The sequence below is a fragment of the Microbulbifer maximicatervae (SeqCode) genome (assembly GCF_052468295.1).
In genome coordinates this window covers 747964-805634 of record NZ_CP174340.1, presented here as the reverse complement: position 1 = coordinate 805634, position 57671 = coordinate 747964, and the positions used below count along the sequence as shown (strand labels likewise).

Here is a 57671-nt window from a genome sequence, read left to right as displayed (position 1 = left end):
GCCCCGCCCTGGTGATCCATATCGATATCGATAGCGATGGCACCATTGGCAGTAGCCGCTATGAATTTGCCGCTATTCGCTCCCAGCACAAACTGAGCTATGAACAAGTCAGCCGCTTTATTGAGGGTGACGACTCCGCCGTGCCCCAGGAGCAACAGGACAGTCTGCGTAATTTGGCGGCGATCTACGAAGCGCGCGCCGCATACCGTGCCAGCCACTCACTGGCAATGGAAGATCGCCCGGACTATGAAATCCGCTTGAACGATCAGCGCAAGATCGAGCGTATCGAAAAGCAGGAACGCAATATCGCTCAGCGAATGGTCGAGGAAGCCATGCTCGCTACCAATATCAGCATGGGTGGCAAACTCGCCGAGATTGAGCAGGGCTGCTTCTCTGTTCACTTGGGCTTCCGTGAAGAGCGCATGGGAGAAGTTCGCAGCCTGCTGAAAGAGCTGCTGCCTGAGCATGCAGAGGCCGATCTGGGGCAACTGGAGCATTACCTTGCACTGGTTAAGCACCTGGAAAACCATGAAGAGCCGCAGATGAACAACCTGCTCGCCGTGCTCAAGCGTATGCTGCGCCCGGGCCAGCTCGATAACAAGGTAGGGGCTCACCTGGGACTAGGCCTCGAGGCCTACGCCACCGTCACCTCTCCAATTCGCAAGTACAACGACCTGCACAACCACCGCGTTCTGCGCGCTGCTGCGCAGGGAGAGAAAGCCTCCACCCTGGCCGATGATAAAATCGAATCCCTGCAGGAAAGCCTGATTCGCGGTCGCCAGGCCAACCGAGCCCTGGAGCAATGGCTCTACGCTCAATTTATCGAGAAGAAAGTTGGCCAGGAATTTACAGGGAAAATTACCCTGGTAAACGGCGCAGGCATCGGCGTGCGACTCGACGACTTTGGTATTGACGGCTTTGTGCGCATGAATGGCGATAAGAAGAATCTGCCCACCTTCGATGGCAAGCACCTGGTTCTTACGCACAATGAAAAACGCTTCCACCTAGAACAGGAAGTTTCAGTTAAAGTAGCGTCTGTCGATGTAGACAAACGACGCATCGCCTTTGAACTGAACGCTGAAAAAACTGAGGCTGCCGACGCGGCTCAAAAATAAACTCCTGCACATTTACCCAAGCCCGGCGCTCGCCGGGCTTTCCTGCCGGGGCCAAAGCCCACCACCTTTGATCGGCCAGCTAACTTATAGCTCCGGCACCAATAGAATAAATCGAGGCCACTCATGAGCAATATTGCTGAATTGAACCCAACTCCACTGTGGGCACACTTTTCCAAGCTCTGTGAAATTCCACGCCCATCCAAGCATGAAGACCGCGTAGTGGAGCATATCGTTAACTTCGCTAAAGCACGCGGCCTAGGCGTTCAGCTGGATGAAATCGGCAATATTGTTATCAAGAAGCCGGCCACTCCAGGTATGGAAAACCGCAAGACACTGGCCCTGCAGAGCCATGTGGATATGGTGCCGCAGAAGAATGCCGACACTGAGCACGACTTTCTCACCGACTCAATCAAACCCTACGTGGATGGAGACTGGGTAACTGCGGAAGGCACCACACTCGGCGCAGACAATGGTATTGGCGTTGCCGCAATCCTGGCCCTGATGGAATCTACTGATATTCCCCACCCCGCCTTGGAAGCCCTGCTGACAATCGATGAAGAAGCGGGCATGACCGGCGCCAAGAATCTTAAGCCTGGCTACTTTGAAGCTGACCTGCTCCTAAACCTGGATACTGAAGATGAAGGTGAGCTGTATATCGGCTGTGCCGGCGGTGTCGACGTCAATGTCAGCCTGCCCTATACGCCAGAAGCGATCCTGCCCGGTGCCGAAGCAGTAAAACTCTCTGTTCGCGGCCTCCGTGGCGGGCATTCTGGCTTGGATATCGACAAAGGCCGAGGCAATGCCAACAAGATCGCAAACCGCATTATCCACGCCGTTCTAACCCAGGTCCCTGAGCTGCGTATTGCCAGCCTGGATGGCGGTAGCCTGCGCAATGCGATTCCCCGCGAATCCTTCACAACCCTGGTCGTGCCTTCAGTAGCGGTCGATAAAGTACAGGAAACTGTAAAAAGCGAAAGCGCTCAAATTGCCCGTGAACTGGACAATGAAGCGGCACTGGACATCACCCTGGAAGCTACCGAAACTCCAGCCAACACCCTGGACGCAGATAGCCAATTGACCCTTATTCGCGCAATCCGCTGCTGCCCCAATGGTGTTGAGCGAATGAGCACTGCTCTCGAAGGCATTGCTGAATCATCCAACAATCTGGCCCGTGTTGTAACAATGGAGGAAAACGGTGAGCATCGAGTAAAAATCCAATGTCTTGTACGCAGCCTCTCTGACACTGCCCGCGACCAACACGGCCTCAATGTCGCCGCCACCTTCCAGCTGGCAGGTGCAGAAACAACACTGGACAACGACTACCCTGGCTGGACACCAAATCCCGATTCGCCGCTGCTGGCGATGATGAAGGATGTCTATAAAGATATGACTGGCGAGGAAGCTGAAGTAAAAGTCATTCACGCCGGCCTGGAATGCGGATTGCTGGCCAAACCCTACCCCAACTGGGATATGGTTTCCTTTGGCCCAACCATTCGCCGCGCTCACTCTCCTGAAGAGAAGGTACATATCCAGAGTGTCGCCAATTTCTGGGATTACTTTATTAAAGTGGTCCAGGCAATTCCCACTCGCGACTAATTGCCCAATCGGGCCTCGGGTTACCCCGAGGCCCGACACCTTGCCTTTCCACACCGCCCTCCAATTACTACACCCAACGCATCAACCACACTAAAAACTGCTTTCTAGCTATTGTTAGAGAGCCACTGGGCTATTTTAATATTTCTTAACTCCACAGGTGCCCCGGGAAAATGAAGGAGAGTTATTCACTTGGTGCAAAAGCCTCAGAGCAGAAACGCCTGCTGTTACAGAGGAAAATCTACGGGGATACAGAAGACATACATTTTCCTTCAAACTATCAAGTAGCAGAGTTTGGTTGTGGTGCAGGCGCCAATCTCTGGATTGCGCAAGAGGTATCCGCTGGTAGTTATATTGGCCTCGATATCCAGCCTGCCCAGTTAAACAAAGCCGAGCAAACAGCCCAAATGTTGGGGCTTTGCAACACAGAATTTAAGCTCTGTAATGCAGAAAAATCAGGGTTAGCAGATTCATCGGTAGATGCAGCTTTTGCACGCTTGGTTTTGATACATCTTCCAAACCCAAAAACCATGCTGCAAGAAATGATTCGCGTTGTACGCCCCGGTGGCAGACTTATTATTCACGAGCCTTACGACGCAACCTATTACACTGGCCCCGACAAGTTCAACCTAATGAAATGCTTCCGTGCACGTAATACGCTGGCCTACGGCAATGGGCGCGGTTCTCCTGAAATAGCCGTTAATCTTTTTCCAGTACTATCCTCCCTAAAGATCAGCGAAGTTGTAGTTTCACCCCATGTGATCAATGCCAATGGAAAAAGTGACGGGATTAGGTGTAAAAACTTACTGGAAAATATCATTGGACTTATAGAGCCTGTATCCGCAGAGTTAATTGCACAGAGCAAAATCACCCCTGAAGAATGGAAATCTGCACAACAAGAGGCCGGTATAGTTACCGCATACACTTTCCACACACAAACGCTTTGGAAAGCTACCGCCCAAGTTACCTAGCGGTAGAGAAATTAGAGATCCAATGTTGCGCTACCTCGTTGCGGCGACAAAGCCAAATGGGTTCGAATCCCTGGATATATTTCAAGAAACGATAAACTCCAGCAGCCCTGGCAGGGTGGCCGCTGACTCGCCCATGTAGTCCAACACTCATCAACTTAGGACTCACGCTCCCTTCCCGCCAAAGCTGATCGAAAGCACCTTTTAGCAATAAAAAGAAATCATCGGCAGTCGTGCACCCACTGGGCAGCAGGTACTGAATATCGTTATTCACCAATGTGTAGGGAATCACCAACAATGAATCTGATTTCTGTTCCCAAAATGGTAAATCGTCACTGTAGGAATCTGACGTATACAGTAATCCATCAATTTCCCGTACCAACGACCTGGTATGGGAGCTTACCCGACCTGTATACCACCCAAACGGAGGCCTAGCCGTTAATTGTTTGATTATCTTAACAGTGAGCTGAATATCGTGTTTCTCCCGACTCTTAGGAGTATCTTTATAATCAATCCACCGGTATCCATGGCCAGCAATCTCATGTCCCATTTCAATCAGGGCCAGCGCTAAATTCGGATTAAGCTCTAACGCCTGACCGGTAGCAAAAACTGTTAAAGGTACGTTGTAAGTCTTAAAGATATCGAGAAGCCGCCAGACACCAGCCCTTGAACCATACTCATACATACTCTCTACACTGAAGTCCCGCCCTCCAACCCGTGCAGGCCTGCCAGGAATTTCATGCAGGTAAGATTCAGATTGGGTATCGCCGTTTAGCGTGGTGGATTCTGACCCCTCCTCTAAATTCAAGACAAACTGAATTGCAATGCGGGCCTGATCAGGCCAGCGGGGATGAGGCGGGCGCCCAGCGTAACCCTCCAGATTTCTCTTGTGCATCAACCCAGCTCAAATGTCGTTACACCAAAAATTCGATCCCGCGCAATATCCGGCATTGGTCCCAGGTACATTCTTGCGCAGCCAAAAACCTCCTCCATTCCATAGTGCTTGGCCAGCGACATAGCCGCAGGATTATTTTCCGGCACATCCAGAAAGATAGGTCCATCATCTGCAAATGAGACCAATCGCTTCAGCAACGTATCTGCCACTTTATAGCTATTTGCAAACAGAGGACCGACTTTACATCCATTGCGGCAACGCCTGATTACACCATAGCCACAAAGACTTCCAAATTGGACATAGCCCAAACTCAGAGCCTCTGGCTGGGAAATCCATGCTTTCAGAAATACCCGTCTACTTGCGGGAAAGCAGGTCCTGTCGTAAGCAATTATTTGATCCAAAGAAACTTCACTAAGCGGGATAATTTCATCAGGGCATTGAGCACTCACACCCTCAAAAGCAGAAAGTTCGACTCGATAACGGAGATTCCGATGGGAGAAGTTAAAACCGCCGCGGGCATAGTAATCCTGCATCGCAAATACCCCATCCATACCGATGCTTGCATCAGGCCTCAACCGGGTTTTTAAGCGGTCCCGTCGGATATACCAAAGCCTGTTACCAAACCCATGACCTCTGAATTCAGGCCTAACGATAAAGAATCCCATAAAACCGAAATCATCACCGTACGCAGTAATTGCCCCTCCTCCGATCAAGTCACCCCGAACTTCCGCCGCAATGTAAGCTTCTGGATCTGTTTTCCAGAAAATTTCTGCATCGTGCAACCCCGGATTCCAGCCTTCAAGTGCAGCCCAGTCAACCAGTAAATCCACTTCTTTACGTGTCATCTCCCGAACAGTAAATGATTCATGCATTGACTTAGACTCTTCTCGTTATCGTATTTATTCAGCTACCTGGAGCGAGGAACTTAAAGGGTTCTGAAGGACTCAACTTAGATGCCACTTCCCCACCAGTATCCATTGGAGTATCTAATTTCATTGTCATTACTTTAGATCCCGGCTCAATAGAAACACTATCCATATCCAGCCAAATTACTGATGGATTAATAACAGAGTCGAAATAGTAGCGGCTACTTTTTTGATCAATAACCGACCGCCACAATGTTGAGGCTATATTGGGTTTATCTGGATCATCCATTCCCAGCGGCACGCTGACAGCACGAATTTGGGAGAATGCGGATGCTAATGCATCGCGATACTTTTTATATTCTGGTGATGTTTTTAAAGCATAACTCGCCCGTACAAATCTGTCCGCCGCACTAATTGTACCCGGTAGAAAGTTTTGGCCTCCAATTGAATTCCAATAGGAATTGATTGCCAGTTGCTGATCATAAGGAGGAGAATTAGTCATTACCGTAAACTGCTTACCGTGATGGATCTTTAGCACACCATCAAGATATTCAAAAATAGCGGAATCACCACTGGGGTCTGAAATTGCAATATGTGTACTTGCCGGTCTCCCATTGGGAAGATCTGCGCCAACCACAGTGAATGGGTCACTCTTTAACCCCTTTACCGCAGCATCAACCGTTGCGTAGTTATCCAGGATGTATTGCAACCAGGCCCCAACAGAGATAGTCGGCTTATCCCTATCGGCAGCACTCCCATAATCTGCCTCAGCCAAGTATAAAAGGTTGCCTACGAGGCCCTTTTCATTGAGCCCATCAGTTGTAGCCGCATCGTAAATACTGATAACAATTGAGCCAAACTTCGATGTCCAAGTAATAGATTTTGGGCCCAAGCCACCATTGCGCTCCATCCCCTGAGGGAAAACCCAAAATGCCATAGCTGCATCGGTATCACTCCAGTCCATGCTACGGGCAGTAATATAGGTCTTATCACCAGTTTCATAGAGTATTCGGGTACAAGCAATCGAAGACCTGGGCTCGAGTAGGCACAGCACTACAACAACAAAAACCATAACGGAGTTTATAGCTTTAGAAAAACATGAAATCCTTTTCACTTTGCCAACCATCCCTCGAAATCATTAATTAATATACTGATCGTTTACAGTCACTATAATCGGCTATAAACAATAGAAAGTCCGGCTTCCATCATAGATGGCCAACAATGGTGAGACTGTCTTTCATTCCAATACTTGCCAACCTTGGCGTAAAGGTCCAGAAACTGACACCGCTTTCGACATGTACAGTTCAAATATCTTGTAACTTCAGTAAACTTTTACAGCTTATCAGCTTCACGCTAAAAGCATTCATTTTGGTATAGGCTACTCAAATAAAAACTATTTGAAAAAATTGTACACCTATTAACCAGAAAGAAATGATCCCTCTTATCGAAGTAGCAATAAGGCCAATCACGGAGCCCCTAATGAACTCAATTGGCAGACTGGTAATCCTAGTCAACAACTATGAAGAAGCTATTGCCTTTTATCGTGACAAATTGGGGTTTGAAGTATTTATTGACACTCAAGCAGCACCGCATCGATTTGTTCATATTCGACTTCCGGCACAAAAAGATATGGGTATATGGTTACTTCAGTCAACTTCTGAAAGCCAGCAAAAGAAAGTGGGAGCACAAACTGCAGGGCAGCCTTGTGCCGTTATTTATACAGATAATTTTGATAGAGAGTATAAAAAACTTGCAAAAAATGGCGTTCACTTCAGCAAGCCACCCACTTCTGAAGGGGGGGCAGAGTTTGCCCACTTTGAAGATCTCTACGGCAACGAATTTATTTTAGTTGAACTACAAAAAGAAACCGTAGAGTAAATTTTAACCTGTCGCTTCTGATTCCTCCACAGAGTGCGGTGTAAGCAGCGACAGTTCTTCATCTTCGCTAGTCTCCCCCTTAACCGCGATGAAATAACTTCCGACAAATAATTTAAGAAAAGAACCACGAAGCGGCTTTTGCTCCCCCAATCAATAAATCTTTTTCTTTTCTATATTTACATCTCGTTTTGTATCACATATAAATCGAGTAACACTCAGTTGACATGCACCTATATCCAATGTCCTTCGGTTAGTATAGAGCTGGCCATCGCACAAAATTTCACCGCTGAGATACACCGCAGCTAGCTACTGGCTAGCGTACTTATATATGGAAATACTCACTTACTGACACGATTTTCACACAGAAAAAACAAAGGCCGGAGCAAACCTTAGCAGAAGGTTATATCTCCAGAATAGAGCCAATTGGAATAACAATGAGAAGAAGCTTAATTATGCTGGTGCCCGGACTGACACGAGTCACCAGCACCGCCCAACTGTCAGAGTTCACCGAGGGAATGATCGCAGCCAGTGAGCGTATGCCTCTCACTCAGATTTCTGATCCTACCGTCCCTGCCGGCATCAACCGCCTGAGGGTCAACGATAAACAGGAGCTTGATCTGGTTGAAGCTTACTGGAACGACTTGGTTCCTAGCATTACCCAGCAGAGCCTGAAAGTCCGCTTAGCCCGAGGCTTCTCCCTAATCTGGTTCTGGCTGGCCAACCTCCATATTTGGAAAGGGGTGCTTAAACGAAAGTACCTGACATTTGGTTTAACGCTTTCAGCATTAGCCTTTATTGTTTGGTACATTGGTACCATCATTTTGTTTGTCGAAGCTGTTGAGCCCACCAGTGACAGCCCGTTTTATCCCGCAGTACAACAGCTCAAGCAAGGTGTTGAGTATATAGGGGGCTGGCGGATCTGGCTGATTGCTACTGCCATTGTTGCCGTTATGCCGGTTGCCTTACTAGTAGATATTTCTGACTTTTGTAAGCGCTATCTCACCAATGAGCCGGCGGCCAAGGGCAAGCCTGCAGTCCGCTTTGAGATTATCCGACGAGTCAGGGAACAGCTCGAAAGCAGTATTAAACTATACGACTACGATTCCGTAACTATTGTCGGACATAGTTTTGGCAGTGTTGTTACTGTAGACCTTTTTGCCGATCTTCCGCAAATCGGTAAACCAATCCGTATCCTAACAATGGGGTCCCTAATCGAAGTTCTGGGCAAGCAAGCTCCTTGGCTGCAGAATGAAGTAGAGCAACTGTCACAAAGAAAAGATCTAATCGAGTGGATTGATATCAAGTCTCACTCAGACTGGTTTGCCAGTGGTTCTGCGGTCCCAGCACGCCACCACTGTTATGAGCGAATTATCGGGTCTTACGGTACTTTTCCGGACAAATTGGCAGCTCGAGTTCACTCCCGATATTTCGATAATCAGGAGGCTGTTCGCTTACTGCTGACTTACTTTGAAAAGCAAAATGATCCCAGTATTTCGCCAACCTCGCACGAGATTTTGGAACCGGTATAAAGGGGTACCCAGACGACCAAATCAGAAATAAATGTATCTATACCTCAGCCCCCTTCCGGCGACTGGAGAGGGCCGAGCAGGACTATTAAAATGAAAATTAAAGAGGGAGCGATCATGATAAGGCAACCAATAGCAATCTTTGCAGTTTTAGCCTTTCTTACCATTCTAGTTAGCGGATGCTCACAAATGGCGCCGCGCTATGATGCCGCGCTATACTCCGATTTAACCACTGTCAATGTAGAGATAATGGAATTTTTCTCTTCAGTTTCCAGTGGAACCAACAAAGATTCTTACTCAAAAAGAGATGAGAGATACCATGCATTGATCGGCAAAGTAGATGCGCTGGCAATGCAATCGAAAACCCGCCCTGCGCCTGAAAGTAAACTACTCAAAAAGATTAACAACTATTTGGAATCCTCTGGCAGGAATATTAGCTTTGAGCGGGAACCCCCCAGTGTTGCGTCATTGGAGAAAATTTCAGAGAGTTTGAACATGATGCGCACGGTAGATGAAGATAAGGGCCTAAACGCAACCGCTGTTTCTCTATTCAAAAATGAAATTGTTGTTTCCATGGACCAAGCACTCACTTATGAGTCTTTTCTGAATCGCTGAGGAAATTACTATGTCTATTGACGTTAACCAACTCGTTGCCGATATCAAAGGGGCAGCTTCTGCGGTAATTAACAGTGATATTTCTGAACTCAGGGGATTTTCCGAGCGCCAGTTATCCGCAATGGCCCAGCAAACAAAAATGATTGCTAAAGCAATTGCATCTGATGAAATATCTGGCGATCTGCAAGATTACTTTCTCGACTCCCTGGAGGATATGGCCAAGAACTTCGCCAATACTTTACGTGGACTCCTGTTAGTCACCATTGAGAAAGTCTGGAATGCAGTTTTGGGAGTTCTCTGGGGAACAATTGAAGCTTGCACCGGCATTTCTTTGAAAGCTGCTATCTGATTTCTATTTAAATTGGGCTGGGGTAACTCAGCCCTCCCCCTCTACACTCAATCAAGATTACTCACCGGATCACCCCCACTACTAAGGACACTATTTAGTCAGTCTGAATCAGCTCATGTTTCTGGCTCTCAGGATTTATTGAGCATTCATCAACGGGTAAAAAGAGTTTAACCCCCCTGTAAAGAATTATTCATCAAGACGCGTCAATGTACGCGCGCAAATAACCCAAGCCGCTAACCAGGCTGGTTAAAACTTGCTGAATCACTACAAACTGGGGTATCCCGATGAATACTAAAAAGACCTGCCTGGCAGCCGCCATTTCAGTGGCCACAGTAATGAATGCCAGTCCCGTAACCGCTGAAGACCTCAGCAACGCACAAATTGAAGAAGTAATGGTTCTGGGCTCCGGTAGCACTTTTAACAGCAGCGAAGTATCTGAGGCAATGCGTAAGCAACAGTCCTCTATCACCAGCGTTAATGCACTGATCGATAACCTCCCCGGTGTCTCAGTCAATGAAGGAGATACTTACGGCTTTGACGACTGGTCAACCAATATCAGTATTCGCGGATTTACTAACAGCTTAGATGAACAGCAAATTGGCACTACCATCGATGGTATTCCCAATGGCGGTTCGAATTACGGTGGAGGCTCAAAAGCAAACCGCTTTGTTGATCCGGGTAATATCGGTTCAGTAGAAGTATCACAGGGTACTTCAGATATCGCTTCACGTTCCCACGAAGCCTTGGGAGGCACTATTGATTATCGCACTGATGATCCTTTGGATACACAGCGCAGTCGAGTAGAACTGTCCGCAGGCGAATTTGATGCACAGAGAGTATATTTTCGCTATGACACTGGTATTTTTGCCGGAAACAGCAAAGCCTGGATCTCATACTCTAACCAGGAAGCGACCGACTGGATTACTAAAACCGCTGAGAATGAACGAGAGCACATTGCAGCAAAACTAGTGACCAACCTGGATGCTGGTACCATCAAGGCCTACCTATCTTACGATGATATCCACGAAGATAATTATCAACGAATCTATTCGAACGCCCAATTTGAAGAGTACCCTGAAAACGATTTCCTTACCGGCAACTGGTCCGGTATTCCCTATATCGATCAACTCTATCGCCGTGGCTGGTCTACCTTGCGCGAGAACCTGCTAGCCTACACCCAGTTCGATTTTGACCTGACAGACTCATTCAATCTACAGGCCGGACTCTATTACCACAGCAACGAAGGCCGTGGGGACTGGGTGCCCCCTTACCTGGTTGATATTACAGATGACAACGAACAGGGCGAATCCGAGTTCCTCGGCGGCTCAACTGCCTACGGCGGTAGCCAGTCGGGCATCATTTATTTTGTTGACGCCAATGGCAATGCCCTTACTTATGATGAAACATGTACAGCGTCAGTCACCAATATCTATGGCGATTCAGGACCGGCCTACAATCCAGATTGCTATGCAGAGGGCGCCATACCCTCGATGTCTTATCGGCACACTCATTATGAGAAAGAGCGTGCCGGACTGACTCTAGACTTTACATACGCTACCACCATCGCCGGGTTGGACAATGAGCTGCGAGGCGGCCTCTGGTATGAAGACTCCACCCGTGACGAACACCGCGATTGGCACAAAATCACTGATGCAACTCAGGGTGCCAGTTTCAATTCAACACCCTACTGGGTGCAATACGACCGCAGTTATCCCTCAACCAGCACAAAGTGGTATTTACAGAACTCCCTGACCATCGACACTCTCACTTTGACACTGGGCGCCAAGCAGTTCTTTGTCGATGTTGAAAGGGAAGATCTGTTTCAGGAGTCTTCCGATGCAAGTGTTGACTCTGATTCAGATATCCTGCTCTCCGCCGGTTTGATTTGGGAAACATCCCTGGAAGGTGCAGAGCTGTTCGCAGGCTACGCTGAAAACTTTAAGGCGATTGGAGACAGCGTATTAGAGCGGCCCGATTCAGATCTCGACAATATCGAACCGGAAACCTCAGAGACCACAGAGCTAGGGCTTCGCTATACCGCCGATAATTTCTCGGCAACTGCCACCTATTTTCAAAATGATTTTGAAAACCGGATCATTTTCCTGGATAACAATACTTCCGCAGGTAATAACTATTTGATAGGTACCAATGGGACCTATTTTAATGCCGGCGGAATCGAATCTGATGGTCTGGAACTTTTCCTGGACTACGATTTATCAGAAACTCTAAATCTCTATACATCCTATACCCTGCTGGACACTACCTATATTGGCTCAGGAAACTCAGCAGTAGATGAAACTCAAGGAATAACACCAGGGAATGACGTAGTCGGAATAGCTGATCAACTCTATGTGATTGGCCTGGATTGGAATTCTGAAATATTTTACGGTGGCATCTCCAGTAAGTTTACCGGAGATCGCTTTGTCGACTTAGACAATAGCTGGACAGCTGACTCCTATGTAGTTGTCGATGCCTACCTGGGCATGAATCTGGGAGAATTTAGCCCGGCACTACGGGGAGCCAACCTGAATTTAGTGATAAATAATTTACTGGATGAGGATTACTTAGGAACTGTCGTTTCTGGCGGTGCCTGGATAGGTGCTCCACGGACAGCCTCACTCTCTGCAACTATTGATTTCTAAGATTTTTTTGGCAGCCACACAATCGGCTGGAAATGCTAGCCGATTGTGCGTATGTTTAGTCAAGCAGTAGATTCAAAAATAAAGTGCAATAAATAATAAATATAGTCGAAAAATAATTTTGATTATTTGCGACAAATATAAATAATCCAAAAATAAGCAAAGAGCTCTTTCAATGAACAGATTGGCTACAGCAATCCTGACCCTGTTTCTTTCTACTCAATCCCTTGCCGCAGACAACCTCGTATTAGTTACTATCGACGGCTTGCGCTGGCAGGAAGTGTTCTCCGGTTATGACCCTGAACTTCTCAACCACGCAGAGTTCACTGAAAATAAACAAGACCTTATCAATCACTTTCACGGCGATTCACTCATCGAAAAACGTCAAAAATTATTGCCTTTTATCTGGCAAACAGTGGCTAAAGAAGGGGTTTTAATTGGCAATCGCGACAAGGGGTCTAAAGCACAAGTTACCAATAGCTGGTGGTTTTCCTATCCCGGTTACAATGAGATTTTAACCGGCTCCGCCGACCCCAAAATCCATAGTAACGACCCAACTCCCAATGCCAATACTACCTTTCTCGAGTGGCTAAACAGCAAATCTGAGTACAAAGGCCAAATCGCTGCATTCGGCAGCTGGGGGGTATTCTCCTCGATACTTAATCGTGATCGCAGTGGTATTTACATTAACGCGGGGCTGGAAGCTGCCGATTGGCCAAAATTGAGCCAAAGAGCAGGGTTTCTCAATGATTTGCAGGGGCAACTGCCGGTTTTCTGGGAAAACGTGCGGCCCGATGCATTTACCTATGGATTTGCAAAAGAGTACTTAATTAGCAAAAAGCCCAAGGTAATGTATATTGCCCTGGGTGAAACTGACGATTTTGCCCACGATGAGGAATATCACCAGTATCTCCACTCCGCACATCGGAGCGACATGATACTCGCCAAACTCTGGCAGACACTGCAATCTCTTGATCAATACCGAGACAATACCAACCTACTCATTACCGTTGACCACGGGCGTGGCAACACCGCTGAATCCTGGCCCCACCACGCCAGTGGCCCTGCACTGACCCAATACTTCGGTAAAGAAGACCACCCCCACAAAGCGGGTATACCCGGCTCCAATGAAATCTGGATTGCCGCACTGGGCCCAGACATTAAGGCCTTGGGAGAAGTATCCAGGGGAGAAGCCATTTTTCAGGATCAGATAGCCGCAACCGCACTACAACTGCTCGGCCATAAGTCAGAAGAGTTCTCGCAGGATAGTGGCAAAGCAATAGACAGTATTCTCAAATAAACCTTTGTTCAGCCAGGCCTGACAAGTTCGACTGAACAAATTTTCACCGCCTTGGACCAGTAATATTCTGGAGCTTGATAACAACTTAAAGAACCCATCAATTAAGTGTTAACAGGCTCTAGCTGCCCCGCCCCGGTTTCCGCATAATGCAGGCCGCACCCGCAACTGAAAACAGATGGCCTGATGTATGTGGTTTAAAAACCTCCGTATTTATCGTTTGACGAAAGAATTTTCCCTGGATGCTGAAAAATTGAACGAATTGCTGGAGCCCCATGCATTTGTTCCCTGTGGTAGTCAGGACAGCACTCGCTATGGGTGGGTGCCTCCACTAGGGCGCCACGGCAGCCAGTTGGTGCACGCAACGAATGGCTACCTAATGGTCTGTGCTAAGAAGCAAGAAAAAGTGATTCCTGCTGCGGTAGTCAATGAGAAAGTTGAAGAGCTGGCACAAGCTATTTCTGAAAAAGAAGCCAGGCAGGTTGGTCGCAAGGAGCGGCAAAACCTTAAAGACGAGATTCTCCTTGAAATGCGCCCCAAGGCATTCGCTCGCTCCCGTCTGCAATACGCCTATATTGCACCTCAGGATGGTTGGGTAGTGGTTGACGCCTCTTCTGCCTCCGCCGCCGAGGAACTGCTGGAGAACCTCCGCGAGGCTATCAGTAGCCTTGCCGTGGTACCACTCTCCGCTAAGAACCTGCCACAGCAAACGATGACCCACTGGCTCAGTGCCCCTGAAGCACCGCATCAGTTTGATTTTGGCCACGAATGCGAGTTGCGCGATCCCAAAGACAGCGGCAGTGTTATCCGCTGTAAAAACCAGGACCTTTGTGCCGAGGAAATTCACAATCACTTGGTGGCCGGACTACAAGTGCACAAACTGGGGCTGACCTGGCGTGGGGGCGTTGAATTCCTGGTAGATGATCAGTTGTCCCTAAAGCGTATCAAGTTCAGTGACGAGCTTCTGGAGAAGGCCGATAGTGCCGATGCAGAAAGTGCAGCCCAGAGATTTGATGCAGATTTTGCGGTGATGACTCTGGAGATCTCAGCCCTGACCAAAGACTTGCTCTCCGCCTTCGGTGGCGTCAACACCGAGTCGGCTAGCGTTGAGGAACTGGTCGCCAAAGCCAGCCGCCAAGAGGCGGAGGCCCTGGCCAAAGAGGTAGAAGAGGTCGCTCTTTAGGGAACTCACATTGTGATGCGTACCTGAAAGGCACGTATCACCTGCCCCCTACCCCACCAATCAGATCTCAACCATTGGGCGGCCAGGTTCGGTCCACTGGACGTGGTACTTGCGCTGCTCAGGCTGGTCCACACGCGCAAAGGTATGGGCTCCAAAGAAATCACGCTGTCCTTGTAGCAGGTTCGCCGGCAGCGACTCGGTGCGGAAGGCATCGTAGTAATTGAGCGCCGATGACAGGGCCGGCACCGGAATACCATTCAGAGTGGCGCTCGCCACCGCTTGGCGCCAGTTGGCCTGGTGATCGGCAATCTGCTGGGTGAAGAAATCATCCAGTAGCAAGTTGGAAAGCTTGGAATCTCGATCGTAAGCATCGCTGATAGATTGCAGGAACACTGCTCGAATGATGCAACCTGCACGCCAAATTCTGGCAATTTCAGAGAAGTTCAACTGCCATCCCTGCTCCCGCGCAGCCAGCTTCATCAAATCGAAGCCCTGAGCGTAAACACAGATCTTTGCGCAGTAGAGAGCGTCGTGCAGCTGTGCAATCACTTCTTCCCGTTGCTCTGGAGCCACTGGTGTCAACTCAGGCCCTTGCAGTTTCTTCGCTGCGCGGGTACGCAATACCTTCCGGGTAGATAATGAACGGGCGTAAACCGCTTCGGCAATACTCGGGGCCGGACAGCCCACTTCCAGGCTGCTCATGGCTGTCCACAGACCAGTACCTTTTTGCCCTGCACGGTCGAGGATAACGTCTACCAGCGGCTGTTCTGTCACGGAGTCCAAAGTAGAGAGCACTTCCGCACTGATATTGATCAGATAGCTGTTCAGCGGGCCTCGGTTCCACTCGCGGAATACTTCTGCAATTTCCTCTGGGGCCATACCCAGCGCCGTGCGCATCACATGGTAGGCCTCACAGATCATCTGCATATCGGCATACTCAATACCGTTATGCACCATCTTCACATAGTGGCCTGAGCCTATCGGGCCGATATAAGCCGCACAGGGCTCACCTTCGCGAACCGGATTGCCAGGCTCAAAGCGTTCAATCGGCTGGCCGCTGGCTTTATCCACTTTGGCGGCAATAGCATGCCAAACTGGCTCAATACGACTCCAGGCATAACGGTCGCCGCTGGGCATCAGGGATGGCCCAAAACGAGCACCCACTTCGCCACCGGATACTGCGGTGGTGAAGAAGATCAATTTGCCTTCATACCGTTTAGCCCGCTCCACAGAGTCGGTCCACAGGCTGTTACCAGTATCAACAACGATATCGTCAGCCTTTAAGCCCGCATCGAGCAACTTGCTGCATACGTCATCAACGGGGGCTCCAGCCGGAACCGAGAGAATAATCAAGTGCGGGGCTTTAACCTTCGCCAACAGCTCTGTGTAAGAGTTGCAGGCTTCAACACGCGCAGGCTGGTCTCCACGCTCTTTCTTGTCCTGCTCCAGCAGCGCATTCAGCCGGTTGTGATCCAAATCAAAGGCACAGACCCTATAGCCATTGTCGGCCAGGTTCAGGATCAGGTTCTTACCCATCACACCGGCGCCGATAAAGCCAATATCGCACTGTGAATCAGACATCAAGTTCTCCATATAAAGACAGGGGGCTTTCAAGGGCGCGGAGTATAGCAATATGAATCTGGAGCAGGGAGAGCAAAAACCAAACAAAATTGCCCAGAGGGCAGCAAATACAGCCTACAAGGTGTAGAAGCCGATAGCAGGTGGTCCGCTATGGGCAAATACTCCCGACCTCGCGCATCTTATCTTTTGGTGCCAACCGGCAATTCAATTGCCCCGACACCAGAGCTCCATAAGTTATTTCAAGTCTATGACGCTTTATAAGAAAAGCTGATAACGAACTGTAAGAGCAAGAATATATCCGCCCAATACGCTAATTGGGGAAATCGCTTCCGATGAGGCTGAGTTTCCTAACGATAACGCAGCCGGTTTCCCCATGTACCGTAAGTGGCACTATCATTACTAACCCATAATCCTCCATCACAACTACTTAATCTGCCTATAAATCCATTTTATCGATTAAATTGAATTTTTAACAAAATCAAGGCATTTGAAATTTAATAAAGTAAAACCCATATTCTTTGGAAATTTGACTGAGAGGGATGACCTTGGACACCCTACTTAACTGAGCTTACTAACAAATGAAAGCCAACAATAAAATAAACCATAAAATACAATCAATCCATTATTTGGCCTTCCAGGATTTATCGCCGATACCTCGATACTGGAATTTCAACATTCGCTTCACTACAGCAAAGCGCAAAATAAAAGCTCTTAACCTTACTGAAAGCAAGAAGTAAATGATGAAAATAAATTGATTTTTTCAGCAAGATGGAACCTCACGATTTATCCTATAAGTGCATGAGCAATACCATGTTCATTAAAAATAGACTTATTAAGACGACAGCCGGTGAATATGCTGGAGACCTCATAAGATCATTGAATCAGCCAAATGGAAAAACTACCTTCAACAGCGCCAAAACTCCCAGCACAGGTTCAGACAGCTAGGGAACCTCTGAATAATTCTGAGTCAATTTGGTAATATTCACCTACCCATCAAGACTACGATGAATTATGCACCAAGTCACCTTTGCCGAAGCAGAATATAAGCTAAAGCGCCGTATAACTCGCCGAGAGAAGTTTCTTTCTCAAATGGAAACCCTCATTCCATGGCAGCGACTAGAAGCTCAGATCACTCCTTGTTACCCACAAGGCAAACGTGGCCGACAGCCATATCCATTGAGTGTCATGCTTCGTATTCATTGCATGCAGCTATTTTACAATCTCAGTGATCCCGCTATGGAAGATGCACTGTATGAAATTGAATCCATGCGTAGTTTTGCTGGATTGACTTTGAGTAACCCAATTCCCGATGAAACAACGATTCTTAACTTTCGCCACTTACTGGAGCTCAATCAGCTAGGTGCAGCTCTTTTTGATGAAATCAACAAACATCTTGCTGAGAATGGCATGGTACTGCGTGAAGGCACGATTGTAGATGCCACTATTATCTCTGCGCCAACTTCAACTAAGAATGAAAAGAAAGAACGTGATCCGGAAATGCATCAAACAAAGAAAGGCAATCAGTGGCATTTTGGAATGAAAATGCATATCGGGGTTGATGATGTGCTTGGAGTAATACATAGCATAGATACAACATCAGCGAATTCGCATGATGTCACAACAACAGAGCGAGTTCTCCACGGGGAGGAGAAAAGAATCTGGGGAGACTCTGGGTACATTGGTGCGGAGAAACGTGAAGAGTTGAAAGAGCGGGAGGCGGATTGGTATATAGCAATGAAGCCGAGCAAGCTAAAAACTCTTCCAGGGCGTGATGCACTTCGTAAAGCGGAAAAGATCAAGGCGCAGATAAGAGCGAAGGTTGAGCACCCCTTCCGCTACATCAAACGGGTATTTGGTTATGACAAGGTCCGCTATCGGGGACTGCTAAAGAATACTGAGAGGCTGTGCTTACTGGCAGGCTTTACCAACTTATTAATAGGGAGAAAATACTTGGCTGCCTAGGGGTGGTTCGCCTGAAACCCGCCTACTGAGGGTTTCAGATGAAAAATTAGGGGACTATTACGCGAAAATTACACATTTGTGCGTAATAAAGTGAATTTTTCAAGCAGTTTAGCTTAATTCTAGAAAAATGCTTCGTTGATCAGAGGGTCCCTAGAGGGAAATTAATAGTGTAATTTCAACAAGCTCTCATTTCACCAATACAGCCTCTAAGTCTATCCCGCCTTAATTAATAGCCCTAGATGCTAACAACACTAGCATTACGGAAACAGTTAATTTATATACCTGCCAACAATAATCAATGACTACTTTTGTAACCCAAAACTCATATGCAGTACGAAAACTGGCAGCGCCCCTAAAGCCAAGCCCGCTAGACCTCAGAAGACATCTATAAAAATGCAAAAATAGGTTGGCAAGAAATCCTCTCACCAACCTACATATTCATTCAATCAAATCTAAACAATGAATCACAGATTTCACCGGATTAATCAAAACCCTTTACTAACACTTAAGCCAACAATACGAGGCTCTAATGTAAACACATTAGTAGTAAGACCTGAATCATCACTATTAGTGAACATATCAGTGATAGGCGCATCATCAAAAATATTCTTCACGTAGAGCTGCATATATAGATCAGAGTCAGGATTGCTGAGGCTAACTGAAGCATTGAGATTACTCCAAGCCTTCAAACGATCATACTCAGTATTATATACACGAGCATAACTTTCCGACTGACGGTAGTAATCTGCTCGTAGAGTTAAATCCCAATTTTCAATAGGAATCGTATGTTCCACTCCGAAATTAACGGTGAAACGTGGTGCGTTGGGTAACTCATTTCCACTTAAATCAGCAGCAAAACCACGCCCCCCATTAGGTGCATCGGTTAGCGGGTTGTAGGAATCAACTCCATAATTGATATCATGGCGCAATGCATCCGAGACTTCGATTTCTGGAGAGAATGAACCATACTGGGCGGAACCCGCACAAAGCGACCAAATAGCGAAAATATTAGGCGCTGCCATAACCGTTTCAACTAAATCCACAGGTGCAATACAGTTAGACGGCACCTGGATGCTAGGACGAACCAGTACCCAATCTTCATTGCCCTGAGTACGATCCATCACGTCAACAGATTCCTCTCCGTCTGCAATTCGGGTTTTTAGGTACCCTAAATTCATATCTATTCGTGTTGCATCTGTAAGCTGCCAAGCCAGCTCAAGCTCAAGCCCCATAGTTTCCGCATCAAAATTCTCATTGAGAGAAATTCTGTCAACAATTTGAGAGACTTGATAGTCGGTATAATCGTAGTAAAAGGCACTAGCATTAAGCGATAAGCTACCATCGAAAAGTATGTTCTTACTGCCAAACTCAATTGCGTTGACAAACTCCGGCTCAAAAGAATCTTCCAGGGGCTGAAACTGTACTATTGCTGGATCAACCTCGGCTCGGGGAGGGTTAGTACCACCACCTTTGTAGCCGTGGGCAAAGGACATATAGAGCATAGTTTCATCCGTAAAAGGCAGATCCGTTCTCCAGTCCAAAACTGCACGCCCGGTGTACTCCTTCCAGTTCTGCGTAACCGGATCACCTTCCGGATAGCCTCGATGGACAAGCCCCCCGGAGACTTCACCGGAGGAGACTTCCCCCGTTACCGGATCATAAAAAGTACCTAACAATAGCTGACTGGGTACCGGAGTAGAGCGCTTGCGATCATTTGTATAGCGAAGGCCGGTAGTTAGCTTTACATCATCATTAATTTGCCAATAAGTTTCACCAAATAATGCCCAAGAATTAACTTCCACCAAATTTCGGCTCAAGAAATAGTTATGTCCTTCCTCATCAATGTTTTCTATCGAGTTAGGGTCAACATAAATACAATCTGAACCAACATTTACTTCTGGATCAGTACAGTTTTGAAATACTAAGTTGAAATTTTCATCGCGGTCGGCATTATATAGATATTGCGCCACCATACTAAATATATTATTGAATACAAAATAGTCATCTTGGGTTTTAAAGTCTAAATAGTTTGTGCCCACTGAAAAATTCCAAGGACCATCGAAAGATGTCTGCAATCGGAATTCCTGGCTCCACTGTTTATTATCTGATCGACTAATATCAACCGCCAACAGTCCTTCAGAGGGTCCCAACTGTGGATCAGTAAAAACTCCCCCCGGTGTAGGTTCTAAATTACCCCCATCATTAAAGATTGGATCCGAAACATAACGATTATAATCTTGGGATGAATAGTAATCGTCCTTAGCATAAGTCGACTGAGAGTAAAATGTGAGAGAGTCTGTCAGGCCCCATTCGAAGTTCAGTTGCACTAAGTCATTCTCTGCGCGAAATACCGGATCATAACTGGTTTCAATTTTACGAAGATCACGCGACTGTGTTGAATTCGCATAAGGGTCAGTAAACCAGTCAATTACCTGACCATAGCTAGCGATAATTAATCCGGTAGCCAAGACGCTCGCAAAACCCTGGGCATTGGGTGCGCTGTAAGCGTCATCACTATAAATCGAGCTAGGCAGACAACCCTGACTAAAAAACACTGGCGTAAAGCCTGTTAGTTCAGTATCACCAATATGTGTTCGGCCTGGATCTTTTGTACAAAGTTGCTTGCCCGTGCGTGAGCGCCGATCATCTTCTTCAAAGTGCTGCCATATTAAATTGGCACTAAAGGATTCACTGGGCTCCCACTCAAAGATTGCACGAGTAGAATATAGATCGCGGTCATTAACATCGTTACCGGTATAAGTGTTGTAGTCAAAACCATCACGCTTAGTCATGGCACCGGAGAGACGCAACGCCATGGTGTCCCCCAATGGCATATTAAACATTCCGCTGGCGCGTTTGGTGTTATAACTGCCCACCTCCGCCTTGATCTCAGAAGCAAACTCATCTCCAGGCATAATTGGCAGCATATTAACTACACCAGCTGTCGCATTGCGGCCATAAAGTGTACCTTGGGGGCCACGCAAGACTTCAACCCGTTGCACATCAAAGAATTCTTGCTCAAATAATCGATTGCGAATTAAAGGAGCATTGTTAAAGCTCACAGCAACCGCCGGGTCTGAAGCAGCAGACACAGCTTTAGTGCCTATACCGCGAATAGAGAAGTTATAGGTGCTGAAGTTGGATTTGGAAAAATTGGTATTTGGGACAGCTCGTAGCAACTCCTCCCCCCGCTCAATCTTAAGGTCATCCATACTGTCGCCACTGAGTGCAGATACTGCAATGGGTACATCTTGAATACTCTCTTCAATCTTCTGCGCAGTAACCGTGATCTCCTCAATCGCCTGTCTTGGGTGTTTGCTTTCTTCACTCTCCTGGGCGCTGGAAATGGTAGGAACAACTGCAATTGCCAGAGAGGCAACAATGGAGCTGTACCAGGGAGTAATTTGGCATGAATGTCCAGATTGATAAATCGCTTGTGCAATCAATGTTTTCTTTTTGACAGGTTTCATCATCACACTACGTCTCTCTTTATTGTCGGTATTATTGGGTTATTGACCTGATATAAACCTATTTCAGGTTTAACAATACTTAAGACGCGAGAGCTAAAAGAAAGGGGGGATAAAAAATAAATTTGATTTTCTGGGGGCTAAAGCAGAATTATTAACTAAATATTTCGAAAGCTGTAACAGTTAGAACTAAAAAACCAAAACTCTAGCGTAGCGCTAGCAGAATCACTCACCAAAAAATTTCTAGTTGAGCTTATTGCTCCGTTAGACATCTACTCGAAAGAAGGTCACAACCTACAGCACAATATGACCTATTTTGCGCCATCAAGGGGCTTCCTCTGCCACCTGCCTAACCTTTGTCAAAGCACGTTGTATTAATTCTTTAACCGAATCCTTAGAGATTCCCATTTGCTCCGCAATTGCTTGATAAGTCATTCCCTCAAAGCGATGATAGCGAAAAGCTGTACCAGCTCTTGGCGGCAATCCTAAAATAGCTTCCAGCACTCGGGTATAAGCCTGTATTCCCATCACCGTCCGTTCCGGACTAATCATGTAAGGGATGTCGACTTTGTGATCAATAGAGTCATGTAACCCTCCACACCTAGACTTTTGACGCCTACCATGACTAATCAAAAGATTTCTTGCCATGGCATAAATGTAAATTCTTGGGTTTTCGATTTGCCCTCCATACTTTTTGATACGAATATATAACTGAATAAAAACCTCCTGAACTAGATCATCAACATCAGATAGATTAACTCGGGAAGAAAAGTAACGTTTCAAATCCAATCCATACTCACCAACCCACTGCGTCACATCATCCTGATAAAAGTTTTCCATTTTTCTAGTGAACCATCTCGTGTGACCGACCGGTTTCCCTGAGCTTCTGGAGAATTTTGCAATACTTAGTACAACTTACAGAGGCTCTCTAGAGACAATGAACAAAACAAACCATCGATCAATTATTTTTTGGTCAAATTATTTTTGTAGTACAAAACCAGCCTTATTTTCAAAATCGAGTATCAACTAGCTAAACCAATATAAGTCTTTAGTTTTACTAAAGTTAACTTCCCCTAAAAACACAGAAAGTAGACAAAAAACATACGATAAACGACCACCTCCAGTGACTGGAAAAAAGTAACGCCTAAATTACAAGCATAGAGAGGTATTACTATGAACTTCAGCGCCTAAAGGCTAATCAAATCGTAGACTATTAACCTTCAAAAGGAGGGAAAATAAAAGAGGGGAAAATGGAACAAGTACTTGGATAATTGTAGATATGAAAAAGTTACATTACGAAATATAAAAATAGAATTACTTACTTCTTCCGTTTTTGTAGTAGTAAAGTAGATTTTTACACTTCCACAGAAACATTGAGAGCTTCATACTCTTTATCTTATTACAAAAAAAATTGCTATCTTTTGAATAAATCTTATGCGAACAGTTTTCAAGATGAATCATTTCTATATGCTAGAGTACTTTCCTGACTTTTTGTTCACGCCGGCATAGTCGCAACTGGGAAAGAAAATGACACTTTCGTTTATAGAGCCTGTCAAGCCACTATACAAAAAGTACAAGCGTTTTACCCGTGCTAAAGCCCTGAGAGGGCCCTAAGCAACCTTGTTTTGCACTCTCAGCCTTTGTTCAGCCCCTTCACTTTCAGTGAACGCAGACATCTCACCGTTCCAAATTCCTCGAAGCAGCAGCCTGGAGTTAAAGATCCTATCAGTACTAGGTCCTATTCACTTTACGTTAAGTTACCTAAGAGTTACGAAAGTACCCTCGACTAACGATATCCTTTAGTGCTTATGACAGATGCAGACTCAGCCTTTCAGGCCACTTCAGGTACAACTCAAGTGCCGATGGATTTTGGCAAATTGCAGGAAGTCATTTTAGTTGGACTATCTTACTCAAAAGGGTCAAAAATCATGCCAGCCGTATTCGGGACTTTACCCCCATCAGCGATAAAAACTGGAAATATTTAACTGGCAAGGCCTATGAGTATGCCACTTTTATTCATGACGTCATTTTGCCCCTCCTAGCAAGATCACATCGCCTATCTGACAGTGGACACACGTTTATAGGGCACTCTCTAGGCGGGCTATTTGGCATATATATGTTGCTTACCAGGCTAAGCAGCTTTGATAACTATATACTCAGCAGTCTATCGGTGTGGCACGATCGTGCAAGAATCTTTAATATGAAAGCTACTTTCAGCTCTAATCACCGAAAGGTGTTTATTGGAGTTGGTGCCATAGAAACTCCAGAAAAAAGCCAAATTCGCAACGACATGGTAAGGGGAGCGAGGCAGCCCTAAAGAAAATTAGTCATTGAAGAAGGCTAGAGATAAGCCCCCGACTGCTCATTATTCCAGAAGCAAATCATGGCACTTCATTTCCAACTACTGCCATTTAGGACTTGGCTTGCTATACAGAACGAGAATGTAAGAGCAATAATAATATGAACTACTAGATGACAGTTTTATCAATACAAAGGTCTTTTATATCAACGATATACAACCACTAAAATTTATAAAAATCTCATAGGCGTGATGAACAAACCAAAGATAAAAAGGCTATCCTTATTGTTATAGCTGGCATTTTTTCATTGACACTATAGCCTCACTTTACCAAAGCTATTATCTAGGGATGATGAATTTCAAATCGCCATACGATTCGCTCTCAGACACCCTACTTCAGGTAAAATATCTACATCAGAGGCGCCCCATGAATCTGAGCATAATGATTTTATATAACAACCCATAATACCTGAACACTTGCCACCCCAGGCGTAGAACCATTTTTTAGTTATTTTAGAGCAAGAGCTTAATTGCTAAATAGTGAATTTAAGGAAAGCTAGCTTTCATAGAGTTGCAATATTGCCTGTCATTGATTATAACCTTGCACGGACCCCATAAGCCCATTAGTACTGGGGTTTAAACATCCACCTACTATTTTTCGGACTTCTGTCTGACAGCCTAATTAAACCGAAATCCCTAGTGAGAGGTTAATAGCTTATATTACCGATATTCACGGGGTATCTATATCGAGAAAAGCCCCATGAGCTCTCGAATAAACTTTTTATCCACTTGAAAATAAGAGCCCAATCTAAAACAATAACATTCGCCTAAGTTCGACAATAAGGAAGTATCGAAACAATGAAAAATAATGCCAAAAAAGCACATCTTTTCGCTCCGCTAATAATAATGCTATCACTGAGCCCTGTCAGCGGATCAGCAAAGTCCATTAACAATGAAAAACCGCACACCTTTACTACATGGAGCAAACAAACTGCAGAGGGCTATCAAGGCTTTATTGAGGTACCAGAAGATCGCACTAAGAAAGATAGCCGTAATATCACCCTCCAATATGTAAGGTTTCCTGCAACAGGAAAGAAAGTGGGCCCACCAATAATCTACCTAGCAGGCGGCCCTGGTGGCTCAGGAATTACGGCCGTTAACTATCGCTTTGATATGTTTATGGCGTTGCGACAATTTGGTGATGTTATCGCATTAGATCAACGTGGTAGCGGCCGTTCCAATGACCTTCCCAATTGTGAATCCAAGCAAATTGTACCTTCCCTTGAACCAATCACCGATACCCAGTATATCAACTACCACCGCAAAGCCCTAAAAGAGTGCTTACATTTTTGGGAACTTAGTGGTGTAAACCTAAATGCCTATAATACTCTCGAAAATGCCCGAGATCTTGATGCCATACGGAGCCATTTGGGTGCAGAGAAAATAGTATTGTGGGGAACATCTTATGGAAGCCATCTCTCTTTGGCAGCGGTAAAGGAGATCGAAGGTTCTATTGGTAAGCTAATTTTATCCAGTGCAGAGGGTTTGGACCAAACCATCAAGCTGCCCGCCCGAACAGATTACTATCTAAACCGTCTACAACAGGCAGTCAATCAGCAACCCGCAGCAAAAAAAGCCTATCCAGATATTAAAGCACTTATAAGCCGAGTCCATAAAAAACTTGAGTCACAACCATTGAAAATTAAAATCCCTCAACGGGATGGCAGGGAAGTCGAATCCCTCCTACAGCGTAGGGATATGCAACAACTAGCCTCGGCATTCATTGCGGACCCTAAAAGTGTCAGCCATCTACTCAGGTTTTATCGCGATTTGGACCAAGGAGCTACATTAAGTTTCGACAAGGTGCCCAGACGTTACTTCCCCGATGAATTTCTGCAACCAGGCATACCCATATCCCTGCGCCCGATGCCTACGGCGATGGATATAGCCTCTGGAATTGATATGAAGCGTAAAGCACAGGTTGTAGAACAGGCACAAAAATCTCTACTGAAAGACTACCTAAATTTCTCTCTGCACTACGATAATTTAGCGCCAGAGTTGGATCTTGGGGATAAATTTCGGGAAAAGCCAGTCAGCAATATTCCGGTATTACTATTTAGCGGGACCTTGGACGGAAGAACTTACCTGGAAGGTCAATATGAAGCCATTTCAGGGTTCAAAAACGCCACTAAAATAACAGTCGAAAATGCAGGGCATAATTTATTAATGGCTTCCCCTGAAGTCCAGGATGCGATAAACCTATTCATGGAAGGGCAGCCTATCCCGAATACCCATATCGTAGCCAAACTACCCAACTTAGCTCCATAACCAGTATCCGCCGATCGATAGCTGCGCTGTTAGGGTAAAAGACTCTTCCGCAGCTTTCTCCCTTTTTCGCATCCAACAAACCCTCACATTACCCTTGTCCTAGAAGCAACTGGAGGCTGGGGGATGACCAATATCACCGACGAAGTCCATCGTGGTGCCATCTGTGACCTCAGGGCGTTGCAGCAACCTGGTCTCGACACCTTTAAACGTTACATTCGCGGCAGCTTACCCGGGCCCCCTTTTTGGCGACTAACGGGTATGACTCCCACCGAGGCCGGCCTTGGTAAGGCCACCTATTCTATGCCTATTACGCCGTGGCTAGCTGATGGGACCGGGATCTATTGGGGGGGGATCTATGCCATGTTTGCAGACGCCCCCTTGGCCTCCGCAATATGGACAACCTTGCCCGCTGGTAAAGTCTTGAGCACATCAGAATTAAATATGTGCTTTATTCGACCCATCACTAGCAGTACACAAAATATTGTTGGTAGAGCTACGACCGTTCATTCAGGCAACCAGGTGGGGCTCTCAAGTATTCAGATTAACGATCAGGAGGGGAGAACCCTCGCTTTCGGTAGCACTCGCTGCCTTATTGCCGACTTTCCAGTCAACCCAGATCAGGAGCTTCCAATTCCCGACCTAGGACCAACAGATACACCTGACCCTTATCTTCGCCCTCCTCCAAAAACGTTCTTTTGCGACATGGCACACTTACCGGAGCAAGTCCCTATCGAATTGCAGAGAACCACGATTAGTGAGGGGCGAACTCACCCTATCTGGATGCTCACAGGTTACCGCGCTATAGAGGTTGAAAATGGTCGCTGTATCTCGACTATGCCCTCCTCTCCCTGGTTCTCCAATGGGACCCTTTCTATATATGGTGGACTTTTGGCATGGGCCGCAGATTTCACCATGGGAGGCGCGGTCTACTCCACACTGCCTGCAGGATCTATATTCGCTACTCTGGACATGCATATCCGCTTTGCTCGCCCAGCCAAGCTCAACAGTGGCGACTTGATTCTGGAGGCACAGGTACTCCACCGCGGCCGGCAGCTGAGGGTATCCTCTTGTAACATTGATACTCCCAGTGGCAAGCGGGTGGCTATTGCTACTGGCTCAGCCCTGGTAATTCCAGGGGGTGCTCAAATGCTGAGTGACGGCAAGGAACCCGATGAAATCATCGCAACTGCTACCTCCGGTAAGCCTTGGACACCATAAAAATCTTTAGCGGTAGTTGGACCGTCTTCAGGTAAAATACCCTCACAAACTATCAACCCATATGGTTGGTGAAAATTTGATCAGGCATACCTGTAAAGGCTGCCGAAACTTTAGACTTTCACGGGGAAGAGACTATGGCCTCATTGCAAGACCAACTACTCCAAGCAGGACTTGTCGATAAAAAGAAAGCCAAACAAATCAGCAAAGATAAACGGAAGCAACAGAAAGTTGCGAAGAAGTCTTCACAACCCCAGATTGATGAAACAAAGCTAGCAGCACAAAAGGCTCAAGCAGAGAAAGCCGCTCGTGATCGCGCCCTCAATGCTGAGCGCGATGCGGCTGCACAGCAGAAAGCTATTGCCGCGCAAATCAAGCAATTGGTGGAAAAAAATCGCCAACCTTATTCTGGTGAAATTACTTATAACTTCACTTTCGACAAAAAAATCAAAACCATCTATGTCAGCGAAGAATTAAGGGATCACTTAATTGCGGGGCGCCTGATGATTGTTGTCCAGGGAGAACAATTTGAGTTGGTTCCACGGGTTATTGCCGAGAAAATTGCGGAGCGCAATAGCGATATCGTAATCAGGCCTGCTGAAAGTTCAGCAGTGGTAGATGAAGATGATCCCTATGCAGACTTTCAGATCCCCGATGATCTTATGTGGTAAGCAGTCAAATGGAAAAAGCTGTTACTCAGGCGGTAGAACAATGGCTTACTGATGTGGTTGTCGGTCTCAACCTCTGCCCTTTCGCACGCAAACCTCTGCGTGCAGGGCAAATTCGACTCAAGGTGAGTCCTGCCACAGGAGACGAGGCGCTACTCAGTGATCTATTGTCGGAATTACGTCGGCTCGATACCACTTCGGAATCTGAATTGCTTACCACCTTATTGATTATCCCTAATCACCTAGGGAAATTCAGCGACTACAACCAGTTCCTGGATTTAGCAGAGTGGTTACTGGAACGCAACGACTATGTAGGCACCTATCAATTAGCCAGCTTCCACCCAGATTATCAATTTGCTGGCACTGCAGCCGCCGATGCGGAAAACCTAACTAATCGCGCACCCTATCCTATCTTACACCTGCTGAGAGAAGAAAACCTGGAAAAAATGATAGATCTATATCCAGATCCAGAGAGTATTCCAGAAAATAATATCCGTCGTATGGAATCATTAAGCCATGAGGAAAAACTAAAGTTATTTCCCTACTTATTTCTTCAGGGCAACAAGAAATAATGAAGCCTCTGGCAGAATTATTACGATTAAGGAAGCAGATCCGAGTTATCGGTTTTGATGACGCCCCTTTTGAAAAACGAAGGGGCGCGCCGGTAAAAGTAAGCGGTATTGTCTGCACCAAAACTCGCTTTGAGGGAATGCTTTGGGGGCAGGTAAGCAAAGATGGGATGGAAGCTACAGAAACACTTGCCACACTGCTGAAAGAAAGTAAATTCTACAGCCAGGTAAATGTCGTATTGACCGATGGAGTAGCAGTGGGTGGTTTCAATATTATTGATCTACCCAAGCTGGCCGATATCTTACAGCGCCCTTGTATCGCCTTAATGCGAAAACCACCAGACATTCAAGCCATTGATAAAGCGCTGCAAAATTTTCCTGACTATCTACTGCGTAAAGAAACCCTGATGAAAGCTGGGAGTATCCATAACTACAATAACTTCCATTTTCAAGTGCAGGGATGTGAACCGGAGATTGCCGCCCAGGTGTTAGAGCAAACCACTGACACTGGGTATGTCCCTGAAGCTCTACGTTTAGCCCATATGATTGGCGCGGCAGTAATGACCGGACAAAGTGGCAAACGCGCATAATTCCAATAGCATAACAGATCTACCATTTGTCGCGGGCAGCTATAGCTCTTCTTTTACCGCGAAAATTATTATATTGCCCACAAATCCTGATATACCCACCTTAAACCTTTTGCCAAGCCCACCGGGAAAGTGGAATAGTGGTCCGTACCGCTCACCACCTCTCCACTAAGCTTTAATCCACGATAATTACGCGACTGTAATTTAGCAAGAAATCTCTTATGCCCATCTATCATATCATTACGCATGTGGCTCTTTTGTATTGTCTCCAAAGCGCCAGTGGCAATATAGACGTTTACAGGCAGTGTGTTGTTATGGCTTGCATATTTATTCTCCAAATCAAAGATCATTTCATCCTTAAACCAAAGAGAAGGACTTGTCAGGATATAAGTGGAAAACAACTGTGGATTGGTAAGTAATACCCAAGCACCAAAAGATCCACCCAATGAATGACCTGAAAGAATCCTACGTGTGGGATCCCCCCTAAAGCTCCCCTCAATAAAGGGCATTACTTCTTTTTCAATAAACTGTAAGTACTTACTGGCTCCACCAGTTGTATAACGCTTCCACCCACTATCGACTACGGGCGTGAGATCTCGAACTCGACTATACTGCCCGTTTTCTCCGTGAGCGAATGAAATAGCAACTACGATGGCTTTATCCATATCCTTAAAGTGTGTAACACCCGAGGCAACCTTAAATGTATGAGGCCCATCATTAAGGTAAATTATCGGGTAGGTCTTATTTTTATTGTCATCGTTCGAGTAACCTGATGGTAACTTCACGTACAAGTCGTATTTGCGTTTGAGAATATCAGAGTCAACTGTGTATATTTTAGATCCACTTAACTCAAAAGATTCAGAAACCTTGGTAATGAGGGGCTTTGCAATTAGTGAATTAGACAGCACCAGAATGGCTATCAGCAGAATAGCTCTAATCATATTTAACCTAGTTTAATTTTATACTCAATATTGCTTTAAGAAAAAATTCGCTACCAACAAAAATGTAAGTCAGTTAAACCCTGAATATAATAAGGTGAGAGAGAAATAAAAAAGATAAAAAAAAGCTTAATTATGAATCAAACTGATTTTGTTGAGCGTACTTTATCAATTCATCTTGAATCTTTTGAACCTGTTGAGAAAATTGATTTAAAGAATCTCCTACCAGCCCCTTACTAATAGGGAGGTCAAGCCTTAATGGATCAACAGCCGTACCATTTTTATGAATCTCATAGTGCAAGTGACGCCCCTGCACACGACCTGTAGCGCCAAGGTAACCGATTACCTGCCCTTGTTTTACTCTTCCCCCTTTACTAATTCCTTTCGCGTACCCCTTAAGGTGCGCATAAATAGTCTTTATCCCGGAGCCATGGCGAATACGAATATAGTTGCCGAAACTACCAAAATAAGAAGCTCGCTCAATAATACCATCACCTGCAGCCAATATCGGCGTGCCCAAAGGGGCTCCAAAGTCCAAACCTTTATGTACTCGGGTATACCCTAGGACTGGGTGCTTGCGGCGCCCAAAATAAGATGACAACCTTGCATTCTCTAACGGAGTACGCATTAGAAACCCTCTAGAGCCTTGGCCATCAGGGTAAAAATAATCCACCCCCTGAGGTCCCTCAGTAGAAAACCGATATAAACTTATCTTTTCTCCACTAAGAATAAGCTCAGCAAATAAAATTCTATTTAGTTTTTCCTTTCCAGTTTGGCTATTGAACAAGGTATCATAGAAAACAGAGAATTGATCACCTGCTCGAATCTGCCGTTGAAAATCTACGGAATAACTAAATATTTCATTTAGTTTTGTGAGCACAGAATTAGATAGGCCAGACTCTTTTCCACTTTGGTATAAACTGCCCGAAATTTCACCTTTAACGTAGTATTTCCTGGCATCGACAGGAGATTCAAATTGACTAGTTCTATAATTGTCTCCATGTCTAACCAACTCCAAACTCTCTGCAAAGCCAACAACCAAGGTAAGCTTATTAAGCTTTCCAGTGGTATCTATTGTTAAGTTAAATTCCTTACCAACTGGTAGGATACTGACATTGACATGTTCCGACAAAGCCTGAATTATTTTATACGCTTCTGCACGATCGACTCCACTATCCACCAATAGTGATAAAACCCCTTGGTTTTTAGCTAGTTGAACTTTTTTTGTGCGCTCTAGATATTCTTCCTCAACTCTATATGGAGGGGCCACCTCCCTACGCTGCATCCCTTCATCTTGATGTACCAAGGATAGATCATTGAGTAGGGGCAATGTAAAAGATAAATCATATTGTACCGATTTAACATTGGAATGGTTTTCCAATAACGGCCCTGCTATCGCCAGTGATTGAATCGATAAAAGAACCAGCAACAAAGCCATCCTCCAGATATCGATCAGAAAGAAAATAGTTAATCGCCTCACAGGTAACCCTACTTTTCTTAAGTAATAAATCACACTCCCCCCTTACTTCGCAAGCAAAGTGTCTGGGTTGATTCGCTTGCCTTCTTTGATAAGTTCAAAGTGAAGATGTGGTCCTGTTACACGCCCTGATATACCCACAGTTCCTATCGCTTGGCCGGCACGTACTGACTGCCCTGCCTCAACCTCCCGCTGATTTAAATGGGAGTACAGAGTTTTCGTATTATTACCATGGTCAATAATTATGATTTTCCCATAATTTTTATGCTTATAATCATCAGTAGAGACTATTACAACACCACTTTCAGCTGATACCACCGGAGTACCAATCGGTGCCGCAAAGTCAGTACCTTCATGGGGTTTTTTGCGAATTTTACTGAAATCACCAAAAGGGCTACTAATACGGGCACTCTCAACCGGGACTGTCAATTTGGTAATCTCCACTGAAGCCATTGTTAATCCCGGTTTTAACAGTAGCCCTCCGAGTATTAAAATGGTTGAAAAACTGCAGAACAGCATAGCGCGTAAATAGACACCTAATTCGCCATTATTAGACCCCGCCCTTGAGGCTTCCATAATATTCAAAAGTCTGCGTCGGAAAAAAGGAGCCTGACTCGTACCACCAGAGAAAGAGAAAGCTACAACCCAGTCACTTGTTCTTTGTGAAGAGTTCCGTCGAAGAGCGTCAATCATTGCTTGTGCATAAACACGGTGCAATTCTCGCTTACATGACTTTAGAACTTCGCGATCGCACCCCAACTCTATCGCCCAGCTGAATCGAGACTTCATCCAACCTAAGAAGGGATTGAACCATAGGATGCAAGTAAATATATGCACAATCAGAATCAACAAGGGGTCAAGCCTTTTCAAGTGCATAATTTCATGCTCAATGATTAGATGACGCTCCGTTTCATTCATTGATAAAATATAGGAGGGAAGCACCAATTTACGACTGAATAGCTGCATCACAAATGGTGTAATCGTTGAGTGTGTTATAAACACCTGAGTCTTACTTCCGATTAGAAAATCACTTTGAGATGAAGTAAAAAACTGGTCAAATTTAACAACAGAAAGCTTATTATTTGCTATTAAACGCAATTTCTTGCCATAGAAAAACTGACTCACTACCACTTTAGATAAGGTAAAAAACACCCCGGACAGATATATAAGCAACCAAAGAAAAGCCAGTAATTCAACAGAACTCAAAGAGGTCGATACATACTCATGCAGAACTATGTTAATTGGTGGTATAGAGGTAGCCTCATAAGCTGGCGGTAATTCAAAATTCAGATCCGGAGCAATACCCAACGTTAACTGGTCGCTCAATTGCGCAAGAAAAAATGGGGAACCGGCAGCAACCATTGCACACAACCAGAAACTTCGCCAATGGTATATCGCATTAAAGCTGTCTTTATTTCTAGCTGTTGCCAGCCAAATAACAATAAAAACCAACCCCGCCCACAATATTGAGAAGAAAGAAGTAGCTAGAAAATCCAGTGCAAATGGTAGAACTGTAGAGACTATCTCGGCCATAGCCTATTCACCATCCTTGCTGACCGGCTCAGAGTCAGGCCAGGAATCGAGTACTGCCTGAAGCTCCTCGATATCTTTATCACTCATTAACTTACTGCCGGCAAACATCGACACAGGAAAGGGACCATCAAGCTCTAATACTCTTTCAGCGAAATCTCTTGCATATGACGCCAAAGTTTCCACCTTCTCAATCGCAGGGCTATAAACATGGATTCCATGGATCTCAGATTGAGCCACAAACGACTTATCCCGCATCCGATCTAGTGTCTTTCGAGTAGAGGAGTATGACCAACCCAATTCAGGTCCCACCCGATCATGTAACTCTCTGGCACTCAGCGGTTCTCGCCTCCAAAGGGCTTTCAACAGCGCAAGTTCTGATGGGGACGGTTTTACCTTTTTCATTTTATCTTCCCGTGTGACAGTCAGGGCTAGTGTGCGACAAGTGTCGCATTCGGTCAACCACCCTGCAGGGAAACTTGTAAGGTTGTTTTTTATACAGCCAAGATCGTAAACAGTTCTTGCCGGCTGGCAAAAAGTTAAAAGCTATCGATAGACCAATCGATTTTGATCAGTTTAAGCACCAACCAATATAAGGTTTGAAAGCGCTTGCAACCAACTCAAAGCCTCAGGGCTTGCTGCACCAGCGCCAAGCAAAGCCCCAATCCAAAGATATAAGTGCCTACGGCACCCAAGAAGCGCATTGGGTTAGGCTTTGCCATAGTGGAGGGAAATAAGATGCCTGCAACAAAAAGAAATCGACAAGCGGTCAGCAGAATAACAAACCACCAAACCCAGGTAGAAGACTGCCCTAAGCTCACTAAGTAAATAAGTACCATCAAAAGGGGAGCATATTCTGCTGTATTTGCATGGGCCCTTACCCATTTGTGCAGGGTATTATCGGGGTCGAAAGAATGCCCAACTAAAACCTCATACTTACCGCGCCCAACAGTAACCAAGGCGCCGAGCAGAAGGGATAATGCCGCTAAGAGCCCAATACACAAATAGTAAACATTCATAGAAATCTCCATTTTCTATGTTATTTGTACAGGGAAGGCATTTTAAGCCTCGCCTCCCCGCCCTAGTTGTTCACACTATATAAGCATCATTTTCAGCTACATTTTAAAGAATCACAGCAGTATCTCTGGAGCCTGCCGCGAACAATGCAACCAGAGAAAACTGTGAAAAACCTTGATCAGTAGATAAATACTCTTTACACCAAAACCTAAGTTCATCCGACCATTTAACCAAAGCTTCCTGCCTCTTCGGCTCAGCATCATATTGGGAAGCCAGTCCAGCAAAGTGACAGTGCACAACTACTTTAGAGTCATTGCTCCGACTATCATCAACTACAGATACAGTCATAGAAGCAGATACAGACTCCCAACTAATCAGGAAGTACAGAGAAGTATCACTTACATTTTCATCAAGCTTGGAAATTGCGAGCTGTAATACCTCGGAAAGGTCCTGATAAATATCATTATTCGCCAAGGCAGTACTTTCCGATCGGTGTAACTCATGCTCCGTAGCAGTTTTATTTTCACCACCAAAGAGGCATGTCGACTTTTCTATCTGCCAAGCCAATCTCATAAACCCTCCAAATACATCAAGACTGAACAAAGAAATATTCTACGAGATTTATGAGTAGAGCACACTTCATCCCCTCCCAGCCTGCATACTCTTCTCCATATTCAAGCTCAAAGTAAGGCAATTCCCCTTGAAAATACACCAAGAGTTGACCTCAAATGACAACTCTACTACTTCGCGTTGGGGCGCTCTGATACACGCATGGTAATATCGGCATGAAATACTTCCTCTCCATTAGTATCAATAACGCTCACAGGCATAACAACATCGCCAGTCTCAATGGTTTTAAACCCTGGATACTCACAAACGGCTCGCAGATTAGTCTTCGCCATCTTTAAGTACTTGACTTCCATCCCTACTGGTATCCAGCGAAAGCGTCGATCCAAAGACACATCCAAACAAACACCGCCAGCTAATTCAGCGGCGTTACACATAGCGATAGCATGTACAGTACCGATATGATTTGTCACGCTCCAACGCTTATTCAGTAAAACCTCCACTTTACCCGGTGATAATTCCAGGAAACGTGGCTTGATTGAACGAAAATACGGTGCCTTAAGTGCCACTAATTTAGACACCAGCCAGCGGCCCAATGCCGAGCCGCCAAATCGCCCCCAAAGATTAAGTACTGGGCTTTTAGAAGATTGATAGTCCATCTTACCTCTCCATCCTATACATCGAACCGCCACTCTATATGGGCGGTCTTAAGCTATTTAGGCCACTATATATCAACTTCCGGTAGTCCAGGATAATCAGATCTATCAGTTTTATTGACATGGGCTATTCCAAGCGCAGAAATGCCCAAGAGGAGGTTTGGTTCATAAGCGAGTGCAACTAATAGGGCTAAAGCTAATAATTTGTATTCCCTAAAAGCATATCCATTAATAGGTAAAGTAAGTATATCTGCAAGCTGAGAGGCATACTAAATGGCAATCGCTACTGCGCACATTGAAAGATTGTTTTTGATGTCCAAAAAATTCTCTCAGGCAATCTTTTATAGAAAAGCTTAGACTGAGTAGCTAATTATATGTCAATTAATACTGAAGATTAGATATCGGAAATTGTCAGGCCAGAAATCTTAGATTAAATTCTAACTATACTTCTCGCTGCAGCACCTGCTTTTCCCATTTCTAAGACATCTAACTTTCAATATATCCACCATAATTAAGGGTACATTATAAATTTTTCAGAAATTTAATATTGCGAAGGGTATGATCGCGACTCCCACAACGCACCAACAATATTAGATTCCCAGAATATCTACACCACTAAAGGGCTTCCGTTCATGGGTCTAATTTTATTTAGCCGCAAATCTATCACTATTTTTTCGCCACACCTATATATATCGGGATATGATTTTATGCTATATCACTTACCAATTGCTACCGGCCTGGTCCTAATAGAGACCGAGAAGCTCGCAGTCTACCCGTGAAAATTGGAGCTTCTAGTTAACACAACAAATTAATTCCTATTCATGGGAGCGACTCAATCAACCCTAGCAAGGTTATATAATGGAGAGAATCAAGCTGTGTAAATTATCGAGTAAGAATAAAAAGCCAGCTAAAAGATTTTTTCCCAGATGTAAATCTAGTGGAGGCGTCCACAAAAGGAAAGACAAGCAAGAATTAGGTAAGAAGAACAAAAATCTCTAACAGAAAATGTTATTTATATTTGCATCCAAGGATAAAAATATCTTTTCTAAAAATGAGACAGCCCTACCGAATAGACTGTCCCATAAATTATCTCACGACAACTTTCGACGGTATTCCCTCGGCAACATACCCTTATTTCGGCGAAATGCCCTTCTAAGCTGCTCTTGAGACTTAAAACCACAGATAGTAGCTATACGCTCCTGAGTTAACGCTTGAGTTGCTAAAAGCTGGCAAACCTTTTCAATGCGAATTTTCTCAACGAATCGACCTGGAGTTACTCCCATATCCCGAGTAAAGCAGCGAGCAAAGTTTCTCGGGCTCATAGATGTCTTTTCCGCGAGACTATTAACGCATAAAGTTTTATCCAAATTACTATGAATCCATTGCACCAGCTCTAAAAAACGATCACTCTTTAACTGGCTCATAAGATAAGTGCTACTCTGTTTATGATCTCCATCTCTCTTGAGATATAAGACCATTAATTGAGCAACAGCTAAAGCAATACCCCGACCAAAATCATCCTCTACCATTGCCAAAGCCATATCAACCCCCGCACTAACACCTGCAGAAGTATATATATGATCATCTTTGACAAATACAGACTCTGAATCGACATCCACTTCTGGGAATCTCTTCAGCTGATCAATATATCTCCAATGGGTAGTGGCACGCCGACCATTTAGCAAACCTACTTTTGCGAGAATCAGAGCTCCATTGCCAATAGAGCCTATACGCTTAACTAAACCAGACTGAAGAGAAAGCCATCTACTCAAACATTCACTGATATTCAAATCATCAGCAGCATTAAGATTACCGCTCACAAGGAGAGTATGAATTCCTCTTGAATCAGTAAAACATCTATCTGAGCATATCCTTAAACCTGATGAGATTTCCTTGGTATCTCCATCTTCGGCTAAGAATTCAACCTCATACTGATCATCACAACTAAAGCCCCTATCCTTTAGCTGCTGATTTGCCAGCGAAAACACTTCTGCGGGCCCCATTACATCTAATGAGTGTGCCCCAGAGTAAAATACGATAGATACTTTCTTTTTACAGTTCATTTTAAATTGCAGAATAAGCGTAAAACTATATACCAAACTCAAAAATCACTGTGCGGATTACTAACTTATTAAAAGAAACTTCAGGAATACTATCTTGGGTAGCCCAACCACCTTAGAGGAAGGTGAAAAAACGCCATAGCGGAAGCTGAATAAAACCTAAATAAAATCCAGATTAACTGGAAACACTACTAATAAGTTAATTCTTCACTTGATCTGAGTAATATACCAGGTGGCTACTACCCAATAGTGAGAATTGATCACACGATGATTCTTACCCCAATTAGAGACTACAGGCAAACACACTATCCATCAGCCATACTCTCATCATCCATATACATAAAAATGCTATTTAATAAGGCACCTTCAGAACCAATATCACAAACTGTTAATCCTGTATAATTAAGCAATCCTGACCCTAAGGTACCAGCTTTTTCTATTCTGTAAAGTAATAACGATATTTTTTTTCGGAATATATAGTCGCATATGAAACAGCCCTGCATCCTGCCAAATAAACTTTGATTGCGGCCAATAATTACAACAAAGAAACACTACCCAGCCACATCAACAGAAGAGCCACTTCAAAGACCTAACGCCATTAAAGGAAAAAGATAATCATTCCTAATAAAAGGAGCTGTAAATATCTAAAGTCCGATTCATCTCAGCTAATATGAATTGATTCAAGGCAAGAAACAAAAGAAACTCACATTTATCGCCTAAAGCCTTCGCTCTATCGTATAACGACCTAAAAGCCCGCAAGAAGTGCACCGTCGTACCACTTACTTATTCGCTCATATGAGCATCAAAATATTGATGATCTCATAGAAATTTAAATAATTTATCGACTCAAATAACCTCAGGCTTAGTAAGCTCTCTAACATATTGTTACAGTCGGTTGGGTGCTGAGCCCCATAGCTGGGACTTTCGAGGGTTATTAAATATAGATAGGCTTCAGGCTACGCATGGTAATCTGCTACTTCCAGGGCGGATAAGCAATGACTACCGACAACCTTGGCAGGATAGCCAAGACTTCAGAAAGTGAGTTTTCATTATTTATGGAAAATAACACACTAAAGCTATTGCCCTTTATGTTGCCGAAAGCCCTATCTAGCAATTTAACCCGCATAGACTTACCTAATTACCACTTATGCTAAGCCAATTTTTAGCAACCTTTCTGGCATCGGTGGTGTCCGAAGAGAGACGTAAATCAATCTTGGAATGAGTGCCGACAAATCAAACCTCCGATTAAAGCGATATTGAAATTCTGCCAAATAGCGCTGTGCATATTTCGGCCTAATAGCATGGTAAGTGCTACGTAGCGCACTCTTTAAATTACCAAGTACTGTATTTACCCAATAGAACTCAGGCTCTTCAACAGAAGCTCGGCCACCACCACAAACAATTTTGTCATGTACACAACCGGCCTCCTTAATGGCATTGAAGCATGGAAGACCATCTGAGATGACTGTGCTGCCACTGCAAAGGTACTTTTTACTCCAGGTTGAAATTTCACTGCTTTTGAAGCCCTTGATAATTGAGAGCTTAATACGGGTTGGGCGTCCCTCCTTGGTTGTTTCAACGGCCGCCACAAAGGGAGTTTTACCCTTGGCTCCGCGCCCGGGCTTGCATCCAGTACGCTCACCACCGAGATAGGCATCATCTAGTTCAATAAAACCGGACAGTTTGTATCGTTGGTCTCGCTCCATCATCACTTGCATGAGTTTCTGCTTCATACGCCATGCTGCGTTGTAAGAGATACCTAGATGTCGAGATAGCTCCATAGAGGAAATGCCCTTCTTATCCTGAGTAATCAGGAAAATACCGAGAAACCAGGTGGTGAGGGGGAGCTTCGTGGAGTCAAAAATTGTACGAGAGGTAATCGATGTCTGACGCCGACAATGGTTACATTGCTTAAGCTTGCGATAAGCGAGGTCGCAATGCTTGTCATGCCCGCAGTGAGGACAACTAAAGCCATTGGGCCAACGCCACTGCGACAGTGCATCGAAGCACTGTTCCTCGCTGCCGTACATTTTGAGGAATTGGGTCAAACTAATACCCTTCTGAAACTGTACCTTGTTGCGAGCCATGGCGTATTCCCTTGCAGATCAACGAGATAGCTGTATTTATATACAGTTACGCATAACTTAGCAAGAGTGGTAATTAGGTAGACTTATATAAGCTAAAAAGGACAGCAACTTGTCTTCATGTAAAGAAGCACTGAATATGATTTATCTCAAAATGCAATACTGCTGTAAAAACTTACGTAAATTAACGTATTCAAGCTTTCGAGTTAACCCCCTATATCACAGACAACTTATAAGCCTTTACGAAATAATACTTCATTTACTTTGATCGTCATTCTTAAGCTGTTGAATAAGCGTATCACCAGACCAAAAGAATCTAACACAACCATCATAATTTTCCTTTCTTACACATCGCCCCAAGGGGTCGTATTGATACCGAATCACATCCTGAAATTTCTCTACACCTTTTTCTACTTTTAGATTTTCTATTTTTATTAACTTTTGCTGACTATTATAATGGTATCGAATCCTCTGTGCCCCCTCCCCTCCAACTTCTTCAACACGACCTGTAGAAGAGGTATAACCACGGGATATATTGCCATTATCAACGATTCTATTCTCAATAACTTCATTGTCAGGAATCTGACTATCAAGCTTACTCGTCGAGTTAAGCTTACCTAGGAGACTATCAGCGGGGTCATAAATTAAGAAGGCAAGAAGCTGATCTGAATCACTTTTACAAAAATTATGAACATTAAAGATATTTTTATTAACCTTGCCGGAATGATTAACTCTGGTAAGTGAACAGCTACTATTCGGCAATAAATTCAAAATATTTGTAACTGTATCAATTGGCCTTTCAAATTTACTGACAATAAAGCCTTGCACATAAACCTGAGGATCATAATTGTCCAGAGGCTTCAACCCTTCGGTTGTTTTTATCAACAAAGAATTGAAATTTCCTTTTACTGAGGAGAAGGGTGAATTCTCAGATTCCACAGAATGATCAAAGATAAATTTAACATCTTCTTTTCTGGATAGTGAAGTTGCCGTAAGATTACCTAAAATATCATACTTATAACTGAGCTTACTATCATCTTGCCATTCCGCTACAATACGACCACTAGCATCATATTCCCACTTCAGACTACAGTAATTATTTTTAGCTTCGATCAGTTGCCCTAGGCAATTATATCTAAAGCTATTAACGCCCTCTAGCGTAGTTTCTTTTATTAACTGGCCCAGCAAATCACGTTCAAAGTAGATATCGGTACCAATGCCTGATTGAGAAGCAATTACCTCCGTAGAATTTACTAAGTGGCCAGCGACATTATATGCATAGTGGGTAACATGACCATAGAAATCCTCCTCTTCTATTAATCGGTTATTGAGATCATATTTCAGCCGATAACACTCACCCTTTTCATTTATAAGGCAAATTAAATTGCCCTCTCCATCATAATGATATTCTAATTGACTGCCACTGGAACTAGCCTTGCTCTTTATTTGATGGAGTGCGTTATAAGAATAACGCGTATAATTACCATCCTTATCTAATATTTCTGAAACTAATCCATGCTGGTTAAATCTGCACTGAATATCTGTATCTTTTTGAGCAACCTTAACATTGATCCGACCCTGATCCTCATTCTTGCAAGAAGACTCTTTCGTCTCAGCAGGCGTTAACAATTCCGTGCGAATATCAACATCATATCTACAATCAATAGATCGTCCGAAGGGGCAACTTATTCTTAATAGCTTATTACTGCTTCCCCACAGATAACTCGTAACATTACCTAATGAGTCACTAATAGAATTAATCATGCCAGCAGAGGTATAGTCATATTTCACTTGGTTGCCGAGCGGGTCTTCAGCTACCACCAGCTGTCTTTTTTTATTGTAACTATACTGCCAACTGCTATCTGATGGATCAGTATACTTTGTGGCGAGACCTTCATTGTTATATTCAATGTGATAATTATTACCGGCCACATCTATCTTCTCGGTCAAGCGACCCTGATTGTCATATCGGAATAACTCCTCACGTATAGTCCCATCAGTACTGGGTAGCCGTACTTTTGTAACGTGACCTAGATCGCTGTATTCATACCACGTTTCTCCACCTTCAGCATCTTGATGGAACGTGAGTAATCCGCGATTATTGAAGTGAAAACGTTGCCGCCCGCCTCTCGTGTCACACATCGTTGCTCGGTGACCACTTTCCTCCCAGATAAATTGATAACTGTAAGCAGCTTTTTCGTCAATAGGGTCCCCCCACTGCCGTATACAATGCGCTGAACTACCCTCAGCATCCCACTGAAAATAGAAACTATAACCAGTTTTTAAAGTTCTTTTTTTAATAAGGCCTTTGTGATAAACATACTTTTCATTATTGCCAACACTGTCTACAGCTTCAGTCAGATTATTTTCACTATCAAAGACATATTGAGCTACTACTTCAGAACTTCCCGAATTATTTTCTTTTGTCAAAGTATTTATAAGGTGACTTTCAGGAGATTCATCAAGCGAGCTAATGTATAAAATTTCACCGGAACTACTCTCGACCGATCTTAAATACTCCCCTGAGTAGTTGAATAAATAAAAGTTATCGTTATCATCCCGAATCTCAGCGAGCTTTAACGCACCAGTTTCACCAGTAGCTTTAAAATGTCTTTGTGCTCCATTGGAAATTCCATATGTCGTAATGATCCAATGCTCATCGTTTACTCGCGTGAGAGTTAATCTCTCATAAATATTATGACTGCGCGAGCTATTTCCGGGAGCTGGCAAGCTAATTATTCTACCTTCAGAATCAAAGAAGAGTATGGGTTTGCCTGGACGCCAAACCAAGCGCTCGCTAAATGTATGAGTCCAGCCACAACCCAATCCGAAATTTCTTGAATTACTACTGCGATAGGTACGAGTTACCGATAAGGGTAGTGCCCCCTCCAATACCAAATCTTCTAAAGTAAACTGAACCTCTCCAGTTTTTAGATTTACAGACCTAGTTACTTCACCAGTAACATTATCGCTCTGACATATATCGGAGTTATAATTTTCACCTACTTCGCTAATGTGGTTATCAGTATCATATGAATAATCCCTGACACAATTTATCTTATAAAATTCAGACTTTACATCATGGGGCACTGTGAAAGCTTGTTCTCTACCCCTTTTATTTTCTCGCAGCTCGTTACCCACTTTGACTTGCACTAAATTTCGACTATTTTTTCGGGGTGCAGCTATTTTTGGGGTTTTCTTTCCGGATACAGCAGTGCTTTTGCCTACTGTCGGATATCCTGAATTTTTAGCAAGTATTTTCCTTTGCTTTTTTGTCCTGGCAAAATCAAACATTAAATCGCCAATATTACGGAAAGCATTCACTAAGTGCTCATTCTTAGTTAAGGATGTTATAGCTACATCTCCCTCAGTCAATGCCGCAAGTGCTATAGTCAAAATGATCTCAAAAATACCACTTGCAGTTAAGTTTGTGTGCTGCAAGCTATGTTGTGTTTTGATGTAGTCCTGGGCAAAATGAAAAACTGCTCCCCGAAGAGTTGGGTCACTATAAATAACCTCAGCTATGTTGAAACTCAAGCGGAGCTGCTTTTTTGAAACAGAACTGGGATTAAAACCTAGTACATCAATCACACCTCGATACAGGGAGGTTACACATTCATCAGCTTCTTCTTCTGGAGTTTCTTCATATAAGACATAATTGATTGCTGCAGAGCTAAACTCAAATGATTGACGTGCTGGACTTACTATTTTCTCAACATCAACAGCACTCTTTGACCAAATCGATAAGCGCCACACAGAACTGTCAGTTTCTTTTACTTTCTTTTTTACAGTTGTTACACGCTTCACCCAACTCCAATCAGTTTGCTGGCTAATAAAAGCCTTATCTGCAACTTCCTGCGTAATAATTTGCTGCAAGCCCATACGAATCTTAGCAACCAACTCTGTTTGTAGATCCCCCAATGCCGAATATGGCAGTGGGGCCTCTTCAATAATCAGTTGATCCTGAGTCAATGCCAGATAAATGGCTTTATCCCGCTCATTAAGATAGCCAGGCACATTACTTAATCGCGATTGAGATGGGGGACGCTCTTGCTCAGGGTCTATATCTGGCGCAAAGGTTGTGTATAAGCCAAGGTACTGGTCATATACTAACTGAAGAGTGTTAGTATCGAACATCCTCAATAATTCAGCAGCATCAATCTTTCTAGAGGGACCCGTCTGGCATATCCATCCAGGCCGCACCGTATAACGAGAGCCCTGAGAGTTTTCGATATAGAGCTGTATCAAAAGTTAAATCCTATCAACCGCTGACCGACTATTCTGCGGTCATCAAAAAACGAATCCATTCAAAGCACCTAAACTAGGTGCTCAACTTCGACATAATCATTTCTACTGGGACGATTTTTCTTTCAAAGGACAAAGAAATATATTTCAGCCTTCTTACATCGGTTTTAAAAAACCGGCTGAACCAAGAACAGTTTCTACGTCCAAAATTTTGACAATGAGTGTGAAGTTTAGTAGTGCGGGTTTCAAAGCCGGGAACAATAAGCTCTCGATTCACATTCAAGTCTTCACTATCACAAGCAAAATATTAAAAGTCAAAATAGCAACATCAAAAGCTATACCAATAGGAAAACCATAATTCATCCACATCTAAAGACTTTTCAAATGATCTAAACGAAATAGTTATAATCCCTATCTAATAGCTACTAAGCCAATCCTCCAAGATACCTAACATACCACCATCTTTCGGAGTAACTAGAAATTAGGTGAAAGCTAACTTAATTCGTATTGTTGCGATAGGAAAAAACGATTACAGGAGAGTACACTGCATATAGTGCAATTAAATTTGACTAGGGTCAAAGAAAGAAAATCACAGTCAAGCGATATATGGCAGCATATTCTGACAAAAAAGTACCATTTAGCGACATTAAATATAGTTTGAAGTTATGGGTGACAAACTAATCTCAAAGAGAACACTTGAACTCTATTAAATTTTTGCCGTAATTTATAGTATTCGCTCAAATGTATAATAAACACCTAATAATGATTCAGCGGTAGAACATATCACGTCTATTACAAGTATCGACATGCAAATCGGCTAGATTATCCAGCCGATTTGTGATGAACTCTAATTGCTAACAGTAAAACTGCTCGATTTACCTGAATAGCTGGAAATCTTCCCAGTCCAACCACTCTTCCAGTTACCAAAGTGCTTTATTCGGTAAGTGCCTGATGGCGCATCATCTCCGATGATCCACTGTCCTTCAGCAAATGAACAGGCCATACAATCAATAGCCGTATCTCGTGTCCAAATAAAGCGTGTATCCAAATCATCATCGGTAAGATAAGTTTCCCAACTACCGTTAACTTTACGCTGTACCTCAATGAACGTACTCTCAGTCTTCAGGTCATTTCGGGGATGGCCAGAACGGAAAGTGACAGATACAGTATCGCCAGCACTGTAGCTGGTACCTACATCATCCCAGACTTGACCAAAAGACTCCCATAGGCGTTTATCATCATAAACAACTCCAATTACATTAATGATTTGGTCATCAGACAGATCTTTCGGAGTAGGCCCTGCAGTAATATCTACGCCATTGACCATAGCGTGTGTCATTTCGGTATAAATCTGTCTATAGGCTGCAAGGGTATTGGGGCCGTATATGGTATGTGCTCCCTCATAGTGCTGCCTATCAAACTCTTCAGGGGTAGTTATGTAACCGGAATAAGCATTTGCCAAACCGGCAATCACCACAGTGTTTACACCGCTTCCTTCAAAAGCTGACAAGACTTCAGCCTCAAGACGTCGGCCTGCCATAGTCGTCATTTCACCCGGGGCGGCGACCAAAACAAGTGAGCCTATGCGAAACATTTGGAAAGGTAGGTAAGGGGTATAAAGTGCTTGGCCTATTACCTCACGCTCTACAAATGTAGGTTTGGGGTACTGGCAGGGGTCATCCTGAGTATCCTCATATACAGCGGCTGCAGAGAATGCACTCATCAGGCCAAAAAGTGGATAACCATTAATAGCCGATTCGAATAGTCCCACATCTCTATCCCAATCCACCCCCTCATTTTCAACAGACATTCCCTCAAAAATACCATCAATATTGCTGGGACCGTCCCAACTTGATCCTGCAGTAAATGACCAGCCAACAGCACCTTCACAAATATCTATTTGCCCCTCACCGGTAAATTCATCTGCTACAGTATAGCCAGGGAAATAGATATGTTGATGTCGATAATCTAATCCACCTTCAAGTTTCACAGTAGCTGATTGGTAAAGAGACTGAGCTTTTGCAACTTGCTTTTCAGCAGATAAAAGTAAACTTTCATACTCAGAATTTCCGCATCCATCCCTAGGGCCACAAATATTCGGAGACGCATCACCTAAATTACTATTGGCAAATGCCGCAGTAAATTGACTTGCAGCACCCTGCTCGGCAGCCCAAGACTCCAGCAATTGACTCGCCGCCCCCTTATTATCCCCGCTAAGTTGCCGCTGCCCTGTCCCTAAAGAGACATTGTGTACTGCAAACCAATTAATAACCCCCAGTGCTTTGTTGTTGGCATCAACCAACTTGAGTTGGGTCATGGTTTTATTGGTATCGTATTGATGGTCGCTTGCATCAGTATTTTCTGAATAAGGGTATGGGTTTCGATTGATACTGGTATCGAGTAGTATCCCCTGCTCAATAAAGATATCACCTGGAGTTAGTCCACTATCTGCTTCAACGATTGACTGAAAAATACCATCAACAATCGCGTCATAGTTATCTTCCGCATACCCGAGAGCACTCATATTCAACATGACATAATGATCATACCCGCCAGGACCTACATGGGTATGTGTAGCAGTCAGCATCACATTCTTTTCGGTGTACTTACTATTACCATAGAGATTTTTTAATTTATCAACGACACCCTGCTTCACGCCCTGCGGAATACCTTGCAGATCTGCTGATACGAATACCAAACGCTCATTTTCAGAGCTATCAGAAATTATGAATGCGCGGGACCATAAACGGGTATGAATTCCCTTGGTTGTCTGCCCCGTTTCTCCATATCCTACCATTCCAACATCTGCTGCCGGGCCAGTTATATCATACTTACCAACACCAACACGCCAGTCAGATGCTTTAACAGTGGAAGAAGCTCCAATAAATACTATTAAAGCAATGACGTAACCATTAATTATTTTTTTCATTTTTTCTCCAGAATCTATACACGCAGGAGTACATTCGCCAGTTCACAGAAGTGAAGGCGTATCCTTTTCGTTGAAAATTGATACCTGAATAAGCCACTTCCGATCGACTCGGACGCGGCTCTCTAGATAGTTAGCCAATGTAATCTTGGCTTTTATTATCTCATCCTGAAAAGCGGCTTTATTATTCTAAAAAAACACATAGTAGCCATAACCTCCTTGCTGTCAGCACACTGGAACTGAGAGTACAGCTCTAGTACGCATGTTCAGAATACCCTAACTGGCTGTATTTGGTAGCACCCGCAGAGTAATTGCCCGCCATAAATCCGTTAATTTAGATTCGAAAGTAAAATAATTTTAAATATGCGAAGATTTTCTGAACTGCGGCAAACCTAAATATTTACAATTTAAGCAAGCACAATCTAAAAATGACTGTAAAGAAAGGATAGATTAGGGGATTTGAATTGCGTTTAGAGAGGAAATGTAAAAAACTTTCGTTATTCAAAATTAGCACTCAACCAGTTTCCAATTATATTCTATAGATTGACCTCTTGTTCACAAAAACAATTAAATTAACAATTAATTAGGCAAACATCTGTACTTAACATTCAAAGTTGTCTTGACAGGAAATAAGGTGGAAGTTGGATAACATTGATAATCGGCCCTTTTAGCATTTGACGCCCCTGACTATAAATATGTGAACTTTATGTAGCTATCAATATCTGATTACTCTGCAGTAATCCATATAGATACATAAATAATGCACGCTAAACTTCTCCCCCTCTCAGTTTTTTCCATATTGACCTTCTTATCCCTACCATCCCTGGCCGGTCAAAAGTGCGATGTACAAATGACGATACAGAGCGAATGGGAAGACGGATATATGGCTTCAGTGGTTGTACGTAATACAGGTACCGAGCCAATAAGTGACTGGGAACTTTCATGGCAATGGCCCTCAGACCAAGAAGTCACACATATATGGAATGCTACTTCAGCCCAGGATGAAAACCTGATCTCTGTAGTTGGAAAACAAGGCTATGTAAGAGTACCCGTTGACCAAGCCCAATCTTTTGGTTTTAATATTCGCTACTCGGGTGGTGAAAAGACGCCTACTCATATTAACGCTAGTTGCAACAACACCATCAATAAACCAGATCCGACCCCACCTTCACAAGACCTGCTAGACCCCCTTTCACAATACAATTTAATTTTAGGCACTCAAACGATAAACCCTAGGTATACATTTACAGATAAGGGATCACTTGTTGAAAGTGCTGAAGCCATTTACTCAATGGGCTCTAACTTACTCAAGATTGCCCTTTCTCCGAGCCTATATAGCGAGCTAAGTAACTCTGGACTCGACTATCAATTCAAGCGAATACTGAAAGAAATACCAGAATTTCAGCAAGTCTTGGAAATGGATTTCTCCATCTACATGTTTTGGGTTGAGGACTCAGGTTCCTGGATGGATAACAAAGGAATGAGTGAAGAAGAGCTAAACTGGCAATATGACAAAATTTATTCGTTGGCTGAATATTTACTAACTGAATATAACGGCTCCGGTAAGACATTCATGATCGGGCATTGGGAAGGCGATTGGAACCTGGTTCAAAAAACTGATGGTACTAGAGATGACAGTCAGGAAACTATCCCTCCTAAGCGTTTACAGGGTCTAATTGACTGGATCAATATTCGACAAAAAGCCATTGACGATGCCAAAGCAAATATCACCCACTCTGACGTTAACTTATATCACTATATTGAGGTCAATAGGGTTGAATCTGCAATACAGGGCAAAGAACGGATAACCAATGCCGTACTTCCCCATACTAATGTAGATTTAGTGTCTTATTCAGCTTACGATCTCACTACCAAAGAAAAGCATTCAGATTTTGCCACTCTACATAGTGAGTTGACTTCAGCTCTAGAATTTATCAACTCAAATCTTCCCAAAAAATCTGGGCTGCCATTTGAAAAGCGGGTTTTCATTGGCGAATATGGTTACGGAGAGTCCTGGTTTAAGGATTGGGGAGCCCGCTCTGGCGAAGCCCAGGATTTGCTATCACGCAATGTAATAAAAACGGCGCTCCAGTGGGGTGCTCCATTTATTTTGTACTGGCAAATGTATGACAATGAATATGATAGCTGGATCAGTGAATTCACTGGCTACTGGCTGATTGACAAGGATGGTAATAAAAAGGAGATTTATAAGACTCACCAAGAGTACTATAAGGATGCGAGAGCATTCTTAGATAACTATTATATGGAAAACTCCTCCCTTCCGTCAGAAAGTGAATTTCGAGCCTATGCCTTAAAATGGTTTGAATCATCGAAAACCCCACCACCACAGCCCAAACCTGACACTCCCCCTACTGTACCGGAAGAACCCGGTGAACCTTCAGGCCAGTGTAATGTGGAATATACAGTTCAAAACGATTGGGGGAATGGTTTTATGGCAAATGTGGTTATTTATAATAAAGGAAAGACTTCTCTTGATAAATGGCAGCTACAGTGGAACTGGCAAGGTAACCAATCAATCACACACTTCTGGAATGCACAAATCGCAGAAAGTAACGGGACAATAACTGTTACTAGTGAATCATCTATTCCGCCAGGAGAGGCCCAGGCTTTTGGGTTTAATGCAGATTACTCTGGAGAAAACATCCCACCAATTATAATTGGCAACTGCACGGGTACACTCACAACTGAACCTTCACAACCTAGTCAGCCCCCCAATCAGCCCAATGAACATTCAGATAATAGCAGTATTAAGCTATGGTTTATTGGTGATTCGATTACTTACGGCATGACAACACTCCCTTATAATTCAAACGGATTTCGTAGCCAGATCTGGGACTATCTTGCCAAAGCGGCCGATGGCAACTCAATCTTTCCTATAGATCAAGAATCTACCAGTGAGCAGCTAATTCTAAAATACAATGGAAAACAACTAGAAACGATTGGCACTATCACTGGACCAACAGGCCCTGATGATATGTCTCAACAGACCAAGAATTACTGGCACTCTGGGATACCTGGAGCTACAACCAGCGATTTACTTTGCTATCTTGATCCGATAGGCCATCAAATCACCCCAGGCTACAATTTCACCAACTGCCTCAATTCCATCAAGAACTTCAATCAATTTCTCAGCGAAATGTGCATGGAGGGAGAAACTAGTTCTGGCTGGCTCACTAATCAAGCCTGCAATTTAACGCGGGATATAACCTCTGAGGATAGCGTTGTCATACCTATACAGCTCGGGACTAACGACATCACCTTCCTTAGCATGAATAATGCGATTGATTGTAGCCTTCCTATAGAAGAAAATAGTGAATCCGCCCAGAAGCTAAATATGGTCGTTAGTAAGATAATATCATCACCCAATAATATTCAAGGCATATCAATAACAGATAGAATACAAAATTACTTTGAGAGCATAGATATTCCAACAGAGAAAATTGCATTCGTAATTTCAACTATCCCTCGCCGAAGTGATTTAGACGGACAAGATCCGAAAAATTACTGTACGGACTTTTATAATCAAAAAATCAGGAAGTCACTATCAGAGGCCTCCAATACCAAAAATATTTTCTTAGCAGACCAAGAAAATATTGTCCCAACTGGAGACCCGGTACACCCTACAACTGAGGGCCACAAGATTATGGCTTGCAACTTACTTTATGGTAAAAATCTTGGCCATTCAGATATTCCTTCTTGTATTCTTCCCAGTAACATCCCAGATAAAGGGCTATTGAAAGCAATAGATCATGTATCCAATTAGCTAGGATTTCGCTTAACAGGCCCTGATTAAAAATTTTCAGGGCGCTGCTTTTACTCACCAATAACTTTGGGAGCCTTTATAAACCCGCCTTCTATAGTAGCCGGCCTAACTCTGAACCAGATTTAAGAACTGCTTCCTATATTCTGCCCAAATCACTTTCCCTGAGAAATTACTTAAATCAACTTTTTTTAATTTTGAACCCGATAGAATTGACAAAAACATTGATTCCAGCTTTTTTACTGCATCATTACAGTCTGAATAACAGAAGTTCTCGGAATAGAACTCTGGGTAGCACTGTTCATCTGGCACCAGTGGAGTCGCACCGAGAATAGCTGCTTCCATCACCGCCAGCCCCTGGAATTCATGGTAAGCCGTAGAAAGGAATATATGGCTATGTCGCAGTACTTGACGATAGTCTTTAGCGCTTTCGAGATACCCGAGTACCAATAAATGGTCGGCAAACTCTTCTTGTATTTGAGCAAACTCAGCAGGGCTATTACGAAATGACTGCCCCATTAGATTAACAAGAAACTTAACATTTCTGGCTTTCAAGCCCCGAAGGATATCCAGCAATCGGTCCGCGCCTTTGTCATATTCCCAACGGGCCGCCCAACTGATAATCAAAGTATCTTGACCTATCTCGCCCCCATAAATGCTCTCTGCGCAGGAGCTCCAGGAAAAGGCCTCTTCAGTTTTCGCACTATCAAAAACGATGTCTTCTATTGGCACAGGAAGAACTCGCGACTTTTCTTCAATCTCCTCACAAATTCCGGGAGGAACACAATCAGGAAAGCGCTTGAGTAATTTCTTTACTCCTCCTAACAAGGTACTGCGGTTGTATTCAGAGTTGAACAAGACCAGATCACCGGACAAGGCCGTGTAAATATTCAACAACTGGGGTTCTACCGATCGAAACGCATCAGAGCTCACTGGGTAAGCAAATTGATTCTCATGAAAATATACAACTGTAGGCACCCTAACGATTTCAGGAACTAAACCGCACAAGGCACTTAGATCGGTCATTGAGGTTGTAACAATAAGGTCCCAACGCTGCTTCAATATTTGCGCAGTTTCCCCACGGCCCCAGGAAAGGCTATTACCGCGAATTCGCCAGCTAAAGTATCGCGGTGGTAAGGTTAGTACGGTCCATTGCCAATCAGAAAATGCCGCTACCAGCCCTTTACGCCATCGCTTGTGACTGTCCGCATCATAAGCGGAGAGTAATAAAACTTTCATTAAATAGTAACAAGAAGAAGCGGCACCGGGATCAAACTTAACCCCGGTAGCTATTGATCGGAGGGGTTAATCGAAAGAGCGCACATTCATTAATCGTGCAAACAAGCTGGAAGTATCCCAACGAGCACCACCAATAGCTTGTACCTCACTATAAAACTGGTCTACCAGGGCAGTTACGGGCAGTAAAGCTCCGTTATGTTGTGCCTCTTGAAGGACTATAGCCAAATCCTTACGCATCCAGTCCACAGCAAAACCGTGGTCATACTCGCCAGCTAACATAGTTTTTGAGCGGTTTTCCATTTGCCAGCTCTGTGCCGCCCCCTTGGATATCACATCAACAACCTGCTCTCCATCGAGGCCAGCTGCCTTGGCAAAATGTAAACCTTCAGCAAGCCCCTGAACGACACCCGCGATACAAATTTGATTGACCATTTTACACAGCTGGCCGCTACCTACTGGCCCCATCAGGTTGCTCGCCCGCGCATAACAGTCGATAAGAGGTTGCACTTTATCAAAGTCTGCCTTATCTCCCCCAAACATAACCGTTAAAGCACCATTCTCAGCGCCGGCCTGGCCTCCAGAGACAGGGGCATCCAGAAAACCGATTCCCTTTTCGCCAGCTGCAACTGCCAATTCCCGAGCAACATCGGCAGAGGCTGTTGTATGATCTACAAACAAAGCCCCGTCATCCATACTCGTGAATGCCCCCTGCTCTCCTGTCACCACTTGGCGGAGATCGTTGTCATTGCCTACACAGGCAAAAACAACCTCCGCGCCCTTTGCGGCTTCAGCGGGCGTTGCAAAGCTCTCTCCATCATATTCTTGTAGCCATTGATCCGCACGGCTAACAGTGCGATTGTAAATTCGCACCATGTGACCAGCATTAGAAAGATGCCCCGCCATGGGATATCCCATCACCCCCAAGCCAATAAATGCAACTGTTGCCATTTCCTCTACCCCCATACCATCCAAATAAGTATTACACCGAGAACCAAGCGATAAATCGCGAATGGAGCCATCCCAATGCGGCTAATAAATTGAAGGAAAAAATGAATACACAAATAAGCACTAATACAAGATAAAACGGTACCAAGCAGCAAGTCATTCCATGGAACACTTTCCAGTGCAAGTAATTCAATCGTTAACAAAATAGCGCTGAGGGCAATAACAGGAATAGACATCAGGAACGAAAAGCGCGCTGCAGCCTCTCTCTTCATGCCAAGCATCAAACCAGCAGTCATTGTGATACCAGAGCGGGAGGTGCCAGGGATTAGGGCCAACACCTGTGATAAGCCAATCAGAAGTGCTTTTTTCCAATTTAACTGGGCTAGAGATTCGACCCTGCGCCCCTTTGCATCAGCCCACCACAGTAAAATACCAAAGCCAATAGTCGTAGCAGCGATAACACCGGCTGAACGCAGGTGAGTTTCTATGAACCCTTTGAATACCAGGCCTATCAGTCCCACAGGTATAGTAGCGAGAACAATTAACCAGGCCAGCCGCCCCTCATCGGTAAATTGTTTATCCGTAAACCCTCCTAGACCATCCCTAATCAGCACCCAAATATCTTTGCGGAAATAGAAAACTACTGCCAGTAAAGAGCCAAAATGAACAGCAACATCGAAGGCCAGCCCCTGGTCCTGCCAACCCAATACCTCAGAAGGTAAGATCAAGTGCGCGGAACTGGAGATGGGCAGAAACTCTGTCAGCCCCTGTATCAGGGCCAAAATTACAATCTGAAATGTTTCCATGTGTTATTAAGATCGGATTTTTTGTCTTTTCTTCCAAGTCACTTCATTGCGCAAATAAACAGGCTCAAGCTCTTCAGCGGTCACTGTATGACCCTGCTCCCATAGTGGTACTGCCAGCTGCGCTATATCCCGAGCGTGAATGAGGCTGGCTTGATCAACGGCAGCCAATGACGCCCCTTCAAAAGCCTCATAATGTAATCCCGGGCCCGCCCCATAGATCGGAGTACAAATCTCCGATTTCTCTAAAGACAGCAGAACCTCCTCCGGGTTCTGTACCGCCTCCGGGATCAAGCTATCGCAGGGAGAGTCACTGGAATAAACCCCCCAATATACTTGTTGCATACGAGCATCCAGCATTGCCACGACGGGTGACTTTCCCCAGTCCGGGTGCGATCGCCGAGCTCCAAGTGCTAGGGCTGCGAGGCTGGAAACCGGAACCACCGGTAGATCTGCAGCATAAGCCAACCCCTGCACGCTACTAATTGCTATACGGAGACCAGTAAATGACCCCGGCCCGCGGCTGACAGCAAGAGCATCCAGGCCTGCCAGCTTTATGCCGGCTTCTGCGAGAACGTCATCCAGCATTGGCAAAAGGCGACGGGTATGATCGCGTTCTGCCTGTACAAAACGCTCAATTAGCTGGCCATCAGATATGAGAGCAACAGAACAGGCGCCCGAAGTTGTATCCAGGGCAAGTATTTTCACAGCGTTCTTAATCCCGGTCATAAAAAGGGAGGGAATTGTGGCACGGGAGCGGAGGGGAGTCATGCCCAATATCGCAACCCGCAACTAAAAAACCCCGGACTAACCGGGGTTTATGAGGAGCCTGCCAAAGTTCACATCGTTGAGCCCATATTTATGACCCTAGGCGGCCTTTTTCGGTGGCCGGCCTCGACGGGCAGCACCAGCCTTCGGTGGACGGCCGCGACGGGCTGGAGCCTTCTTAGCAGCTGCTGTCGCAGTCGCTTTCTTGGGTCGTCCGACTCTTTTTGCTGGCTTAGCCGCTGAAGCTGCCTTCTTTGGACGACCGGCTTTTTTCGCCGTCGCTGTGGCGGCCTTCTTGGGGCGTCCAGGCTTTTTCGCTGCTGTGGCCTTGACTGCAGGTTTCTTCTTGGCCTTTTGAGTTTCGGCTTTTAATTTGGCTTTAGCCTTCTTCTCTAACTCTTTAACTTTAGCGGCAGCTTTCTTTGCAGCTGCTTTAACCTTAGCTTCAGCCTTCTTCTCAGCAGCCTTCAATTTCTTGGCATGAGCCTTTTCTTTGGTTTTTACCCAGCGTGTTTCAAATGCCTTGAGTGCGGCAGCTAACTCTTTATCTGCTTTGCTGGAGAGGCTCTTAGAGAGACTTTCCACCTTTTCTTTTGCAGCAGCTTCAGCCATATGTACGGCATCCATAGCCTTAGCTTTGGCAAGATCCATCTTTGCCGCTGCCAGCTTGGCGCGCAAATCCTTTGCCTTACTATTGGCACTGGCCAGCGAAGTTTTCGCTGTTGCCGCATTACTTTTCTGCGCTCGAGCCTTAGCCTTAGCAACACGGTCCATTTGCGCATCCAGCGATTTAGTCGCTGAATCTACCGCCTTCTGCGCTTTCACGACCGCTGGCGACGCTGCGGTCGCACTAGTTGCTCGTTTCGCGCGTGTACCTTTTTTTACTACTCTTGCCATCCCTTGTCTCCTCACTGAAAGAAGAAGTACATCCAAAAGTGTGCCGGCAGCATTGCCTTTTAGCTATCGAATAAAAACTGGAATCGGCCGTTTTTATTACTTATGCAGAGCGCCGCACCGCCTATTTCGATACAACTTTATCAAAGTTAATAAAAATACCCGGCATTGCAAGTAAAAAAGCGAAAAATGAGAAACTTTTTATAAAAAAAGTATATTTTTCTTATCAATTTTCACTTTTGGGTCCCGTTTTAGCACTTTGGTAGAAATTATTTTGTCCCATTGAGCTTAGTTTGCACAATTTCCGCAAGCGCCTCTATATGATCCTCACGCAAATTTAATGCAGGAATATATCGGTAGTCACTGCCCCCAGCATCAATAAAATTAGCGCGATTCTCTACCGAAATTTCTTCCAATGTTTCCAGGCAATCCGCAGAAAAAGCCGGGCAAATTATATCGACACTACTAACTCCTGTTTTACCCCATTCAATAAGGGTCTTATCGGTGTATGGCTGTAGCCACTCTGCCTTACCAAAGCGCGATTGAAATGTGACTTGCCACTTATCCTCACTGATTTCTAGTTCATCCGCTAATAACCGTGCGGTTTCCATGCAATGGCGATAATAGGGGTCCCCCTTATCAACATTGGCTTTTGGGATACCGTGAAATGAAAGTAACAATTTTTCCGCTGGCCCTGCTTTTTCCCAGTGTTCTTTTACTGAATTGGCCAGGGATTTTATGTAGAGCGGATTTTGGTAATAATCTCGAATCAGAGAAATATCCGGAATATCGCGACTATTGCGAAAAATTTGCGCCACCTGATCATAAATTGCTGCAGTTGTGGTAGCGGAATATTGGGGATATAGGGGAAGCACTATAAAAGACTCGAAACCTTTCTCGCGCAGAGTTTCTATGGTGTTGTCGAGGCGGGGCTCACCATAAGTCATGGCATATTCAACAGCGACATCGCAACCTTTTGCTTTTAAACGCTGCTGCAACAGCTCTGCTTGCTTCTGCGTATAGTAGAGAAGCGGCGATCCTTCCACTTTTGTTTCATCTGCACTGCTATTCCATATTTCCGCATAGGCAGGGGCAATACGTTGTGGACGAAAAGGCAGTACCAAGCAGTTCAATATGGTCAGCCAGATTGGCCGCGGTATCTCGACAACCCTCGGATCTGAAAGGAATTCCCGCAAAAAACTTCTTACTGCTGTAGGTGTAGGCTCAGCTGGAGTACCTAAATTCATCAAAATTATTGCCGTAGACATAAACCGCCCCGTTAGAAATCTTATCCTTTCAAGAAATCCTGCCAGTTATCAGGCAGGGAAGAGCGCATACTGCCAGGCCAATACCGCCGTGATCAACTCGCTCTATATCACTTCTGGAGATACAAAAAAGCCCCCAAGTGGGGGCTTTTAAAAAATGTTAGCGATGATCTCAGCTGAGAGCTTCCAACACTTTCTCGCGAATCTCATCCATACCGCCAACACCCATTACCTTGCTGTACTTGGGAGCCGCTTCAGGAGAGCGTGCTTCCAGCTCGCGATAGAAGCCTACCAGCGGTGCCGTCTGCTCGTGATAAACCGCCAAACGGTTGCGAACAGTTTCTTCAGTATCATCTGTACGCTGGATCAGTGCCTCGCCAGTCACATCATCGACACCCTCAGCCTTGGGCGGGTTGTATACGATGTGATAGACGCGACCAGAGTTTTCATGAACCCGGCGGCCCGAGAGACGCTTTACGATTTCTTCATCGTCAACAGCGATCTCCAGAACATGATCGATATGTACATCGGCTTCCAGAAGGGCTTCAGCCTGGGGAATGGTGCGAGGGAAACCATCGAACAGGAACCCTTTAGCGCAGTCTTCCTGGGCAATGCGCTCTTTAACTAACGCAATGATCAGGTCGTCAGAAACCAATTTTCCCGCGTCCATAACATCCTTGGCCTGTAGGCCAAGAGGGGTACCCGCCTTCACCGCAGCGCGAAGCATATCGCCGGTGGAGATCTGCGGAATGCCGAACTTCTCTGTTATGAATTGAGCCTGAGTGCCCTTGCCGGCTCCCGGCGCGCCCAAGAGAATAATTCGCATGTTCAGTAAGCCTCCAATACTATCGACGAACCAAAAGCCGCCGCGCTAAA

Annotated in this window: 42 protein-coding genes (1 of these 42 running past the window's edge); 18 read left to right on the top strand and 24 right to left on the bottom strand. The window is 44.6% G+C overall.

Annotation, left to right across the window (positions count from 1 at the left end):
• From ACJJIQ_RS03970 to ACJJIQ_RS03960, 3 genes are all read left to right on the top strand, one after another.
• Positions 1-1115, top strand: partial view of a VacB/RNase II family 3'-5' exoribonuclease gene (locus ACJJIQ_RS03970; RefSeq protein ID WP_445363770.1) — the 3' portion only. It extends 853 nt beyond the left edge of the window; only the last 1115 of its 1968 coding nucleotides appear in the window; its start codon lies beyond the left edge, outside the window; it ends in the stop codon at positions 1113-1115.
• 123 nt (positions 1116-1238) lie between these two features.
• Positions 1239-2711, top strand: coding sequence for an aminoacyl-histidine dipeptidase (locus tag ACJJIQ_RS03965; protein ID WP_445363769.1), 1473 nt, complete (start codon positions 1239-1241; stop codon positions 2709-2711).
• 170 nt (positions 2712-2881) lie between these two features.
• Entirely contained in the window at positions 2882-3679 is a 798-nt protein-coding gene (locus ACJJIQ_RS03960) for a class I SAM-dependent methyltransferase (protein WP_444907729.1), read from the top strand.
• Here the strand turns inward: ACJJIQ_RS03960 and ACJJIQ_RS03955 are convergent.
• Genes ACJJIQ_RS03955 through ACJJIQ_RS03945 form a run of 3 tightly spaced genes read right to left on the bottom strand, consistent with a single transcriptional unit; the run spans position 3672 to position 6509 of the window.
• Positions 3672-4571, bottom strand: a complete 900-nt coding sequence (locus ACJJIQ_RS03955) for a polysaccharide deacetylase family protein (protein ID WP_445363768.1) — start codon at positions 4569-4571, stop codon at positions 3672-3674. The genes ACJJIQ_RS03960 and ACJJIQ_RS03955 overlap by 8 nt on opposite strands.
• Complete coding sequence (locus ACJJIQ_RS03950) at positions 4571-5443, bottom strand: GNAT family N-acetyltransferase (protein WP_444925462.1); 873 nt, start codon at positions 5441-5443, stop codon at positions 4571-4573. Before ACJJIQ_RS03950 ends, ACJJIQ_RS03955 begins: the two co-directional genes overlap by 1 nt.
• A gap of 31 nt (positions 5444-5474) precedes the next feature.
• On the bottom strand, positions 5475-6509 hold the full coding sequence (locus tag ACJJIQ_RS03945; RefSeq protein WP_444907726.1) for a bile salt hydrolase: 1035 nt from the start codon (positions 6507-6509) through the stop codon (positions 5475-5477).
• A 407-nt stretch (positions 6510-6916) separates the two neighbouring features.
• Here ACJJIQ_RS03945 and ACJJIQ_RS03940 point away from each other — a divergent pair, with 407 nt between their 5' ends.
• From ACJJIQ_RS03940 to rdgC, 7 genes are all read left to right on the top strand, one after another.
• Positions 6917-7315, top strand: coding sequence for a VOC family protein (locus ACJJIQ_RS03940; protein WP_445363767.1), 399 nt, complete (start codon positions 6917-6919; stop codon positions 7313-7315).
• A gap of 434 nt (positions 7316-7749) precedes the next feature.
• Positions 7750-8844 (top strand): alpha/beta hydrolase family protein, encoded by a 1095-nt coding sequence (locus ACJJIQ_RS03935; protein ID WP_445363766.1) that lies wholly within the window; start codon positions 7750-7752, stop codon positions 8842-8844.
• A gap of 90 nt (positions 8845-8934) precedes the next feature.
• Positions 8935-9456: a hypothetical protein gene (locus tag ACJJIQ_RS03930; RefSeq protein WP_444917752.1), complete on the top strand. Its 522-nt coding sequence runs from the start codon at positions 8935-8937 to the stop codon at positions 9454-9456.
• A 10-nt stretch (positions 9457-9466) separates the two neighbouring features.
• Positions 9467-9805, top strand: coding sequence for a hypothetical protein (locus ACJJIQ_RS03925; RefSeq protein WP_413662708.1), 339 nt, complete (start codon positions 9467-9469; stop codon positions 9803-9805).
• A 284-nt stretch (positions 9806-10089) separates the two neighbouring features.
• On the top strand, positions 10090-12447 hold the full coding sequence (locus tag ACJJIQ_RS03920) for a TonB-dependent receptor domain-containing protein (RefSeq protein ID WP_445363765.1): 2358 nt from the start codon (positions 10090-10092) through the stop codon (positions 12445-12447).
• Positions 12448-12619: 172 nt separating this feature from the next.
• Positions 12620-13744 carry an alkaline phosphatase family protein gene (locus ACJJIQ_RS03915; RefSeq protein ID WP_445363764.1) on the top strand — a complete coding sequence of 375 codons (1125 nt, stop codon included), beginning with the start codon at positions 12620-12622 and terminating at the stop codon, positions 13742-13744.
• 187 nt (positions 13745-13931) lie between these two features.
• Positions 13932-14924, top strand: a complete 993-nt coding sequence (rdgC, locus tag ACJJIQ_RS03910) for a recombination-associated protein RdgC (protein WP_445363763.1) — start codon at positions 13932-13934, stop codon at positions 14922-14924.
• 60 nt (positions 14925-14984) lie between these two features.
• Here the strand turns inward: rdgC and gnd are convergent, their stop codons facing one another.
• On the bottom strand, positions 14985-16505 hold the full coding sequence (gene gnd / locus ACJJIQ_RS03905; RefSeq protein ID WP_444914300.1) for an NADP-dependent phosphogluconate dehydrogenase: 1521 nt from the start codon (positions 16503-16505) through the stop codon (positions 14985-14987).
• 1011 nt (positions 16506-17516) lie between these two features.
• Between gnd and ACJJIQ_RS03900 the strand changes: the two genes are divergently transcribed.
• Complete coding sequence (locus tag ACJJIQ_RS03900) at positions 17517-18467, top strand: IS5 family transposase (protein ID WP_445363762.1); 951 nt, start codon at positions 17517-17519, stop codon at positions 18465-18467.
• 485 nt (positions 18468-18952) lie between these two features.
• On the opposite strand, the gene ACJJIQ_RS03895 is transcribed toward ACJJIQ_RS03900, so the two are convergent.
• Together ACJJIQ_RS03895 and ACJJIQ_RS03890 are read right to left on the bottom strand one after the other, a co-directional pair.
• Positions 18953-21940 carry a TonB-dependent receptor gene (locus tag ACJJIQ_RS03895; protein ID WP_445363761.1) on the bottom strand — a complete coding sequence of 996 codons (2988 nt, stop codon included), beginning with the start codon at positions 21938-21940 and terminating at the stop codon, positions 18953-18955.
• Between the two features lie 318 nt (positions 21941-22258).
• Complete coding sequence (locus ACJJIQ_RS03890) at positions 22259-22774, bottom strand: RNA polymerase sigma factor (protein ID WP_444907717.1); 516 nt, start codon at positions 22772-22774, stop codon at positions 22259-22261.
• A 1189-nt stretch (positions 22775-23963) separates the two neighbouring features.
• Between ACJJIQ_RS03890 and ACJJIQ_RS03885 the strand changes: the two genes are divergently transcribed.
• The 6 genes from ACJJIQ_RS03885 (at position 23964) to ACJJIQ_RS03860 (ending at position 29603) form a co-directional block, all read left to right on the top strand.
• Positions 23964-24251: an alpha/beta hydrolase-fold protein gene (locus ACJJIQ_RS03885; protein WP_445363760.1), complete on the top strand. Its 288-nt coding sequence runs from the start codon at positions 23964-23966 to the stop codon at positions 24249-24251.
• An 840-nt stretch (positions 24252-25091) separates the two neighbouring features.
• Positions 25092-26561 (top strand): alpha/beta fold hydrolase, encoded by a 1470-nt coding sequence (locus tag ACJJIQ_RS03880; protein WP_445363759.1) that lies wholly within the window; start codon positions 25092-25094, stop codon positions 26559-26561.
• Between the two features lie 123 nt (positions 26562-26684).
• The gene (locus tag ACJJIQ_RS03875) at positions 26685-27779 is read left to right on the top strand and encodes a PaaI family thioesterase (RefSeq protein WP_413662716.1); all 1095 of its coding nucleotides are present in this window, start codon (positions 26685-26687) and stop codon (positions 27777-27779) included.
• Between the two features lie 134 nt (positions 27780-27913).
• A complete protein-coding gene (locus ACJJIQ_RS03870) occupies positions 27914-28447 on the top strand; it encodes a DUF2058 domain-containing protein (protein ID WP_413662717.1) in 534 nt (177 codons plus the stop codon).
• Between the two features lie 8 nt (positions 28448-28455).
• Entirely contained in the window at positions 28456-29016 is a 561-nt protein-coding gene (locus tag ACJJIQ_RS03865; RefSeq protein ID WP_413662718.1) for a DUF1415 domain-containing protein, read from the top strand.
• Positions 29016-29603, top strand: coding sequence for an endonuclease dU (locus ACJJIQ_RS03860; RefSeq protein ID WP_444893254.1), 588 nt, complete (start codon positions 29016-29018; stop codon positions 29601-29603). Before ACJJIQ_RS03865 ends, ACJJIQ_RS03860 begins: the two co-directional genes overlap by 1 nt.
• 68 nt (positions 29604-29671) lie before the next feature.
• Here ACJJIQ_RS03860 and ACJJIQ_RS03855 read toward each other — a convergent pair whose 3' ends face one another.
• The 11 genes from ACJJIQ_RS03855 to ACJJIQ_RS03805 form a co-directional block, all read right to left on the bottom strand.
• Positions 29672-30541, bottom strand: a complete 870-nt coding sequence (locus ACJJIQ_RS03855; RefSeq protein WP_445363758.1) for an alpha/beta hydrolase — start codon at positions 30539-30541, stop codon at positions 29672-29674.
• Positions 30542-30671: 130 nt separating this feature from the next.
• Entirely contained in the window at positions 30672-32051 is a 1380-nt protein-coding gene (locus ACJJIQ_RS03850; protein WP_445363757.1) for a M23 family metallopeptidase, read from the bottom strand.
• A 9-nt stretch (positions 32052-32060) separates the two neighbouring features.
• Positions 32061-33548, bottom strand: coding sequence for a M56 family metallopeptidase (locus ACJJIQ_RS03845; RefSeq protein ID WP_444941167.1), 1488 nt, complete (start codon positions 33546-33548; stop codon positions 32061-32063).
• Between the two features lie 3 nt (positions 33549-33551).
• Positions 33552-33950: a BlaI/MecI/CopY family transcriptional regulator gene (locus ACJJIQ_RS03840; RefSeq protein WP_445363756.1), complete on the bottom strand. Its 399-nt coding sequence runs from the start codon at positions 33948-33950 to the stop codon at positions 33552-33554.
• 215 nt (positions 33951-34165) lie between these two features.
• Positions 34166-34564, bottom strand: a complete 399-nt coding sequence (locus ACJJIQ_RS03835; protein WP_444914306.1) for an MAPEG family protein — start codon at positions 34562-34564, stop codon at positions 34166-34168.
• A 103-nt stretch (positions 34565-34667) separates the two neighbouring features.
• Positions 34668-35135: a hypothetical protein gene (locus tag ACJJIQ_RS03830; protein ID WP_444941165.1), complete on the bottom strand. Its 468-nt coding sequence runs from the start codon at positions 35133-35135 to the stop codon at positions 34668-34670.
• Positions 35136-35302: 167 nt separating this feature from the next.
• On the bottom strand, positions 35303-35788 hold the full coding sequence (locus tag ACJJIQ_RS03825; RefSeq protein WP_444941164.1) for a hotdog fold domain-containing protein: 486 nt from the start codon (positions 35786-35788) through the stop codon (positions 35303-35305).
• A 1088-nt stretch (positions 35789-36876) separates the two neighbouring features.
• On the bottom strand, positions 36877-37848 hold the full coding sequence (locus ACJJIQ_RS03820) for a GlxA family transcriptional regulator (RefSeq protein ID WP_445363755.1): 972 nt from the start codon (positions 37846-37848) through the stop codon (positions 36877-36879).
• 1142 nt (positions 37849-38990) lie between these two features.
• The gene (locus ACJJIQ_RS03815; protein WP_445362153.1) at positions 38991-39932 is read right to left on the bottom strand and encodes an IS1595 family transposase; all 942 of its coding nucleotides are present in this window, start codon (positions 39930-39932) and stop codon (positions 38991-38993) included.
• A 252-nt stretch (positions 39933-40184) separates the two neighbouring features.
• Positions 40185-44177 carry a DUF6531 domain-containing protein gene (locus ACJJIQ_RS03810; protein WP_445363754.1) on the bottom strand — a complete coding sequence of 1331 codons (3993 nt, stop codon included), beginning with the start codon at positions 44175-44177 and terminating at the stop codon, positions 40185-40187.
• An 844-nt stretch (positions 44178-45021) separates the two neighbouring features.
• Complete coding sequence (locus ACJJIQ_RS03805) at positions 45022-47103, bottom strand: neutral/alkaline ceramidase (protein ID WP_445363753.1); 2082 nt, start codon at positions 47101-47103, stop codon at positions 45022-45024.
• A gap of 880 nt (positions 47104-47983) precedes the next feature.
• Between ACJJIQ_RS03805 and ACJJIQ_RS03800 the strand changes: the two genes are divergently transcribed.
• A complete protein-coding gene (locus ACJJIQ_RS03800; protein ID WP_445363752.1) occupies positions 47984-50884 on the top strand; it encodes a cellulose binding domain-containing protein in 2901 nt (966 codons plus the stop codon).
• Between the two features lie 105 nt (positions 50885-50989).
• On the opposite strand, the gene ACJJIQ_RS03795 is transcribed toward ACJJIQ_RS03800, so the two are convergent.
• The 7 genes from ACJJIQ_RS03795 to adk all read right to left on the bottom strand — a co-directional run bounded on the left by ACJJIQ_RS03795 (position 50990) and on the right by adk (position 57621).
• Positions 50990-52120, bottom strand: coding sequence for a tRNA-queuosine alpha-mannosyltransferase domain-containing protein (locus ACJJIQ_RS03795; protein ID WP_444911197.1), 1131 nt, complete (start codon positions 52118-52120; stop codon positions 50990-50992).
• A 66-nt stretch (positions 52121-52186) separates the two neighbouring features.
• Positions 52187-53068, bottom strand: coding sequence for an NAD(P)-dependent oxidoreductase (locus tag ACJJIQ_RS03790; RefSeq protein WP_444911198.1), 882 nt, complete (start codon positions 53066-53068; stop codon positions 52187-52189).
• A 5-nt stretch (positions 53069-53073) separates the two neighbouring features.
• Entirely contained in the window at positions 53074-53871 is a 798-nt protein-coding gene (locus tag ACJJIQ_RS03785; RefSeq protein WP_282931976.1) for an undecaprenyl-diphosphate phosphatase, read from the bottom strand.
• Positions 53872-53877: 6 nt separating this feature from the next.
• The gene (gene tsaB, locus ACJJIQ_RS03780) at positions 53878-54576 is read right to left on the bottom strand and encodes a tRNA (adenosine(37)-N6)-threonylcarbamoyltransferase complex dimerization subunit type 1 TsaB (protein ID WP_445361407.1); all 699 of its coding nucleotides are present in this window, start codon (positions 54574-54576) and stop codon (positions 53878-53880) included.
• Between the two features lie 159 nt (positions 54577-54735).
• Positions 54736-55533: a hypothetical protein gene (locus ACJJIQ_RS03775; protein WP_413662735.1), complete on the bottom strand. Its 798-nt coding sequence runs from the start codon at positions 55531-55533 to the stop codon at positions 54736-54738.
• A gap of 266 nt (positions 55534-55799) precedes the next feature.
• Positions 55800-56798, bottom strand: coding sequence for a ferrochelatase (hemH, locus tag ACJJIQ_RS03770; RefSeq protein WP_282931973.1), 999 nt, complete (start codon positions 56796-56798; stop codon positions 55800-55802).
• 169 nt (positions 56799-56967) lie between these two features.
• Positions 56968-57621: an adenylate kinase gene (gene adk, locus ACJJIQ_RS03765; RefSeq protein ID WP_282931972.1), complete on the bottom strand. Its 654-nt coding sequence runs from the start codon at positions 57619-57621 to the stop codon at positions 56968-56970.
• Between the last annotated feature and the right edge of the window lie 50 nt (positions 57622-57671).

Coding starts and splice junctions, on each gene's coding strand:
- ACJJIQ_RS03890 (WP_444907717.1), bottom strand. CDS start 22,774: ATGGAAAACTTTTATCAGGATGATGTGACGCAGTGGGTTGGTGAGTAT.
- gnd (WP_444914300.1), bottom strand. CDS start 16,505: ATGTCTGATTCACAGTGCGATATTGGCTTTATCGGCGCCGGTGTGATG.
- ACJJIQ_RS03815 (WP_445362153.1), bottom strand. CDS start 39,932: ATGGCTCGCAACAAGGTACAGTTTCAGAAGGGTATTAGTTTGACCCAA.
- ACJJIQ_RS03880 (WP_445363759.1), top strand. CDS start 25,092: ATGAAAAATAATGCCAAAAAAGCACATCTTTTCGCTCCGCTAATAATA.
- ACJJIQ_RS03870 (WP_413662717.1), top strand. CDS start 27,914: ATGGCCTCATTGCAAGACCAACTACTCCAAGCAGGACTTGTCGATAAA.
- ACJJIQ_RS03965 (WP_445363769.1), top strand. CDS start 1,239: ATGAGCAATATTGCTGAATTGAACCCAACTCCACTGTGGGCACACTTT.
- ACJJIQ_RS03785 (WP_282931976.1), bottom strand. CDS start 53,871: ATGGAAACATTTCAGATTGTAATTTTGGCCCTGATACAGGGGCTGACA.
- ACJJIQ_RS03790 (WP_444911198.1), bottom strand. CDS start 53,068: ATGGCAACAGTTGCATTTATTGGCTTGGGGGTGATGGGATATCCCATG.
- ACJJIQ_RS03845 (WP_444941167.1), bottom strand. CDS start 33,548: ATGGCCGAGATAGTCTCTACAGTTCTACCATTTGCACTGGATTTTCTA.
- ACJJIQ_RS03775 (WP_413662735.1), bottom strand. CDS start 55,533: ATGGCAAGAGTAGTAAAAAAAGGTACACGCGCGAAACGAGCAACTAGT.
- ACJJIQ_RS03950 (WP_444925462.1), bottom strand. CDS start 5,443: ATGCATGAATCATTTACTGTTCGGGAGATGACACGTAAAGAAGTGGAT.
- ACJJIQ_RS03925 (WP_413662708.1), top strand. CDS start 9,467: ATGTCTATTGACGTTAACCAACTCGTTGCCGATATCAAAGGGGCAGCT.
- ACJJIQ_RS03800 (WP_445363752.1), top strand. CDS start 47,984: ATGGCTTCAGTGGTTGTACGTAATACAGGTACCGAGCCAATAAGTGAC.
- ACJJIQ_RS03825 (WP_444941164.1), bottom strand. CDS start 35,788: ATGGACTATCAATCTTCTAAAAGCCCAGTACTTAATCTTTGGGGGCGA.
- ACJJIQ_RS03940 (WP_445363767.1), top strand. CDS start 6,917: ATGAACTCAATTGGCAGACTGGTAATCCTAGTCAACAACTATGAAGAA.
- ACJJIQ_RS03960 (WP_444907729.1), top strand. CDS start 2,882: ATGAAGGAGAGTTATTCACTTGGTGCAAAAGCCTCAGAGCAGAAACGC.
- ACJJIQ_RS03920 (WP_445363765.1), top strand. CDS start 10,090: ATGAATACTAAAAAGACCTGCCTGGCAGCCGCCATTTCAGTGGCCACA.
- ACJJIQ_RS03900 (WP_445363762.1), top strand. CDS start 17,517: ATGCACCAAGTCACCTTTGCCGAAGCAGAATATAAGCTAAAGCGCCGT.
- ACJJIQ_RS03895 (WP_445363761.1), bottom strand. CDS start 21,940: ATGATGAAACCTGTCAAAAAGAAAACATTGATTGCACAAGCGATTTAT.
- ACJJIQ_RS03875 (WP_413662716.1), top strand. CDS start 26,685: ATGACCAATATCACCGACGAAGTCCATCGTGGTGCCATCTGTGACCTC.
- ACJJIQ_RS03835 (WP_444914306.1), bottom strand. CDS start 34,564: ATGAATGTTTACTATTTGTGTATTGGGCTCTTAGCGGCATTATCCCTT.
- ACJJIQ_RS03795 (WP_444911197.1), bottom strand. CDS start 52,120: ATGAAAGTTTTATTACTCTCCGCTTATGATGCGGACAGTCACAAGCGA.
- adk (WP_282931972.1), bottom strand. CDS start 57,621: ATGCGAATTATTCTCTTGGGCGCGCCGGGAGCCGGCAAGGGCACTCAG.
- ACJJIQ_RS03805 (WP_445363753.1), bottom strand. CDS start 47,103: ATGAAAAAAATAATTAATGGTTACGTCATTGCTTTAATAGTATTTATT.
- ACJJIQ_RS03915 (WP_445363764.1), top strand. CDS start 12,620: ATGAACAGATTGGCTACAGCAATCCTGACCCTGTTTCTTTCTACTCAA.
- hemH (WP_282931973.1), bottom strand. CDS start 56,798: ATGTCTACGGCAATAATTTTGATGAATTTAGGTACTCCAGCTGAGCCT.
- ACJJIQ_RS03945 (WP_444907726.1), bottom strand. CDS start 6,509: ATGGTTTTTGTTGTTGTAGTGCTGTGCCTACTCGAGCCCAGGTCTTCG.
- ACJJIQ_RS03930 (WP_444917752.1), top strand. CDS start 8,935: ATGAAAATTAAAGAGGGAGCGATCATGATAAGGCAACCAATAGCAATC.
- ACJJIQ_RS03830 (WP_444941165.1), bottom strand. CDS start 35,135: ATGAGATTGGCTTGGCAGATAGAAAAGTCGACATGCCTCTTTGGTGGT.
- ACJJIQ_RS03820 (WP_445363755.1), bottom strand. CDS start 37,848: ATGAACTGTAAAAAGAAAGTATCTATCGTATTTTACTCTGGGGCACAC.
- ACJJIQ_RS03840 (WP_445363756.1), bottom strand. CDS start 33,950: ATGAAAAAGGTAAAACCGTCCCCATCAGAACTTGCGCTGTTGAAAGCC.
- ACJJIQ_RS03865 (WP_413662718.1), top strand. CDS start 28,456: ATGGAAAAAGCTGTTACTCAGGCGGTAGAACAATGGCTTACTGATGTG.
- ACJJIQ_RS03935 (WP_445363766.1), top strand. CDS start 7,750: ATGAGAAGAAGCTTAATTATGCTGGTGCCCGGACTGACACGAGTCACC.
- rdgC (WP_445363763.1), top strand. CDS start 13,932: ATGTGGTTTAAAAACCTCCGTATTTATCGTTTGACGAAAGAATTTTCC.
- ACJJIQ_RS03860 (WP_444893254.1), top strand. CDS start 29,016: ATGAAGCCTCTGGCAGAATTATTACGATTAAGGAAGCAGATCCGAGTT.
- ACJJIQ_RS03855 (WP_445363758.1), bottom strand. CDS start 30,541: ATGATTAGAGCTATTCTGCTGATAGCCATTCTGGTGCTGTCTAATTCA.
- ACJJIQ_RS03955 (WP_445363768.1), bottom strand. CDS start 4,571: ATGCACAAGAGAAATCTGGAGGGTTACGCTGGGCGCCCGCCTCATCCC.